The organism is Vibrio diabolicus (assembly GCF_011801455.1).
Classification (GTDB): Bacteria; Pseudomonadota; Gammaproteobacteria; order Enterobacterales; family Vibrionaceae; genus Vibrio; species Vibrio diabolicus.
In genome coordinates this window covers 979,707-1,037,377 of record NZ_CP042452.1, presented here as the reverse complement: position 1 = coordinate 1,037,377, position 57,671 = coordinate 979,707, and the positions used below count along the sequence as shown (strand labels likewise).

Here is a 57,671-nt window from a genome sequence, read left to right as displayed (position 1 = left end):
CAAAACTGTATAGCCCTTTGTGAGCATGACTGCGGTTATCTCATTTTGTAAAAACTACCAACATCCGTTAATAAATTACCTTTTATTCTTCAATATCAAGATAAAAACGTTCATCTACCCCTTTAGGGTAGTTTGAAATTGTAATTGATTTACATCATGTATTAATTTTCTTTCACAATTAACAATGAGCTCAGTGATAAGAACCTAACCCTTAGGAATTATAATGAGCAAGTTGAAGCTAGTAGTCATCGGTAACGGTATGGTAGGGCACCGTTATATTGAAGACTTAGTCGAGAAAGCTGATATCTCTAATATGGAGATTACCGTTTTCTGTGAAGAACCTCGTGTCGCATACGACCGTGTGCACCTTTCCTCTTACTTTTCTCACCATACTGCAGATGAACTTTCTTTAGTAAAAGAAGGCTTCTACGAGAAACACGGTATTAATATGCTGATCGGCGAACGCGCGATTAACATCAACCGTGAAAACCGCATTGTTTACTCAAGCACTGGCCGTGAAGTTCAATACGACAAGCTGATTCTTGCTACAGGCTCATTCCCATTTGTCCCGCCTATCAAAGGTCATGAAAGCAAAGACTGTTTTGTTTACCGCACGATCGAAGATCTAAAAGCGATTGAAGCGTGTGCGAAAAACAGCAAATCAGGCGTGGTTATCGGTGGTGGTCTTCTAGGTCTTGAAGCGGCAGGCGCACTAAAAGCATTGGGTGTAGAAACACACGTTGTTGAGTTCGCACCAAAGCTGATGGCTGAGCAACTTGACCTTGCTGGTGGTAACCAACTTCGTCAAAAGATCGAGCGTATGGGCGTGAACGTTCACACCAGCAAAAACACGCTTGAGATTGCGGCAGAAGGCACAAACGCACGCAATGTTATGCGTTTTGCTGACGGCACTGAGCTAGAAACAGACTTCATCGTATTCTCTGCAGGTATTCGTCCACAAGACAAACTAGCTCGTCAAATGGAGCTAGAAGTTGGCCCTCGTGGTGGTGTTGCCATCAACGACCACTGCCAGACTTCTGATGAGAACATCTACGCGATTGGTGAATGTGCGTCTTGGAACGACATGTTCTACGGCCTTGTTGCTCCTGGCTACAAGATGGCGACGGTTGCCGTTGATCACCTACTAGGTAACACAGAAAGCAAATTCGAAGGCGCTGACATGTCTGCGAAGCTGAAACTTCTTGGTGTAAAAGTAGGTTCAATCGGTGACGCGAATGGTCGTACTGAAGGCTGTAAGAGCTACGTTTATCAAAACGAAGAGCAAGAAGTTTACAAACGTCTTATCGTTTCTGAAGACAACAAGAAACTGCTCGGTGCGGTATTGGTGGGTGATACATCTGACTACGGCGATCTGCTTCAATTGATGTTGAACGAAATCGACCTACCAGAGCATCCAGATGCCTTGATCCTTCCTGCACACGCAGGTGCTGAGAAACCAGCACTCGGTGCGGATGCACTACCAGAAAGCGCAGTGATCTGTTCATGTTTCGACGTAACCAAAGGCAAGATCGCTCAAGCGGTTGCTGATGGTCACCATACATTGGGCGACATCAAAGCAGTGACTGGCGCAGGTACAGGCTGTGGTGGTTGTATTCCTCTAGTGACCTCTGTTCTAAATGCAGAGCTTGCTAAATCTGGCATCGAAGTGAAGAACGACGTGTGTGAACACTTTGCATACTCACGCCAAGAGTTGTTCCACCTAATCCGCATTGAAGAGATCAAAACGTTTGATGAGCTTCTAGAGAAATATGGTAAAGGTTACGGTTGTGAAGTTTGTAAACCATTGGCTGGTTCTATCTTAGCTTCTTGCTGGGGTGAGCACATCCTTAAGCCACAACTGGTTAAGCTTCACGACACGAACGATAACTTCCTAGGTAACATCCAAAAAGACGGTACTTACTCTGTTATCCCACGTATGGCGGGTGGTGAAGTTACACCTCAAGCACTGGGTGCACTAGCGAACGTTGCTGCAGAATACAACCTATACACCAAAGTAACCGGTGCTCAACGTATTGGTCTGTTCGGTGCTCAAAAAGACGATCTTCCAGAGATCTGGCGCAAGCTTATCGACGCTGGTTTCGAAACAGGTCAAGCGTACGCAAAAGCACTTCGTATGGCGAAGACATGTGTTGGCTCAACTTGGTGTCGTTACGGTGTTCAAGATTCTGTTGGTCTAGGTTCTTACATCGAGAACCGTTACAAAGGCATTCGTACGCCTCATAAGATGAAGTTCGGTGTTTCTGGCTGTACTCGTGAGTGTGCGGAAGCACAAGGTAAAGACCTTGGTATTATCGCGACTGACGCAGGTTGGAATATGTACGTTTGTGGTAACGGCGGCATGAAACCTCGTCACGCAGACCTACTAGCCAGCGACCTAGATAAAGAAACGCTAATCAAGTACATCGATCGCTTCATGATGTTCTACATCCGCACAGCTGCGCCATTACAACGCACATCCGTTTGGATAGAAAACATGGAAGGTGGCGTTGACTACCTACGCGAAGTGATTGTTGAAGACAAACTTGGCATTAACGCTCAACTAGAAGCAGACGTAGCGAAGCTTGTAGATGAGTACGAATGTGAGTGGACTGCAACCATCAATGACGAATCACAACTGACTCGTTTCGCACACTTCATCAACTCTGACAAGCGCGATGACAATGTTGTGTTTGTTCAAGAGCGCGAACAGCACCGCCCAGCAACCTTCACGGAAAAACACCCTGAAGCGAAAGGCGACATCCTACACGTAGCGATCACTGAAGCATAAGGGAAGGTTGATTATGTCATTTGAAAAGATTTGCCAAATCAGCGACATCGTACCGGGCACGGGTGTTTGTGCACTGGTTGATGGTAAGCAAGTTGCGGTATTCCGCCCAACACAAGCAGAAGAAGTGCTGGCGATCAGCAACACAGACCCGTTCTTCCAATCAAACGTGCTTTCTCGCGGTTTGATTTGTGAGCACCAAGGCGAACTTTGGGTAGCAAGCCCACTTAAAAAGCAACGCTTTAACCTGGCAACAGGTGCGTGCATGGAAGACGAGCGTTTTAACGTGAAAGCGTACAAAACGCGCGTAACCAACGGTGAAGTAGAAATTTCTGCATAAGCTTGGTTTGCATTCCCTCCTCCTTAAGGGGAGGGAATGCACCGAGTACTTAGATTCAATAGACAAAGGCTTTCCAAGCGTCATCTTGGGGGAACAGGGAAGCGAGATGATGTCGACAGCAGTGGGTGTCAACTGGAAGCCTTTCTCTATTCAATCTTTAACTTTTTAACTTTTTAACTTTCAATTTTGAATAAGGACACATTCATGTCTACAGACTTTAAACCTGCTGAATTCGTGCAAACCATGATCAACGTGGGTGAAGCGAAAATTAATACCAGCACTCGAGATCTTCTGCTTCGCGGCACGATGGCAGGCGTTATTCTGTCTCTTGCAGTGGTGGTTGCTATTACCGCGATTGTACAAACAGGCATTGGCCTTGTGGGGGCGCTTGTTTTCCCTGTGGGCTTTGTGATTCTCAGTGTGATGGGTTACGACCTTGTCACAGGTGTTTTTGGCCTTGCGCCTTTGGCTAAGTTTGCTAACCGTCCGGGTATCACTTGGGCTCGTATTTTCCGTTGCTGGGGATTGGTAGGTTTGGGTAACCTGATTGGTTCTCTAATAGTGGCTTACCTAGTGGCTATCTCTCTAACCGGTAACTTCTCTCTAGAATTGAACGCGGTAGCGAAGAAGTTTGTCGCTGTATCGACTGCCCGTAGCCTTGGTTTCGAAAACATGGGCATGGACGGATGGATCACGTGTTTTGTTCGCGCTATCTTTTGTAACCTAATGGTGTGCCTAGGCGTGATCGGCAACATGACGGCACGTTCAGTATCTGGTCGTGTAGCGATGATGTGGTTCCCAATCTTCATCTTCTTCGCACTCGTATTTGAGCACACTGTGGTAAACATGTTCCTATTCCCACTAGGTATGATTTTAGGTGCGGACTTTGGTATCGCGACTTGGTTGAACTTCAACTTAATCCCAACCATTCTAGGTAACATCATCGGTGGTCTTGTCATGACTTGTCTACCACTGTACCTAACTCATGCGAAAACAGCGCCTTCTCTAAGTGTTGAAGAGGACGTTATTGCAGAACCTGCAATCGCAAAATAAACCGCTTTATTTGGCCCTACCTTTGGTGGGTAGGGCTATTCAACTCATTTAACTTTCGATAGATATTGTATTGATTTAGCTATAAAAAATAATAACTCCTTGGGGTAGTTTGAACCCTAAGCCAATTAAGTGAGTGTTACTCTTTATATCCCAATTTTCCGATAGGCGTTGATATGACTACTGCGAACTCATCTTTAAACAGCGGCTTTGTTTCTCTTGTTGGTGCTGGGCCTGGCGATCCGGATTTACTGACGGTCAAAGGTTTGAAAGCGATTCAAGCGGCTGAAGTTGTGGTGTATGACCGTTTGGTATCGAAAGATATTCTTGAGTTGGCGCATGCATCAGCAGAGATGATTTATGTTGGGAAAAAGCTCGATTTTCACTGTGTGCCTCAAGATCAAATCAACCAAATCTTGGTGCAGAAAGCGCAAGAAGGTAAACGCGTTGTGCGCCTAAAAGGTGGGGACTCATTTATCTTTGGCCGTGGTGGTGAAGAGCTAGAAGAACTAGCCGAATTTGGCATCAAATACGAAGTGGTTCCGGGTATTACGGCGGCGGCGGGCGCGACGGCTTATGCTGGTATTCCATTAACACACCGCGACCATGCACAAAGCGTTCAATTTATCACTGGTCATGTACAAAAAGATGGTCGTGAGATTGAATGGCATTCACTAGCGCAATCCAACAACACACTTGTGTTCTATATGGGGTTGAAGCAAAGCGGCCATATTATGGATAAGCTGATCACTCATGGGTTAGATCCTGAGATGTCATGCGCCATTATTGAAAACGGTACGCGCCCAGAGCAGCGCGTGTTCCAAGGAAAACTGAACGAACTTTCTGAAATGGCTGAGAAGGCGATCAGTCCAGCGTTGATCGTCGTTGGCAGCGTGACTCAGTTGCACAACAAACTAGACTGGTTTAGAAAATAAGTTCGTCTAATGGTTAGATTTTGCAGGGGCTGTGACGTCTCTGCATTTCTTGCTTACGCATTGGCATTTGATCAATCAAATTGTTGATAAATGGCCAATCTGTTTCTGCGCCCCATCGGTATTTCTCTTGACCATCTTTACCAAGTAAAATTGCGGTATGTGAGCCTTTTTCAATTTCATACAGCTTGGCAAGCATTTTCAAATCAAACTCTTCTTTGAGCCAAGCTGGAGACGTATAGCCTTGTTCTGTAATGACTAATGTGACCACATCTCTGTCTTCCAACTCGCACTCATTCATGAGTGTTTCTAGTAAGAATTGTTTAACGTATTCATCGTTTTCTGGAGCGAAGTAAAGCACACTCCGATGCGGCCAGTACTTTGAATGTGCTGGATAACCGAATGCTGTCGATGACAAGATACAAGAAAGTAGTATCACTAGTAACTTTCCGCCCATGACAGTTCCCCTAGAAACCCAAATACCGTTTATACGTTAAGTTTAGTGGAATTGGCTCATTGTGCTTTTACCAAAACTGACTTAGGGTAGGCAGCAAATAAATCAAGCGTAGAAACAGATGAATTCGGAAAGAAAACAAAAGATCGCCATTTTGGTTGATGTACAGAATGTGTATTACACCTGTCGCGAAGCGTATCGCAGTAATTTTGATTACAACCAGTTTTGGTATGTTGCGACGCAAGGGAAAGAGGTGGTGAGTGCTCGTGCTTATGCCATCGCGAGTAACGATCCAAAACAGCGTCAGTTTCATCACATTTTACGCGGTGTTGGGTTCGAGGTAATGCTTAAACCCTATATTCAGCGTCGTGACGGCAGCTCGAAAGGCGACTGGGATGTCGGTATTACTCTTGATGCGATTGAAATTGCCCCTGAAGTTGAGGAAGTGATTCTCGTTTCTGGAGATGGGGACTTTAGTCTTCTGGTGGAACGAATTCAGCAGCGCTTCAATAAAACGGTGACTGTTTATGGTGTGCCTAAGCTAACATCCCAAACTCTGATTGATTGTGCCGATAACTTTGTCGCGGTTGATGATGACTTCTTATTGTAATCACTAACGTGACAAAGAAAAGGCGAGTCATTCAGGCTGTACGCTAACGTACAATGACTCGCCTCTAATTTATTGTTGATTTGGCTAATTATGAAGGAATGATCATTTGTCCTAACAAGTAGCCCAGACAGCAAGCACCAATCACACCAATCAAACCTACCGACATAAATGAGTGGTTGAAGTACCACTTACCAATCTTAGTGGTACCTGACGTATCGAAGTTCACTGTCGCGATATCTGAAGGGTAGTTCGGAATAAAGAAGTAACCGTATACCGCAGGCATTAGGCCGATAAGCAGTGCAGGATCCAGACCCAAGCCAAGACCAACAGGCAGCATCATACGAGCCGTTGCTGCTTGAGAGTTCACCACAACCGATACAATGAACAACGCAAGCGCGAACGTCCAAGGGTAGTTGGTTACCATCTCAACGATGCCAGATTTGAACTGAGGCATTGCGTATTGGAAGTAAGTATCTGACATCCAGGCGATACCGAAGATCGCAATGGCAGCCACCATACCTGATTTGAATACTACGCCGTTTGGTACGTCACGTGGGTCAGTTTTGGTTGCAAGCAAAATGATACCGCCGAAGCAGAGCATCATCATTTGAATCACAACGGCCATGCTGATTGGTTTCGCGCCATCCACGATGGTACGAATGTCCGGCCACATCGCGATAACGACGATAACCAAGATAGACGCGATGAACAGCAACACAGAGTTACGAGCACTTGTTGGTAGCACTTCATCAAGAGACGTTGCAGTGGTGTTGAGGATCTTTTCACGCCACACCGGATCTTTTAAACGCTCTTGGTATTCTTCATCGTCTTCCAGTTCTTTACCGCGTTTTAGGCTGTAAAGTGACATCAGCAACGTACCGAATAGCGTTGCAGGTACAGTAACGAGCAGAATAGAAAGCAGAGTGATCTCGTGCTGAATATCAGAGAGTTGTGCCAAGTAGTAAACGACTGCCGCTGAAATTGGAGAGGCCGTAATCGCGATTTGCGAAGCGACGGAAGCGGCTGCCATTGGACGTTCCGGACGAATGCCGTTTTTCAGTGCAACGTCGCCAATGATTGGCATGATGGAGTAAACCGCGTGACCTGTGCCGAGCAAGAAGGTCATAAAGTAAGTAACAAAAGGAGCGATGAGGGTGACGCGTTTTGGGTTTTTACGAAGCACACGTTCGGCAACTTGCAGCATGTATTTCAAACCACCAGCCGCTTCAAGAATGGATGCACATGTTACCACTGCCAAGATTATCAACATAACGGTGACAGGAGGGGAGGTTGGCGGCATCTTAAAGATGAAGACTTCAATCACCAAACCAATACCAGATACGACCCCAAGGCCTATACCACCATAACGTGAGCCGATATACAGCATCACGAGCAAAAATAGAAACTCAAGATACAACATGTGGATTTCCTTATTCAAAACAGGGGGCTATATAGCCAAATTACTTAATTACATTGTCCCGATATTCAGAAAGAAAATACTTCATGTTGTTCACACTCCTTTGGATAAGAAACAGCAATATTCAATTATTGGCAATAACTCACGCTAAACAGGGAAACTGTTAACACAGTTTTATCAGGGTGTTTTTATGCTGTGTATTTTTGCGATCATGTCAGCGCTAAATGCGAAGAGGTTTAAGAGTTTGTTGCTATTCATCGCATACGTAAGCAGACCTTACGGGCGCAAAGAGCTTGAAAATAGAGACAGAGACCACAGATGAGAATAGGCTTTTGTTATGTGAACACAAAAGATAATAGTTTGCATTGCGATTAGTGCTTGGGTATAAAGGTGTCAGAATGACTACACCAACAATAAACCATCATGTCTGAGCAATTTTTCCCGCAACTATTTCAAACTTCGAGTGAGATTACGCCTTACCTGCACGGTGATATTGGCGAAATAGGGCAAGAAGTTATTCATATCGAAAATGATATCAATCCGATCATTCAAGGCCTTTACCAACAGTTGTCTGAGGCTCATCCGGAAGCGGGAAAAGCGTATTGGTTGACGAGAACGTGGGATTTGTTGTGTTGGCAGCCTGTTTATGTTGCGTTCATTTCTATTTACGGTTTCCACACGTTGCCAAACATTCGTGAGATGGCGCAGCACCTCAAGCCTTGTTTTGTGTCTGGATATCGATTCGCTGACGAAACACATATACATGGTAAGCCAGAAGAATTAATAAAAGAGGCAGGACGTCAAATTCGAGAGTTGTTCGATTTCTACCAACAAGAAATGAGTCAATGGACGCGCATTCGCCCAGGTTTCACTCATCAATTGATGTCGGATGGGATCATGGCTTGTTTGATTCGTCTTCAACAGCGTTTTCCGCAAATGACCAACACGACATTGCGTGAGCATGCCATCTTGTGGTTACAGGCATTGGGTTTAGATGCCAACAGTAGTCATTCACTTTATGAGACGTCACTGGATCAGCCGCTAAAATTGGTCAGAAAAAGCTGTTGTTTAGTCTATAAGTGTGAAGGCAGAAAGCTTTGTGAAGATTGTCCTCGTTTAGAAAAAAATCGACAGCTTATGAGCAAGCGTAATTCTAATTAACATTTGGTTAACTTATGTAACAGTGCTCGATTTGAGAGTGAGAATAAGTATCATTGCATGCTCTTGTTGACAACAAAAAGATAAATACAATGATAAAAAGGACGTTTTCTCTTAATCTCATCGTACTTGCGATGAGCAGTGGATACGCAGTTAGCTCAATAGCTGCGGAAGAACTTCAACAAACATCAACACCAAGTGATGAACAAATGGTGGTCGTGGGCAGTGTGATGCCGAAATCGATCTCTGATATTCCAGGAACGGTTTGGTTTGTAGGGCAAGAGGAAATTGCTCAGCAATATCGCGCGGGCAAGACACTTGGTGACATTCTTTCTGCAACCATCCCTTCTCTAGACGTTGGTACGGGTGGTCGAACTAACTACGGCCAGAACCTGCGTGGCAGAGCGATGTTGGTGATGATTGATGGAGTCTCACTGCAGTCTTCTCGCCCAATTAGTCGTCAGCTTGATGCAATTGACCCATTCAACATCGAGCGAATTGAAGTACTATCTGGTGCAACCTCCATTTATGGGGCTGGCGCTACAGGTGGTGTTATCAACATTATCACCAAGAAAGCTTACTCCGATGACTTGTCGTTTGAATCCTACGTGAGTGGCACTACAGGTTTTAACAGCAGCGATGACTTTGATTACAAACTAGCGCAGTCTATTTCCGGTGGTAACGATCGAGTTGCCGCTAGAGGTTCGGTTGTGTACACCGAGACACAAGGTGCATTTGACGCAAATGGCGACATTGTCACGCCAGATATTTCCCAAGGTTCTCTGCAATACAACTCGACGCTTGATGTGATGGGATCGACAGAGATTCAAATCTCCGATGCCAGCAAGTTAAACCTTGTCGCACAATACTATGACAGCCAGCAAGATTCGCCATACGGCTTGTACATTGTTAACAATAAATTTGTTGATGTACGAGAGGGATTCGATTCCGATCGTGAACACGGTACAGAGCGAGTTCTCTTAAGTGCGAACTACGCTCACGACAGCGTATTCGGCCATCAACTGATTGGCGAGTTGTCTTACCGAAGTGAAGACCAAACGTTTACTCCTTATTACCAAGGTGCTTCTCAGCAAAAGACAGAGGTTTTTGCTGGACGTTTGGCACTGGCAAAAAACTGGGAATCATTCAACCTTGTTTATGGTGTTGATGCGTATTTAGACCGTTTTGAGAGCAATCAAGCTCTATTCGATCCAAGCATTGCAAACAACTCTGGAAACTTGATTAATAAAACGTACGCCGAAGTTGGTCGTTACCCAGGTGTAGATGTAACGTCTTACGCAATGTTTGTTCAAGGTGACTATCAAATTAATCAAGATTGGTCCGTTCAAGCAGGCTACCGCTATCAATACATGGACAACAAGATTGATGACTTTGTTGCCTATAGCGTACAAAAGAAGATTGCCTCGGGTAAGGGGGTGTCAGCGGATGCGGTACCAGGTGGTAGCACCGACTACTCTGTAAGTCTGTTTAATTTGGGCACCATTTATCAGCTTAATGATGAATCTCAACTTTGGGCAAATTTCTCCCAAGGTTTCGAACTTGCTGACCCTGCGAAGTACTATGGTCAAGGCAGCTATGACGCTGTGGATGCAAACGGGCACTATGCGTTGAACAACAGCATTAATGTATCTGACTCAAAAATGTCAGGTATTAAAACGGACAGCTATGAGATCGGTTACCGTCTTGATACCAACTCTCTTGCGCTTCAGGCGGCAGGCTACTACTCGCTTTCCGACAACTCCATCAAGTATGATAGAAAAACGTTGTTGATTACGAATGTTGACGACGAGCAGCGTGTTTACGGTGCAGAAGCAAACATCAATTACTGGGTGACCCGCGATATCCTGTTAGGGGCATCAGGACACTACGTAGTTTCTGAGCTGAAAACCGATGGTAAATGGGAAGATTTGAGCGCAGGTAAAGCCAGTACGTCTAAGGCTAATGCATGGGCTGCATACTACCAAGATTCGTACTCAATTCGTCTACAAAGTCAGACGATGTTTGATTACGAAGATGACGCCAACAATAAGTTGGAGGGCTACACCACGTTTGATCTTCTGGGTAATGTAACACTACCTGTTGGGCAGTTAGGCTTTGGTATTCAAAACCTATTTGACGAAGACTACACAACCGCTTGGGGTCAACGTGCGCAGATTCTTTATGCGGCACACTACGATGCAGCAGCTTACGACTACAAAGGAAGAGGTCGCACATTCACACTGAACTACAGTGTTGAATATTAAAGTCAATTCTCTCCGTACAATAAACAAAAAAAGCCGCATAAAGCGGCTTTTCTTTTAGGCTTGATCTGTCGGCACTGTGTCTACAACATTTTCCGTGCTTTCCGAGGCTTGGTTTTGCTCTTCAGCTTCCATTTTTGCACGTTCAGCTTTGGAGATATAACGCGGCTTATTGCTCTTATGTAGCTTAGCGTTGTGCTTCTTCTGCTTCGCTTTTAAGATCTGATTGATTTTCTTCTTGCGGTTCATGGTGGTGGTCCTTTAATTTAGCGGGGCAGGATAGTTATTTTTTTATCAAGTTACAACTAAATAAGCCATTACGTCGGTCGCAAGATTCAAGTACGTTTCTATGCCCAATCATCTCTCGCGTTTTAATGGAGTCAAAATGAAAACACTGATCACTGAACGTTTGATATTACGTCTTGTGAGTGTAGATGATGCACCATTCATATTAGAACTTTATAACCACCCAGACTTTTACCGTTTTGTCGGAGATAAACAAATTCGTACTGAATATGAAGCGGCGCGTTATATAAAAGAAAACATGCTACGCATGCAAAAAGTTAAAGGCGTGAGTTTACTCGTAGTAGAGAAAAAAGACGATGGACAACCGATCGGTATTTGTGGGCTAGTTAAACGTGACAAATTGCAACACTACGATCTTGGGTATGGTTTTTTACCTTCTGCTTATGGTTGCGGCTACGGAGTCGAGTCGGCAACCGCGGTGCTGGAATATGCTCGAGGGGAAATGAAACTCGATAAGTTGGCTGCCATCACCAACAATGACAATATTCGTAGTATAAGTTTGCTCAAAAAACTGGGCTTTGAGTTTGAACGAGTTGAGCAGCAATACGATAATGGTCGAACGTTAGAACTTTACACAATGACGTTGTGATTTTTGGAAGCTCATGAGCGATATTTTACTTGGCAAGCTCGCCACTGAATTTAAGACGGTAAAAGCCATGGTAGAGGTTTACTGTCACGATCACCATGGAACAAAAAGTGACTTGTGCTCAGAATGTCGTGAGCTGCTTGAATACGCAGAAGTTCGTCTTGACCGCTGTCCTTATGGAGAGAATAAACCTACGTGTAACAAGTGTCCGATTCACTGTTATAAACCGGACCCGAAAGAGCAAATGCGTTTGGTGATGCGTTACTCTGGCCCCAGAATGCTACTGAAACATCCCATCTTGGCGGTTCGTCATTTACTTCATGAAAAGCGCACGGTACCGGAAAAACCTGCAGCGAACGCGTCAAACCGTCACAAACGTTTATCTAAACAAAAACGCGAAGAATAAAAAACGAGGGCGACATGCCCTCGTTTTCGTTGAGTAGAAGTTGCGTGGTTAGAGGCCAGCGGCCATACGCTGCTTAGTTTTGCTCGCTGCAAGTAGCATGTATACGCCAGTCGCAACTAAAGCGGCAAACAAGTAGCCTAGTAAGCCATGTTCTTGGCCCATAAATTTATCAGCCACAACCGGGCCAGCAACAGAGCCAATGCTGTAGCTGAACAGCATGACTTGTGTAGCAGAGACAATAAAGCGCTCATCAAGTCCTTCACAACCTAAGTTGATCGCAATTGGGTACAAGGCAAAAGTAGCTGCACCTAAAAAGAATAAAGCAGCAGCTAATACCACGGCTGACGATGAAATAAAGGTCAAACCGATCGAAAAAATACCCAAAATACAGAAGAACGCCATTAGCACTGTGCGGCTCATGTATTTGTTCAATGTGGTCACCATTGGTTGAACCAACATGCCACCTAGGATCACTAATGCCATCAATGTACCAATGTCTTGATGGTTGATTTTACGGTTAGTGAGCTCAACAGGCATTAATCCGTAGATCGCGCCTAAGGTCAAACCTGATACAACACAACCAATAATTGCAGCATGGTTTAGCTTGGCAATTTGCTTAAATGACAAAGCGGTTGATTCATGGCTCTTTGGTTGTTCACACTCAATAAACATCAGCACCAACATCGCCATTAGGATCAGCGTTGTGATTGCAATGAACGGAACACCGCCACTTACGCCAAGTACACCAATGCCAAATTGGCCTAATGCAGAACCGCCATAAAGCGATAGCATGTACAAGCTCAAACGTTTTGCACGTGATGCTTCGTCGCCAGACATTAGCCAAGATTCAACAATGACAAAAACGCCCGCAACGGCAATACCTGCGATAAAACGAGCAGCAAGCCACACTAACCCATTAGCAAAAACGGGTAGCGTGACAATCGTTAGCGAGAATGCCGCTAAGCAGCCAATAAACGCTTTACGGTGACCCACTTGACGCACGACACGTTCAATAAACATCGCGCCGACCAATAAGCCGCCATAAAAAACACTCGCCAACCAACTCGCATAATCTGCTGAGATGTTGTATTCACCGAGCATGAGAGGGATCAAGCTCATTAAATAGCCCGAAGCCACCGCATAAAGAGACAGTGCGACGACTGGAACTGTAACTCGTGGTGATGCTGCAGGAACGACTGTGTTTTCCACTGTTTTGCGCCTATAAGTTAAATGAAATCTATGGGTTATTCGGCGCGAATATGAGGCTAATAGTTAGGCAAGTAAAATGATTAATTTAAGTCGTTTCGACAAATAATATTTGTTAAATAGATAGGTCGATAAGTTGCATAAAAACGCCAACCTACCAGTGAGGTTGGCGTGGAGAATTACTTATTAAGTGCTTGATTTAACCATTGATCAAACTGACTTTTCGGTAGCGCACCATTGATCATATCAACGCGTTGACCGTTCTTGAAAACCATGATGGTAGGAATGCTTCGAATGCCAAATTGTGCAGCGAGCGCTTGTTGTGCTTCTGTATCAATCTTTACAAAACGAGCCGTTCCTGCTTGTTCATGAGCGACATCCGAGAAAACAGGGGCAAAACCGACGCACGGATTACACCAAGGGGCCCAAAAGTCGACGACAACAGGCGTATCACTTTGTAATAGGGCAGAAAAGTTATCTTGCGTTCCTTCGATAGGCGCGCCATCAAAAAGTGCACTTTTACATTTACCGCAAGTTGCAGACTCTGCAACACGCTCATTAGGGACACGATTCAGACCGCCGCATGAAGGGCAGCGAGTTTTAAACGATGACATGACTTCTTCCTTTATTACGTATTGATGAAAACATGACTTACCAGTCAGCCTCATTATTTGTATACTTATTTTTTAACCTGCCGAAATAACGCAGAGCAGGTTTGTATTTGAGCCTAAGGTTCTAAGAAATTTTATTAAAATACAACAATAAATAGGTCTGCGATGACAAATTACTACGCTGAAATTACAGGTTGGGGGAAATGTGTTCCTCCTGCCGTGCTCTCTAACGATGATCTTAGCACTTTCCTTGATACTTCAGATGAGTGGATTCGTACCCGCACCGGTATCGAAAACCGCCGTATTAGCCATGTAAATACTTCAGACATGGCAACCGTTGCTGCCAAACACGCATTGGCGCGCGCGGGCGTTGACGCCAGCGACGTTGATTTAATCATTGTGGCGACTTGTTCTCCGGATTCACTTATTCCAAACATCGCATCTAAAATACAGCAGAACTTGGGCATTCGCTCTGCGGCGGCCTTTGATTTAAATGCCGCATGTACGGGATTTGTCTACGGCCTTGAAACGGGCACACGTTTGATTCAATCAGGTAACTATCGCAACGCGATCATTATTGGCGCGGAAAGATTGTCTTTCTACATCGATTGGGCCATGCGAGATACCGCTGTTCTATTTGGTGATGGCGCGGGCGCCGTTGTGTTATCAAGAACAGAAAAAGAAACGGGTCTACTGCAATCTCAAATTGGTTGTGACGCTAAAGGTCGCGATATTCTTTCCGTACCAAAGTTTGGTACTTGTATGGACCGTTTTGCGGAAGACAACGGTTACTGGGATTTCAACTTTGTAGGACAAGAAATTTTCAAACGTGCGGTAAAAGGCATGGGGCTAGCTGCGAAAACCGTGCTTAAAGCATCACAGTTAACTACCGATCAAATCGACGTTGTTATTCCTCATCAAGCGAATATTCGTATTATTCAAACCTTGTGTGACCTGTCTGGGATCCCACACGACAAAGCGTTTGTGAACATCCAAAACTACGGCAATACTTCTGCAGCGACGGTGCCAATTGCATTGTGTGAAGCGGTAGAGCAAGGCCGAGTTAACCCAGGTGATAACATGCTTCTTGCTGCATTTGGTGCAGGTTTGACATGGGGTGCGGCAGTATTGAAATGGGGTGACCGCGTAACGCCAATTGGTGAAAGTGATGCGGCTCTGCCTGAATGTGAGCAATCCGCGCTAGAATTGCTTGAGCGTGCCATTAAGCTGTGTAACGAGCGCCGTCGCGACGAGGCGTAACGGACACTCAGCGGAAATGATATTGAGAAGGGAGCGTAAATGCTCCCTTTTTCATGACATGTTAATTAAGAGCTTATTAAAGCAGCTTAAGACATAAAACCAAGGTTTGAATTAGCGAAGTTGCGGATATTCGGGAACACGTATTCCAGTGCCGCGTTATCACTCACGCCCATCCATTGCGCGAGGGTTGAGCCCACTTGATCCGCTGCAATTTGGGGTATGAGTCGACCTTGAGAATAGTCATCGTTTCCACCCAATACTAGTTCAGGCCATGTGCCGATAGGTCGCTGACCATTCACCGCGCCTCCAATCAATAGTTGATGACCACCCCAACCGTGATCGGTGCCGTTACCGTTGCTTGTCATCCGTCGACCAAAGTCAGACATTGTAAAAGAGGTGACTTGCTTGTTTAGCCCCAACCGCGCAATCGCACGATACATTGCTAAGAGGTTAGTTGCTAGATCTTCGAGTAGTACGGGGTGTCGAACTAATTGAGAATCGTGTAGGTCGTAGCCAGAGTGTTTAACGAAGAAGACTTGTCGTTGTTGCTTTAACACATCTTGGCTTGCGATCAATTTATAGACGGTTTGCATCTGCTTGCCGAGTGTTGATGAGGTGAACAGCGGCGCGTCATCAATATGATTGAGTTGCTCGCTTAGCACACGGCTCATCATCATCGACTCATCAACCATCAAATTAAAGTGACCACTAAACGGATTCTCTGTTTGATGAGAAAGCAGTTGGTCATAGATCCCCTTGTATAGCGGGTTATCAACCGCGGTAAGCTGAACCGCACGGTCTTTTTCAGCACGGTTTGGCGGTGTTCCATCGCGCGTAACCAAAGCGAGTTCCCGTGCACACTGTATAGTGGGGTTATTTCTGATTCAGAAGTTAATACGTCCAACATTCTGCCCGCCCAACCCAAGTTGCTAGATTCTTGCATACCACCAAGTAACCAAGCGTCAGTTTGTGAATTGTGGGAAAACAGTTGCTCGGGAAGTGACGCTTCACCTAGCTCAATCGCTTGTTTTGTAACGGGATGGTTGAGAATGCCGCTATTGAGCACGATATTGGCATCGCCTTGTTCGAAAATTGAAGACAGCGCCTTTAGTTTGGGGTGTAAGCCAAGTTCTACCAGATTATCCGAGCTATCGGCGGTACGCAAATTGATAGGGAGTATGTCGTCTTTAGCGACAGAAAGAGCACCTCTGACTTTGGCATATTGGTTATAGTGCGCGTCAGACAACGGCAGTACAGTGTTGAACGCATCGTTTCCACCTGCTAAATAAACACATATCAATGCTCGAAAGTCATTGGATGGCGCCGCGAGAGAATAACCCGGTAGACCAAGCGAAGCTAAAGCGCCCATCGATGCAGTGCTTTTTATAAAATGTCGTCGTGAAATATCCATAATCCACTCCTAATCCTGAATATAGAATTCATCGCCGGAAATGGCGGTAAAAATCACCAAAGCGAGCTTTGTTGTTGGCACATAGTCCTCACGATATTCATCTAACACGGTGAGCATGAGTTTTTTTAATTCCGCCGAGGCCGTTCCAGCGAAGAAGCGTTCGTTAACCAGCTCGACTAAGGCATCGTGATCATCCAAAAGAAGATAGAACTCGCCGAGATCGAGTGTGTAGGAATCACCGCCGCCTCTGCGAGAGCTGGTCAACATATAGTTGACCAAATCGGTATAAACGGACCAGTTCAGTAGCTCATACTCCGGAGAGCTAATACCAGACTCCGTAAACTCGTTAGATGGTTGGTAGTCAGGAGAGTAAAAATTAAATACGGAAGGAGAACGAAGAGGTCCTTGATTGGCGATATTCATCATCGTAGTAGCGTCTTCGTAACGTGTAGATTTGATTGTAAAACCCGCTGCTCGATGAAAATTAGTTAGGACCAGTATTGGCTCTTTCACTTTTATTGGCGGGGTATCTGTCATGCCTAGAGCCTCAGAATCGAGCAAGATGGCATGAATGACCGCGTTTAAATCTCCTTTTTCTCCTTCGCCATTGTTATTGAATACCGAAGCAACACGTGCGATGTACTCCGGACTTGGATTCGAAGTTACAAAACGTTGGATAAGTAGCTTAGAAACAAACGGCGCCATGTTTGGATGAGACATCAAAATATCGATCACTTTTGAAAGCTCTTCTTGCGCAGTTAAACCAGCAGGAATTGTGTTACCAAGCAATCGTTTCTCGCCACCATCGTGTCGGTGGTTGATGACTCGCATCGGTTCGACAAACGCTAAATCGGCATTTTTCCACCCAGTTAATGCTCGAGCGAGCTCTTGAATATCCGTTTGGGTATATGTGGGGATAGGCTTACCCGTTGTACGATCAAGCTTTTTACTGCCATCAATATTCAGTTCATACAAGCCTAGGGTGAACAGCTGCATCAACTCTCGAGCGAAGTTCTCATCAGGTAATGCACCCGTCGTGTTGTTCTCTTTTGCGCTACCGAGCATGGACAAATAGCTGCCCATAACAGGATGAATGGAAACGTCATATAATAAATCTCGGTAGTTGCCAAAAGCGTTAGCAATCAATACATCATAGTAGTCGACTAGACCAGTGGGCTTACTGGAAAGAACACCGCCATAGCGAGAGACCACTAAGATCTGGCTTAATGCATACGCCATGCGCTGTCTGAGTTGATCATCAGCAGTAATAACAATTTGATACCAAGCGTTTTCTCGATTGGATTGTGCGCCTTTGGAAAAAGGTGTCCGATAGAGCGGTTGATGATAGGTGGCAGGAAGGTAGATTTGTTGAGATATCCAACTTTCCATCCCGACTTCTTCTACCTCATCAATTAATGTTGGTGTTGGCCCAAAAGTGCTCTGATAGAGGAAACGCGCAACGGTTTGATCGGAGGGCGTTAGTTCCATTTCTGCTGGTACTGAAGGGACGTAACTTAGTAATAAGATAATCAACCCTAGTACCCAACAAGAGATTTCATTTTGTTTCTGACGTCTCATAGTTAACTCGCTTACCCGAGGGAACGACTTAAATCCATTTAACGGGAGTGATTAAGCTCATTTGAGCTAAATAATAAATTTAGAAAAATCAAGCAGCTGCAGGAATGAGTATAGTCTCTATAAGTGACTAACAAAAAACTCAATCTATGAATTTGGTACTTTAGTGCTAGATGTTTTTGATATTTATTTAGGTAACGTACTGATATTTAATATCGCGTGAGAATAGGGTCAAACAGTGATATAGCGAGGAATGTGTGGTGATACTGCAATAATGCGGTCAACGTGAGAGTGATGCAATTATTAAGTCTGCCATATAACTTAAACCAATTTATGAGCTAATAAATAAAGAAACTTTATTGGCACAAGAGAAAACCGCATGGGTGTTCTCTTGTACAAAGTAAAAGGATTATTTTCTAGCAAGTTTATGGTGAGCACGGGAGAAGTGATCGGCACAAAATGCGCCAACAATCGAGAGTTCGCCAGCCAGACAAAGCGCAGCTGCGACTTCGGCTAAGGCTTTCGCTTTGCCGTTGCCGTGCAAACCTAAAATATCCAAACATGCTTTTTGCGTAGGAAGGCCAGTGCCCCCGCCAACCGTTCCCACCATGATGTTTGGCAAGGTTACGCACGCGTACAAGTTGCCTTGAGCGTCCACATCCATACGAGTGATACCAATGGCAGACTCTGCAACACAAGCGGCATCTTGACCGCAAGCAATGTACAGCGCGGCAAGAGCGTTTGCGTAATGCGCGTTGACGCCAATTGTCCCGCTGAGTAAACCGCCCACCGTGGTCATTTTGCCAAATTGAACCATAGACTCCGGCGTTGTATGTAGATATTTTTCCACCAACTCTGCTGGAATGGTCACTTCGGCGGATACTTTCTTACCGCGTACCGAGCGCAGCGTGTGCGCGTTTGGTTTTTTGTCACCTGATAAGTTGCCATCCAAGAATGCTTGAGTTGGTTTGATTGGGCTGGTCGCCAAAATATGATGGAACACTTCGTTTGTTGCGATGGTCACCATGTTTTGTCCGGAAGCGTCACCGGTCACGTATTCAAAGACCAAATAAACGTGGTTTCCTTCGATATTTACATTGATGTCTTTGAGTTTGCCATGTGAGGTGGTGGATTCCGCAATTTGACGAAATACTTCAAACTGGGTAACAACCCAACTGACGAACTGGCCAGCGCTTGCAAGGTTATTAAAGGCGAACACTGGTGTTCGGCTCACCCCTTCACTCAGCAACAATGCGCTCGCGCCACCAGCGGCGGTAATAAGACTTGCGCCACGGTTGTAGGAAGCGACTAACGCGGCTTCTGTCGTTGCGAGCGGAACCAAAAAGTCATCGTTCGCATACAATCCATTGACGCGCAAAGGGCCTGCGATGCCGACCGGCACATTGACAGTACCAATGAAGTGCTCGATGTTGTTGGAGTAAGCGTCGCAATGTGACTGCGTGAAAGGATCAAGAAGATGATCTTTATTGGTCACGTGTTCCAATACTTGCCAACGGCGCGCCAAATGCTTATCCGATAGACCAGGGCTTAAGCAGAGACGTTTCTCTGGCTTGTGAAACTTCGGTTCTAATGCCGATTGAATCTTACTGCTGGTTTCGATATCGGAAAGGGCGGAGCTTTGAACAGGGTTATCTTGGTTTAACTTCGGCATACAAACGTTAACTGAAAAATCGAACCAGAGATTGTAGTGATTGAGGCTTTGATTACAACGTTGATTATACGTTTTGCAACAAATACCACTGTGTGAGCGCCTTTGTTATCCAAGTAATTTGATATTGGAGCGGAGGATTTACCAGAAATAAATTGGTTTTGACAATGAGTGCTGTAGTGACAGAAGAATCGGGGGGGTTAGAGAACTTAGATGGTTTAGGCCGCTGCGGATTTGAGTCGAAAAAATGTAAGCATGAGTGCCTTAAAAGCGGACTGGCTCAATCTATGAAAGGAATCAATTGTCTAACCCAGTCCCTTGGGTCAGACGCTAGTTTGAATCAGTTGTTCAAAAACTAGTTGAAGGCGCGAGCCACACGTCCCGCACTTTGAATGCGATAATGGCCAACGTAAGCAGGAACAAATACAGATTGTCCTTTCGCGGCGGTTAACGTCTCACCGTTATCACTGATGAGTGTCAGTTCGGCATCAATCGCCATCAAAATCTCTGCGCTGTTTGCCTCAACCACGTCGTGATTCGGTTGGTTAAGAATGCTGAAACTAAAGTCTGCGACTGGAACGGGGTAAAGGCTCTGGCAACCATTGGCATTGGGTTCTAAAACAAGGCTGTCAAAAGGCTTAGGCACAAAATCTGTGCATTTAACCAGTTCTTCAACATCCATATGTTTCGGCGTGAGTCCTGCACGCAAAACGTTATCTGAGTTCGCCATGATCTCTAATCCCGTACCTTTAATGTAAGCGTGTGGCGTTCTTGCGCTCAGGAACATCGCTTCGCCAGGCTGCAGCGTGATGACATTCAACAGTAATGGCGCAAACAAGCCGACATCGCCGGGATATTGAGTGGATAGATCCAAGATGAGCTGGAAAACGTTGCTGTCAGTGCCTTGCTCCGAGTCAGTGCCTTGTTCCGATTGACGTGAAGCGTGGGCAAGAAGCTGTTTCAGTGCTCGCTCTTTTGTTTCTCCCTCCATGGTCAGAATGTGCACAAAGAAATCTCGTAAACCTTGTGAGTTGATTTCGCGTTTGAATGTGTCAAGAGGCGCGCGTAGCTCATCGATATCGCAAAGGCTAAATGCCTCAATAATCTCGGCATACGAGCGAAAACCGTTCATGGCTTGGTAACTTGTCAGCGCGTACACCAACTCAGGTTTGTGGTTTGGATCTTTGTAGTTACGATGGCTCGCGTTTAGTGGGATGCCAGCACTTTGCTCTTTTTCGAAACCTACCTCGGCATCTTGTTTGCTCGGGTGAACTTGAATCGACAGCGCGTGTTCGGCCGCTAAGATCTTAAACAGAAAGGGCAGGTCGCCAAATTTCGCTGCGGTTTCTGCTGATAAGTAAGCGGGTTGGTTTTGTTTGATCAGTTCAGACAAAGGCAGCGTGTTTTGCTCAATCTGAACTTCAGAGCAGCCGTTTGGGTGAGTACCCATCCATACTTCTGCTTGAGGCTCATTCGTTTCGTTAGAAAAGCCAAACAAATCGTGAATAGAAGAGGTGCTTCCCCAAGCGTAGTTTTGGATTTTGTTGTTCATTTGAAAGAAGCTATGCGATGAAATAGTGTTCAAATTCATGAATTTTTCCCATAGTTAACCCTCCGAACTGAATCGGAAGAAAAATTGAGCAGAGATACGTTAAATAAGGATGGCGAGCTCGGTTAGGTCACTCGCCAATTTGCCCGAAGGGCGATAAGTCGATTTACAATCGAGGTTTTGGTTCGAGTGGTTTTCGTGATGGTTGCGCTTGCAAAAATGGCAACAACAAAAGGCCAATGACGGCTGCACAAACTGAAATGGTGATGAAGAAACCCGTCCAATGATATTCTTCAAGAATTAACGCCAGTGGATAGCCAGACAATGCTGCGCCCATGTAGGCGAACAAGCCCACGAATCCTGTTGCCGCGCCGGCAGAATCTTTGTGAGAGCACTCCGCCGCCGCCATACCGATCAGCATTTGTGGCCCAAAGACAAAGAAACCGATGGAGAACAATCCCGCCGCTTGGAATGCAAAGTTGGTCAGAGGCATCAGCCAAAGCGCAGAGACAGATAAGAAAATCCCAATCGCGAACAGCAAGTTCATTGGCCCACGGTTACCGCCAAAGAGTTTGTCTGAGCCCCAACCCGCAACCAATGAACCAACAAAACCGCCGATTTCAAACATCGACAGAGCAGCGTTGGCGTTAATCAGGCTATAGTGATGCTGCTCGGTTAAGTACAGGTTTCCCCAGTCATTGATTGCGGTTCGGACGATGTAAACCAACACATAACTGAACGCGAGCAGCCAGATGTATTTGTTGTTAAATACGTACGATTTCAGAATTTCGCGGTAGGTGAGGCCACGTCCGTAATTTTCTTGCGCAAGTTCTAGTGCGTCGTTGCGCCATTGTCCGACACTTGGTAAGCCCATTGTTGTGGGTTTGTCGCGTAACCGCCAACAAACGAATAGACCGAGCAATACCCCGATGATGCCGGGTAGAATAAAGCCTTCACGCCAGCTGTAGTGCAACGTTAAATAGCCCACCCAAATAGGGATCAGCGCGCCACCAACGTTGTGTGCGGTGTTCCAAATCGCCCATAAGAAGCCACGCTCGGAGCGTGAATACCAAGTGGTTAACAGCTTGGAGCATGAAGGCCAGCCCCAGCCTTGGAACCAGGCGTTTAAGATCCACAGAGTAATGAAAGCCGCGAGTGAGCTAGAAAAACCGAACGCGATATTGACCAGACCTGTCGCAATCAATCCTAATCCCATGAAATAACGAGGGTTAGAGCGATCTGAGATCGTACCGGAAATAAACTTCGAGCAGCCGTAGGTAATGTAGAAAAGCGTGCCTATAAGACCCAAATCGCCTTTATCTAAGCCAAGATCGGTAATCATAGCTGGTGCGGCGTAGTTAAAGGTCTTACGGGTAAAGTAGAAACCTGCGTAGCCGATGTACATCCCCAACATAATGTGCAAACGCCAATGGCGGTAACGCTGGTCGATTTGCTCGTTGCTTAGACTCGGTTGAGTAAATTTAGGTGAACGTAAAAATCCAAACATCTTGAGTTACACCTTAGGTAAAGTAATGCTGATTTGAGTGCCGATCACTTGATCGCTGGTGGAGTAGATAACCATTTTCCCACCCAATGCGTGCACACGCTCTTGCATGCCGCGAACGCCCATGCCTTTCATGCTGTCCTGAACTTTGAAACCGACACCATCATCGTGAACCCTCAGTGACACCGCCGTTTCTCCAATTGTCAGTTCAATATTGATCAACTGCGCTTCTGCGTACTTGGCTGCGTTATTTAATGACTCTTGGCATAAACGGAATAGGGTGACTTTGAGTGTGTCACTCAGGCTGGTGTAATCGCCCTGCCAGTTCAGTTGAACGTTGGTTCCGTGATTGGCGAACTCCATTTCTCGCGTTAGTTGCTCGACGGATTCTTTTAAGTCCAAATCATCCAGCATTTTTGGTCTTAGCTTGCTTAACAGTCGCTTAGTGGTGTCGTACACGTTGAGGGAAAGCCCTTCGATCATGTCGGCGCAACCCACGCTTGTTTCTGCGTTATTTACCCGCTTAATGATGTTGGCTTGTGTGCGGATCGCCGTGATGTTCTGGCCGATTTCGTCATGTAGCTCGCGCGCAATATCGCGTCTTACGGATTCTTCCGCTTTGATAAGCTGGCGAGACAAATTCTGATTGCGTGCAAGTTCGCCGCGCAGTTTGTGATTGAGGTCTTTTTGTTTCTGAACCCCTAAGCCGAGCATAATGCCAGTGATGGTTTGCGCTGAGAGAGATAATAACAAATCGGTTATTTCTAGATTCGATACGCCGCTACGAGCCGCAATCAGCGCAATGCTGTTGAGCATGGTGGCGAGCAGGGCACCTTGCCAGCCGTAACGCAGAGCAAGCACGATGATTGGAATCGCCATACAAAATGGCGCAAATCGTTTTAGCTCTTCAGGCAAACTGGTTTGCACCAAAATACTGCCGATCAAAAGCAGCGCATAAAGCACGATATGACGCACCTGAAATACAACGGTATTACTAAGTAGGAGAGAGCTAAGCGGAGACCAACGACTTTGGAACAAATAACTCCATAACAAGTAGCACATAGGCACCACGAGCAAGCCTCCAGAAATGCTAGCCAGCCATACCATGTAAACCGAAGGAACGTGAAAACCAACGGCCATCACATTAATAAACGCGCTAATGATAATGACTGCGCTCATCACGGCTAAATGGCGGTTTTGGTCTCCGTAGTAGTATTTTTTCGCAATCAGAGTGACCGGGATACTGGCAATGCTCGCAATCAGCACGGTAAGCCACTGCGGTTGACCCAGTAACATCGCAAGTGCGATGGAAAGCCCCCACTCTGAAAGATAAATCGTTGGCCAATAAGCGGTGCGAGTGTGTAGGGCGACACCTAATCGTAAAGCGAAAGGAAACAATAAGATCGCCAGCTCGGGATCATTGACAAAGTAATAGGCAATCACCCACAAGCAAAACCAAGCGCAAGCCATAACAAATAGTCCGCAAATGGTAGTAACAGCGTAAGCTCGCATTAAAAGGACTCTTGAGAAAATAGTTTGGCGAGCTCAACGTTGTTTTTCACGCCGAGTTTGTCGATGGCATTCGCACGATGCACATGCACAGTCTTGTGGCTCAAGCCAAGCTCTGCCGCGACAGACTTTACATCCAACCCGGTCGCAAGTAGCTGACATACCTCGTTTTCACGTTTTGTCAGTTGGCATAGAGAGGTGGTGTTGTCGCTAGGCGTTGCAAGTTTAAGTGCAATATCTGATGTGAGGTAACAGCCACCAGAAGCACTGGTTCTCACGGCTTGAATAAGTTCGTCTGGGCTACAGCGTTTACTAAGATAGCCTTTTGCACCTAGCTTTAGTGATTTTTCCACCATCGCAGGGGAGTCATGCACGCTAAGCATCACGCAGGCAATGCCAGTTGGTATTTCGCTAAGAAAGTTTAAGCCGCTTTCATCTGGCATGGAAATATCTAGGATGACGACGTGTGGGTGTACCGCAGGCAACCCTGTGCGTGCTTCTGAGACAGAGCCGAATTCACCAACAACGGTAATATCACTTTCTAAATTTAATAATTGTGCGAAACCCGAACGCACGATGACGTGATCATCAACTAGAGCAACATGAATCATTATTACAACCAAATAGAGCAGACGACTAACAACAATAAGCTCCAACAGGAGCCAATAGAAAAATCTTTAATGATACTGAATTGAACCATGCTTTTTAATGATCTTGCGCGCTTTACCGAAGTAAAGCGCGCAGAGAAGTTAGGCTTGGTTTTGTGCAAGTTGAAGCTTCTTCGCGTGTCGAATCTTCTTCTCTTCCGCGATAGCGACGAAAGCAAGCAAAACAATACAAATCATGGCGGAGGTATCTAGGGCTGCGAAGGTACCTTTCCAACCTGTTAAGCCGAAGATAGGTGTACCGTCTGCAATCATACCCAAGCCTAGTTTTGCAAAGCTATCGCCGATTAGGTAAGCGAAAGTACCTTTTACGCCGTCAGCCACACTGATTGCTTTTTTAGGGACAAAACCAACCGCGGCAACACCGATAAGAAGTTGCGGACCAAACACCAAGAAGCCCAATACAAATAGTGAGGCCAAGTACATGAACTCGCTAGTGGCGTGCTGGTAGAACTCAAGCGATACGATGATCAAGCTAAGAGATACACAAGCAACCAATGCGCGGCGACCGTTTGCTAGGTCAGAGAGGTAACCCCACATCAAAGTACCCACAAGCGCACCGACTTCGAACAGAGTAAAGCCAGAGATTGCCGTTTCTTTTGACAGACCAAGCTCTTGGTACGCGTATACCGTTGACCATTGGTCGATACCGATACGAACGATGTAAAGGAAGATGTTAGCAAAGCAAAGTAGCCAGATAACTTTGTTTTTAAGAACGTATTCAACAAAGATTTCTTTTTTGGTCATCTGGTTTTCTTCAGCGGCGGTGTCTTCTTCACTCACTGCTTCATCGAAAAGTTCTTCTACTTTACCTAGACCGTAAGCTTCTGGAGAGTCGCTACCAAAGCGCATACCGATAAAGCCAACGATGATCGCGATGATAGAAGGGAACACGAACATACCGATTACGTGGCCGTCGAATAGGTAGTTAGCACCGAAAAGAGCAACACCCGCTGCGCCTGCACCACCAACGTTGTGTGACATGTTCCACAAGCCTAAGTAAGAGCCGCGTTTGTTACGAGGTGTCCATTTTGTAATGGTTGAATAACTAGAAGGGCCACCAGTACTTTGGAAGAAACCACTCAGAGCGTAGAAAGCCACCATCAAGAACAGGCTTGCACTACCGCCGCCCATGCTGAAGCTGAAACCAAGCATTGCAAGACCAGAAAGGATCAGCATAAAAGGGAGGAATTGCTTGGTGTTCTTACCGTCAGCGTAGTAAGACACAACGGTTTTACCGATACCGTATGTGATGGAGAAGCCAAGGCCAATAAGACCTAGGTCTGTCATGCTCAAACCGTAAGTTGAGATCATGTCGTTTTGCGCGACATTGAAGTTCTTACGAATCAAGTACATGGTTAGGTAGCCGATGAATACGACCAAGTAAGATTGGATGAACGGTTTAAACCACATCTTTCTTCTAACTTCGACAGGAAGATCGAGGGTCGGCTTCCGCACCTGTTCGAGGAATTTTAACATGATGAACTCTCTTGTAATTGTTTTAGAAACACAACGGCGACCGTTGTGCACTCTTGTTACCTTTGACTGAGCGGAATTCTAGAGAGTGGTTTTGTGAGGCACATGAGATGGTTGCCTAGATCGGCTAGGAAGAATTCCTAGAAATGCCTAGGAAGGCGGAAAAGCGTGAAAAGAGTCACACAAAATCCTTACTAATTTATGGGTTTTTGACTGGGTTCTTATCGGATTGGAAAGCGTTCAAATGCAAGCGGATTAATATGCGTAAGCTTAGTGGTGACAAGGGGTGAGCACGTTTGGTTGGAGAGAATAGTGGCTTGTCGCTAAGTATCAATTAGGAATGAGAAGCAAACAACAGAAACCCGGAGGTCTCTGTTAGAAATATTAGGAATTCGGCTAGGTTGACGTGTTAAGGCGCAGGGCTGTATAGACGCGGCGAGCCGTGTTTTGGCAAGTGAATTAGGTTCAAATGGTTTCTTCTTGCCCATTCGACGGTTAACGCTGTAGGTGCAGATAAGCAAACCAGAGTGGGGATACGCGCTCGAACGGCTTTGTGGATCAACTCTAAGCTGCAACGGCTTGTCATGATAGCGAAGCCACTTTGAGGCTCGATGTGATTGTTGGCCAATGCACCAATCAACTTATCTAGCGCGTTGTGACGGCCGATGTCCTCTCGGCACAACTTGATGTTGCCTTGTAAATCTGCAAATAAAGCGGCGTGTAACGCGCCAGATTCACGTGCGGCTTCTTGATGCAGTGCGACTTTGTCTCGCAGTCCTTCGAATACATCGGAGCGCGGAGGAAGAGACGGTGTCAGCGGTGCTAAATCAGGCAAAGCTTGTTCCAGAGCCTCGACACCACAAATGCCGCATCCGGTTGTGCCGGCAAGATTTCGGCGCTGTGTTTTTAACGCCCAGAAAGCGCGGTTGCTGATTTCCACTTCCGCATAGTGAGATTCGTGATCGCCACCAATTTCAATGTCTTTGATCTCTTTGAAGTCGTGGACGATGCCTGTGCTTAAGCTAAACCCTTTCACGAAGTCTTCCAGATGGCCTGGCGTCACCATCATGACCGCTTGGCTAATGCCGTTGTAGCTGATAGCTAAAGCGGACTCGCTCGCCAACGACATTTGTTGCACTGGGCGGCCATCAATCAATTCTCGGTAATTGAACGCACTTGGTTGAGGTGGTGCTTGATTGAAATCGGACAGTTCAAAATAAGATTGAGTAGTACATCTCATGAAATCACCTCATAAGCCGTTGTGTATGCCAAACATTGACGTGTGGATTCTTGTTATCGATTGAATATGTTTTTTGCTTCTGCGAAGCACTGATCGGTGAGCGCGGAGAAGGGTTCTTGTTTTCGCTTTAACAAACCTAGTGGGGCGTGAACGGCGGCTTCTTCGATAGGGATAATGCGAAGCGTATCGTTCAGCTCTTCTAATCCACAATTCAGCGGCATAATGGCGCAACAAAGGCCACTGGTTACTGCTTGGATCAAGTGAAAGGTGGAGTTACTTTCAATGACGGTTTGCGGAACTAGCCCTTTACTCACAAAGCTAAGATCAATCGAGTGGCGATAGTGCATGCCCTTCGAAAGTAGCCCTAGCGGAATGTTATTGAGAGACTCCCACAACACTTCAGATTCGGCAAAATCAAAATGACGCTCATCGAATAAAACGCCAAGTTTGGTCGAATCTAGCTCGATAACATCGAAGTACGCGGTGTTGACTTGATCGACATAACACATCCCCAAATCAAGTTGATTGCGATTGAGTTGGTCTATGATCTGTTCGGTCGTCATGGAGAGTATTTGAAAGCGTAACTCAGGGAACTGTTGAGCTAATGGTTTGAGCAATTGCATCGGGTTTTGGCTGGCGAGTGGCACCATTCCAAGCCGAAGTGAACCGACCAACTGACCACGGCAGTTGGCGGCTTCGGCTTGCAATCCATCATGAGCGGCTAAGACGGTTTTTGCCCAAGCTAAAATGCGTTCTCCGGCTTCAGTAAATCCTTCAAATCGTTGACTTCTCTGGATTAGTTCGAGGTCGAGTTCTTCCTCTAAGCTTCGGATTCTCATGGACAAGGTAGGCTGCGTAATGTGGCACAATGCGGCGGCTTGACCAAAGTGTTTGGTCTGTTCAAGTGCGATGAGATATTTCAGTTGTTTGATATCCATAATGGATTGTTCACCTTGCGTTGTGAGTCACATATACGGGGAAACCCCCTAAAAAAGGGGCACAGCACTACCGTACTTTTTAAGCGCTGGAGCGTTTTAACTGGGGAATGGAAAACCAAAACCAAGTCAAGAATAAAACCACACTCAAAATTGATCTGAATCAAGGCTATTCCTGATATTAATTAGGGTCAAATTTAAAGTATCTATAGTGTGATAGATACTATCTATTATCAAGAATGCCGATTTTATTGAGTTCGTTAAGCGAACTAGGTGGAATCGAATGGGAAAACGATTAACCTCATAAACTGTATTGATTAAAAATGTGATGACCGTCAGTGGAAAAATTCGTCATAGATTTTGTTTATCACTCGGTCAGGATTATCAATTGGACGCATATTGAATAACGACTTAATCTTTGATTTAGATCAAGGCGCAACAATGCAAATTGAATCTAACAGTCTTAGAAACAGTAGGCGGGTATCCGATATCAAGAATCTGGATAAGTAAACGCTCGGACAAGCGAGAGCATGTTGAGTGGTTACTTATTTGGATTAAAAAATACATGGATTAGAAACTAAGCCCTTCAATACTTCCGCATTATCTCAATAAATAACGCGCTTGTTTTCACGGGCACCCTGCTTGCTGGTATATCTGCGAGGAGTAAAGTCGTGAGCCAAAAAGAACAAATAAAAGCATACAAAGGTCCAGCTGGTGGTTGGGGGGCATTGAAAGCCGTAACCAGAAGTTGGTGGGGCAGTGAAAATGCAGTGAAGAACATTCGCACTATGCTCAAAACCAACCAAAATGGCGGTTTCGACTGCCCGGGATGTGCATGGGGTGAGTCGCCAGATAGTGGTAAAGTCAATTTCTGTGAGAATGGCGCGAAAGCAGTAAACTGGGAAGCGACCAATCGTCTGGTTGATCCTGAGTTTTTTGCCAATCACAGCGTTTCATCTCTCTCAACTCAAACCGATTACTGGTTGGAATACCAAGGCCGTATCACGCACCCAATGCGATACGATGCCGAGTCCGACCACTATGTACCTGTCTCTTGGGATGAGGCTTTTTCTCTTGTGGCTAAACATCTCAACCAATTGGATTCACCACACCAAGCTGAGTTTTATACCTCTGGCCGTGCAAGCAACGAAGCGGCGTTTTTATATCAGCTATTTGTCCGCGCATTCGGTACCAACAACTTCCCAGATTGTTCCAACATGTGTCACGAAGCCAGTGCAATAGGGATGAAAGACACCATTGGCGTTGGTAAAGGCACAGTGATCTTTGATGATTTTGAAGAAGCAGATGCGATTTTCGTGATTGGTCAAAACCCGGGCACGAACCACCCACGAATGCTTGAACCTTTGCGCGAAGCGGTAAAACGTGGTGCACAGGTTATCTGTCTAAACCCGCTGAAAGAGCGCGGATTAGAGCGTTTCCAAAACCCACAAATGCCGATTGAGATGTTGAGTAACGGCTCAGAGCCTACCAACACCGCGTACCTGCGTCCTGCTTTAGGTGGAGACATGGCAGTGTTTCGTGGCATCGCGAAGTTCTTGCTGCAATGGGAACGCGAGGCATTGCAAAACGGTGGCAAAGCGGTATTTGACCGTGAGTTCATCAAGCAACACACGATAGGTATTGATGAGTATTTGGCTGAAGTGGACGCAACCTCTTGGGAACACATCGCGGAACAATCGGGTCTTGATTTAAGTGAAATCGAAATGGTGGCGAGCATGTATCGACGTGCAGAACGTGTGATCATGTGTTGGGCGATGGGGTTGACTCAGCATCGTCACTCTGTGCCAACCATTAAAGAAGTCGCAAACGTGCAAATGTTACGAGGTAACGTTGGTAAGCCGGGCGCGGGTCTTTCACCAGTGCGTGGTCATAGTAACGTTCAGGGCGACCGTACGATGGGCATTGATGAAAAACCTTCAGATCTGTTGTTGGATCGCATTGAAAGTCGATTTAACTTTGCCGTCCCACGTGGTGAAGGCCACAACACTGTGCAAGCCATTAAAGCGATGGAAGAAGGGCAAGCGAAAGTATTTATCGGTTTGGGCGGTAACTTTGCACAAGCAACGCCAGATACAGAACGTACGCACAACGCGATGCGAAACTGTAATTTAACCGTACACATTTCGACGAAGTTAAATCGTTCTCACCTTGTCACAGGTAAAGATGCGCTTATTCTTCCATGCTTAGGTCGTACTGAGATTGATCAGCAAGCGACTGGCCCACAAGGCGTGACGGTTGAAGATACCTTCAGCATGGTGCATATCTCATTTGGTCAGCTAAAACCGCGTTCGGAGCATTTGCGTTCAGAACCAGCGATTATTGCCGGTATTGCCAATGCTACACTTGGGGCAAAACCAATTGATTGGCTGTGGGCAATTGAAGATTACGACCGTATTCGCGATTTGATTGCCGATACCATTCCGGGCTTTACCGACTTTAACCATAAGCTTAAACACCCGGGTGGATTCCACTTGGTAAACCCAGCAGCCGAGCGTCGATGGAATACACCAAGCGGCAAAGCACAGTTCAGCTCTAGCGAGTTGCCGAAGCAGTTGATCAGCGAAGCGATACTCGAAAAAGGCCAAAAGCCAGATTTGATTTTGCAAACCATGCGCTCACACGACCAATACAATACGACACTTTACGGCTTGAATGACCGTTATCGTGGAGTATTTGGCATGCGCGAAGTGCTGTTTATCAATGAAGCGGATATTCGTAAACTCGGATTTGAACCGGGCGATAAAGTGGACATGGTGTCATTGTGGGAAGATGGCGTTGAGCGCCGTGTGAGCGGATTTACGCTTGTTGCCTATGACGTACCAGCAGGTCAGGCGGCGGCTTACTATCCAGAAACGAACCCATTGGTTCCTTTAGATAGTTATGGGGATAGAACGTTTACGCCAACCTCTAAGTTTATTGCGATCAAATTGGAAAAATCGACATCCGATAAGATCGCTTTGGTGGAAGCAGAATAGTTCCCAAACCAGCACAACGACATTCCCGATAAGCAGACGGCTGATATCAATTATCAGCCGTTTTTAATTGCTCACTTTGCATTTAGATCATTTCGTCGAAGGCGTGTAGGGGGCTGAATTAAAATAGTTATTTTCGTTAATAACGGGGTTATTGGATAGCACTCTAAAAGGCAGCAATTAAGGCGCATTGGTCCAGCTTGTGTATAATATTAATGAAATTAGGCTATTAGACGTATAACCTGATGGATGTCTGTATTTGATCCGAAATCTAAGCTGATGAAACTAACAAGAAGATAGATGACCTTGAAAAGTATAATTAAATTAACGTTAAGCCACTTAGTGGCTGTTGCGATTGGTATTGCGATAGGTATCTATACTTTACCGATTCTTATTGCACCGCCTGCGCCGACCGATGAGCAAGTTTCTGAGCGCATGCAAGGTGCAGAATACAGTGCAGTTGTCACGAGGGACCTCAAAGATAGCGACGCTTTTCATTGGGGAGAAGGTGAAATTCATTTGAGTTCCCAAGCTATTACGCTGGTAGGAAAACTCGCTCCCGGGCCTGACTATAAACTCTATTTATCTCCTAAATTTGTCGAGACTGAACAAGCGTTTAATGACCTTAAATCTGAGATGAGCTTGGTTGGTGATGTCAAAACGTTCAATAACTTCGTTGTTGAGATTCCTCAAGGGATTTCCATTTCTGAATACAATACGGTTGTTGTTTGGTGTGAAACATTCGGTGAGTTCATTACTTCGGCAAAATACCAATAAATCCCATCAGGAGAAAAAGTGGTTTCTTCTTAGTTAATAAAGGTTTACTGCTCAAATAGCTGGTGCAATACATTACGTGGTACAAATGCACTAAGTGCTGCTAATGGTTCTACAGTGGTTGATAGAACTTAAGGATATTTTGTGGAAGTTAAAATTTTTCAGGTCGACTCGTTTACATCAGATGTGTTCAAAGGCAATCCTGCAGGTGTGTGTATCACAGAATCAAGCCTTGATGAGGAAATGATGTTGGCCATAGCGGCAGAGATGTCACTATCTGAAACCGCGTTTCTGTCATTAAACACAATGCAACTTCGTTGGTTTACACCTGAAACGGAAGTCGCTTTGTGTGGACATGGCACATTGGCCACGGCGCACGTGCTGAGAGAGCAAGGGTTATATAATACTGGTGATACCATTGAGTTTGCTACGCTATCCGGCGTTTTAACTGCACAACTTGATCATGACGACATTCATTTGGTGTTTCCTGCTCCTATTTTAGATATGCGAGCAAGTATTAACACAGATTTGCTTCACGGCTTAGGGCTCGATGTGGCTGATGTAATTGCTTATGGTCAGTTTGATAATAAGCAGTTGATCGTCATCAATGATGAGTCTTTGATAGAGCAACTCGAACCTGATTTTAGTGCGTTACTTAAACAAAAAGGTCGTGGAGTTGTTATCACTGCTCAATCAAGCACTGACGCTGATTTTGTCTCTCGCTATTTTGCCCCTTGGGTGGGTGTTGATGAGGATCCAGTGACAGGTTCTGCTCATTGCGCTTTATGTGTTTACTGGGCTAAAGAGCTCGGTAAAGCGCAATTAAAAGGCTTTCAAGCATCCAAGAGAAGTGGAGTTGTTTATACAGAATTATTGAATCCGGAATGCGTTAAGCTTTCTGGAAGTGCGGTAACAATGTTGCGAGGAGATATGAGAATTGCGTAGTCGTCCTTTTTGGTTCTCGTTTTTCTGATTGCAGGTTTATCCAGTTCTCACTAGTGACAAAGCTAGAAGGCTGTCTATTCACGTGGTTGATTTTGTTTGTAAAAACACCCCTGCCATGGTGGTGTATAACGATTGGAGAGTTATATGAAAACTATCGGTCTTCTAGGCGGCATGAGTTGGGAGTCGACGCTTAGTTATTACAAATTGATCAACGAAGGAGTCAAAGAGGCGTTAGGCGGCCTAAATTCCGCAAAAATTTGTATGTATAGCGTGAATTTTTCAGAGATAGAGAAACTTCAACACCAAGGTAAATGGGAAGAAACGGCAAGTATTCTATCTGATGCTGCATCTTCAATAGAAAAAGGGGGCGCTGATTTTATTCTTATTTGTACGAACACAATGCACAAAGTTGCTCCTCAAATTGAAGCCAGCATTAATATCCCCATACTACATATCGCAGATGCGACTGCTGAGTTACTTCGTGAGAAAGGGGTTCAAAAGGTCGGACTCCTTGGTACTCAATTCACAATGGAGCAAGACTTTTACAAAGGACGGCTTTCCGACCTCTATGGGCTGGATGTCATAACTCCTGCTCAAGATGATCGCTCTATAGTGCATAACATTATTTATAAAGAGTTATGCCAAGGTGAAATCAAAGAGGAATCGAGAACGATATACCTGCAAATTATTGAAAAACTAAAAGAGCAGGGAGCTGAAGCTGTGATTCTCGGGTGCACTGAAATTGCCTTACTTGTAAACCAAAGTCACACAGATGTTACGCTACTTGATACCACTTCTATCCATGCTCAAGCAGCAGTCCGTTTGGCGATAGAAGGTTAATGAGTTAGATTTGAGTCCATGTAAATAAACAAAAGAGAAAACCAATTCCTCGGTTTTCTCTGTTTTTATTATCCCGTTATAAGCGCGAGAATTTGAGTGTTCTGTATCCACCAATCAAGTTACGAGCTTTGTAACCATTGTTGACCAGTTGACGGTATGCCACGTTACCGCGCAAGCCTACTTGACAGTAAATCACAATCTCTTTGTCTTTTGGTAGTTCACCCATACGATGGCGTAACTGGTCAACCGGAATGTTGATTGCCCCTTCAAGATAACCAACAGACTCCAATTCACCCGGGTTACGGACGTCGAGGAGAATTTGATCTTCAGTCAGGTTGTCGATTTCATCGTAATGAATCGCCGCTGCGTCACCTTTGATGATGTTATTTGCCACAAACGCCGCTTGGTTGATCACATCTTTTGCACTGCCGTAAGGTGGCGCGTAAGTCAGTTCAAGATGCTGCAGTTGTTCAACCGTCATGCCAGCACGTTGTGCAACAGCCATAACGTCAATACGTTTGTCGATACCGTCTTTACCAACTGCTTGAGCACCTAAAATCTTGCCTGATTTTGGATCGAACAACATTTTGAACGACACCACTTCTGCACCAGGGTAGTAGCTCGCGTGGCTTGCGGTATGCACGTACACTTTGTCGTATTCGATACCAGCGCGTTTTAGTTGCTTCTCGTTTTTACCGGTTGAAGCCACAGCAAGGTCGAAGATCTTACAAATCGCTGTCCCTTGTGTGCCTTGGTAGGTTTCTTTGCGGCCAAGCATGTTGTCTGCTGCCATACGACCTTGACGGTTTGCCGGGCCTGCAAGTGGCACTATAGTTTGCTCGCCTGTCACGAAGTCTTTCTCTTCTATCGCGTCGCCGACAGCGTAGATAGATGGGTCGCTGGTTTGCATGTATTCGTTCGTGTAAATACCGCCTAGCGCGCCAATTTGAAGACCGGCTTCTTGCGCCAGTTTTGTCTCAGGACGTACACCGATTGCCATGATCAGAATATCGGTAGTGAGTTTTTCACCGTTGTTCAGTGTTAACTCCAATTCACCTTCTAGGTGTTGGTGTTTCTCACTCTCACCAGAGTCGAAACTTGCAACGTGCTCGTTAGGTAGGAATTTCACAGATTCAAGCGCGACGCCAAGTTTGAGGTCGACACCTTTGTCACGAATTTCTGCATGAGCAAAGCCTGCCATTTCACGGTCTACTGGCGTCATGACTTGGTCTGCCATTTCGATCAGAGAGGTTTTAATGCCAAGTTGGTGGAAGGCTTCCATCATTTCTAAACCGATGAAACCGCCGCCAACAACCGTCGCATGCTCTGGCTTGTTCATTTGGATCGTTTCGATGATGCGATCCATATCTGGAATGTTACGTAGCGAGTGGGTGAGCGGGTTATCGAGACCTGGAATTGGCGGAACAATAGGGCCGGCACCTGGGCTAAGCAGTAGGAAGTCGTATGATTCTACGTATTCAGACTCATCCAACAGGTTTTTGATCGTAACGGTTTTGTCCTGTCGGTTAATAGAAACTACTTCATTCATCACGCGAACATCAACGTTAAAACGTGCTAAAAAGCTTTCTGGCGTTTGTAGTAGTAACTTACTGCGTTCTTGGATATCGCCGCCGATGTGATAAGGCAAGCCACAGTTGGCAAATGAAACGAATGGGCCACGTTCAAACATGATGATTTCGGCATCTTCGCTCAGACGACGAGCACGCGCCGCCGCAGATGCACCACCTGCAACACCACCGACGATTAAGATCTTAGTCATTTTTAACTCCAAGTTTTAGGGCGAACTGACCTTTCACGAATAGCCAGTGTGAAAGGTCACTACGCTCTAGATTATCTAAAACCAAATTTCTTTAAAAAATAAGCAGCAGGGCAGATTCCCGTGTAAGCACTTTGAATAAGATTAACGCCGATAAACACGGTGAACCAAATGAAGTTACTGTGAACGAACACGGTTAGTATGACCGAGATCAATACCATCGTGCCTGCAAAAATTCGTACTGCATTTTCTAACGTCATAACTCTTCTCCTTCGTACTCTCAAACTGAGAACGCCATCCTTTGATATTCATCACTATAATTATCTAAATTAGAAATGTCTAATGTTAATTTATCTAAATTCACCATTGCTAATTTAGTGTTGACTAAATATATTGCTTTAGTAATATCTAATTTAGTTTTTAATATAGAGGTGAGTCATGAGCTATACAGATATGGATGTAGCAGCAATGAAAGGCAATGCCAATGAAGCTGCTGATCTCCTAAAAGTAATGGCACATCCGGAAAGGCTAATGGTGTTGTGCCAACTGACCCAAGGTGAGGTTGGTGTTGGGGAGCTGCAAAAGAACTCGTTCCTTAGCCAATCCGCCTTTTCACAGCACTTGACGGTGCTTCGCAAACACAAATTGATCAAGGCTCGTAAGGCATCACAGCAAGTGTTTTATTCGTTGTCAGAACCGAGAGTTGAGTCATTAATCAAGGCGCTTCATAGCGTTTTCTGTAACTAATTCGTAGCTAAGATTTTAGAGGTAAATAATGTTAAACGTTATTCCATGGGAATCGTTGTTTGGTGGCATTTTGTTAGGGTTCTCCGCCACTATATTGTTGTTGGTTAACGGGAAAATTGCCGGAATCAGTGGAATTATGAATGGCATTATGTCACCGAAAAAAGGCGATTATTCGTGGCGATTGCTTTTTGCGGTTGGAATGATAGCTGGTGGCTTGATTAGCGTTCTGATGTTGGGCGTTGCGGTTCCTAGTACCGCGAACCTTTCTTTAGGGATGGTGATTGCCGCTGGTTTATTGGTAGGAATCGGAACCAGACTGGGTAACGGATGTACTAGTGGGCACGGCATTTGTGGCATGGGCCGTTTGTCTAAGCGCTCTATTGTGGCGACCTGTGTATTTATGGCTGTCGCTGGCCTAACGGTATTCGTTCGACTTCACCTAGTTTAAGAGAGATTCCATGAACAAGACTATTTTTCGTTTTTCTGCTCTTTTGAGCGGTGTGTTATTCGGTATGGGCATGGCGGTGTCTGGTATGATCGACCCAGCTAAAGTCATTGGATTTTTAGATATTTCTGGCAGTTGGGATCCAAGTTTGGCTTTTGTGATGGGCGGCGCACTCGCGGTATTCATGCCAAGCTATTTTTTAATCATCAAGCCGAGAAAACAATCAGTTAGCGGTGAAGCGTTTTGCACACCAACCAATAAGAACATCGACGGACGTTTGTTATCTGGTGCGGCCATCTTTGGTTTAGGTTGGGGTTTGGCAGGTATTTGCCCTGGCCCTGCGGTTGCGAGTCTGGCATTAGGCAACGTGAGCATTGTGGTGTTCTTCCTTGCGATGTTAGTTGGATCTCTGTTCGCGAAGGCGATCATTACTTACCGTAACGCGAAGAAGATGAAAACCGCGAACGCGTAAACAATCAATCTGATATGGAGGGGAAAGGATGCCCGACAAACTAAAGCGAAGTTTTGTTCAGTCCGTGATGAACAGCTTTTTCCCTCCGATCATGATTTTACTCGCGCTTATGGTCGGTGCCGCGGCTTTGTGGCTGACCCCGAAAGAGGAAGACCCGCAAATCGTTGTGCCGATGGCGGATGTATTGGTTTCGGCTCCCGGACTAAGCGCTTCTCAAGTCGAAAATCAAATCACTGAACCATTAGAAAAGCTTGTTAGCCAAATTGACGGTGTGGAATACGTTTATTCTTCGTCAATGGAAGGTGCTGCGCAAGTCATCGTTCGTTTCTATGTCGGCGAAAACCGCGAAGATGCTCTGGTTAAGCTTTACAACAAACTCTACTCCAACCAAGACAAAGTTCCTCCTTCTGTCACTAACTGGCTTGTAAAGCCTGTTGAAATCGATGATGTACCCATTGTTGTTGCCGCAATTTATTCCACCGATCCAGACATTCTCGATCGCCATCAGTTGAGACGTATTGCAGACCAAGCCACGTTAGGCATTAAATCATTGGATGCCACCAACAAGGTGGAAGTGATTGGCGGTGAGCCGAGAAAAATCCAGATAGAGCTTGATTCCGTTGCGATGGCAAACTTCAAAGTAACCATCGATGACCTCGAACAGGCCATTCAGCTCAGTAATAGCAAAACCCAAGGCAAGAACGTTCGCGTAAACGGGCAAAATTACACATTGGAGTCGGGACGGTTTCTGACTAACGCCGAAGAGGTTGGCGATCTTGTTATCGCGGTGCTCAATGGCAAACCCGTTTATTTGAAAGATGTCGCGCGTATTTACGACGGTGAAGGTGAGGCAACATCCGATACTTGGTATCGCGATAAAAACCACGATGAAGCATACCCATCGGTGTTCATTTCTGTCGCTAAACAAAAAGGCTCGAACGCGGTTAACGTCGCTCAGTCTGTTCGGGATAAACTGGCGGCGCTTCAATCCGAGCAGTTTCCTCCACAAGTTCAAGTTGCAGTCATTCGTGACTATGGCGAAACGGCGAATGCGAAAGTAAACAACTTGGTATCAAGCCTTGGCATCTCTATTCTAACGGTCGTGGTGTTTGTCGGTTTGTTTTTGAACTGGCGAAGCGCATTGGTGGTTGGTATCGCGATTCCGATTAGCTATGGTGCCGCGCTCGGGATGGACTTGGCATTTGGCTATTCCATCAACCGAGTCACGCTCTTTGCATTGATTTTGGCGCTAGGTTTGATCGTGGACGATCCGATCGCGAGTATCGACAACATTGAACGCTACCTCAAACGCAAAAATCTAACACGAACCAACGCGATTGTTCTCGCCATGGCAGAAATTCGTAGCGCCTTGTTAATGTCGACGGTCGCAATCGTGATCGTGTTTACGCCGATGTTTTTTATCACTGGGATGATGGGGCCTTACATGGCGCCACTGGCGTTCAACGTTCCGATCAGCGTTATCTTTAGTACCGTTGTCGCGTTTATGATCACGCCTTGGCTTGCCAAGAAGCTACTCAAAGGTGCTGAGAAAAACGGCCACTATGACATCCAATCGTCGCCGATGTATCGTTTGTATCGTGGTGTGTTGATTCCGCTACTTGAAAGCCGCAAGAAAGCATGGCTTTTCCTTGGTTTGGTTGCCTTGTTGTTCGTCTTGGCAGCATTGTTGCCAGCACTTCGCTTAGTTCCACTCAAGTTGCTGCCTTATGACAATAAAAATGAGTTCCAATTGGTATTAAACATGCCAGAGTCTTCAAGCTTTGTGGATACCTCCAACGCGCTGTCGAACTTTACGGACTATTTAATGACGGTGCCGGAAGTGACAAGTGTGTCGGGCTTTGCAGGTACCGCTTCCCCAATGGATTTCAACGGCATGGTGCGCCACTACTTTATGCGTAGCGAACCATACCAAGGCGAGCTTCGAGTCGTTCTTGCAGAGAAGAATCGCCGCGCAATGCAATCACACGAACTGGTGACACGACTCAGGGCGGATTTAGAGCAGATTGCAGATAAGTTTGACGCTGACGTGCAGCTAGTCGAAGTGCCACCAGGCCCGCCTGTTATCGCCACCATTACGGCAGAAGTTTACGGTGATGAAGCGACATCTTATGAAGATCTGATGATCCAAGCAGAGAAAGTCGCGGATAGGCTTCGCAAAGAACAGTTGGTTTCTGAGGTGGATACCAGCATCCAAGGTGATTTAGAAACGTGGCAATTCATCGTTGATCAAGAAAAAGCGGCGCTGTCCGGTGTTTCTGTTGCTGATATCAATAACACGCTTATTACCGCCGCGAACGCCAAAGTGCTCGGTTATATCGCCGATCCAAGAGAAGTGGATCCACTACCTATCGAAGTGCAGCTCCGACGCGAAGACAGAGATAACCTGAATCAACTAGAGCAGCTTTATGTGCGAGGCCGTCCGGGGATTGCAAAAGTAGAATCCAATGGGGCTGTTGTGGATGCTCCTCAGCCTATCGTGCAGTTGTCTGAAGTCGGTCATTTTGTGAAACGCGCAGCGGACAAACCGATTTTCCATAAAAACCTCAAGCCTGTTGTGTATGTTTACGCCGAGGTCGTTGGGCGTGTTCCGGGTGAAGTGATTGCCGATGTGATGGCTGACCAAGATACAACTCACGCGGAAGATGTGCATCGTCACTGGCAAGATCGCACGTACTTGAGCAATGGCGCTGGTGTCACTTGGAGCGTGCCAGGCAACATCGAAGTGGTTTGGAGTGGTGAGGGGGAATGGAAAATCACAGTGGACGTATTCCGCGATTTAGGCATTGCTTATGGCGCTGCGCTGCTTGGCGTATTTGTAGTGATGTTGATTCAAACTGGTTTACCTGCGGTATCGGGCATCATCATGCTGGCGATACCTCTGACCGTGATTGGGATTATGCCGGGGTTCTGGATTTTGAATGTGTTAAGCAGTGACATCGGTAATTACCCCAACCCAGCTCTGTTCACGGCGACCGCGATGATCGGCATGATTGCGCTGGCAGGGATTGTGGTGCGTAACTCACTCGTTTTGATTGAATTTGTTCAGCAATCGCTGGCTGAAGGTCGTAGTTTACATGATGCGTTGATTGAATCTGGTGTTGTTCGTATGCGGCCAATATTACTGACCGCGGGTACAACGTTACTGGGTAATGTCGTGATTACGTTAGACCCAATTTTTAACGGTTTGGCTTGGGCAATCATATTCGGAATTACCGCCTCGACCATCTTTACGTTGCTTGTGGTTCCGGTGGTTTACAACCTTGCATACCAAAACACTAAAGGACATGGATTACCTCAGATGGAGGAAGAGCAATGAAATTAGATACCAAATGGTTAGGCGTGATTCTGTTTGCCATACTCGCGCTTCTTTTTCTCTATATGGCTGGATTTTTTACAGAAAAGTTGCCGACCGAACATGACGCGAAAACCAATCAGATTGATGTAAATAACGCAGAGACACATCAACTGATGTTAACCAGCGAACCGGTTGTTCGAGAATTTCCGGGCGTCGTCGTTGCAGAGCAGCACGCCGATATCGCGGCACGGTTAACGGCATCGGTGATGGAGGTATTGGTGAAGGTTGGCGATAGAGTGAAGCAAGGAGACGTGTTGGCGCGGCTAGAAAGCGATGATCTCGACGCGCGAGTTCGTCAAAGTGAGCAGGCTTTATCCTCTGCACAAGCGCAGCTCAATGCGGCGAGAAAGGAGTTTTCTCGTGTCAGAGCGCTTTTAAACAAAAAGCTGATCCCTCAATCGCAATTTGACCAAGCGGAAAGTGCGTTGCAAACCGCACAAGCCAACTTTAATAAAGCGCAGGCGGCGGTCTCTGAGGCGGAAACGACCTTTGGCTACAGCATTATTACTGCGCCGTTTGATGGCTTGATCACGCAAAAGCCCATCAACAAAGGTGATACCGCGACGCCGGGGGCTTTGCTTTTATCAATGTACAATCCAAACTCGTTGGAAATAGAGGTGAACTTCGCTGAGTCTGTCATGCCTTATGTGACTTACGATAAAGAAGTGGACGTTGTTTTCCCGTCTTACAACCTCAATGCGCAAGCGGCTGTAAAAGAAGTGACGCCGTCGGCAGATGCCAACTCGCGCAGTTATACCGTAAAGCTTCAATTTGAGCCGCCAACGGCTATCTATCCAGGTACATACGCCAAAGTCGCGTTGACCTTGACCGACGATGTTGTACTTCGCGTGCCAAAAGAGGCAGTTTACCAAGTTGGCCAATTGGACTACGTAAAAGTGGTGCAAGACAGCGGTGAGGTAGAAACTCGGCTTATTCAGCTTGGAGAGTTGGGGAGAGTGCGAACGGGGTTGAAGCAGGGTGACGTCGTACTGCTGAATCCAAGAGCGCTTTGATAGAACGGTTTCTTTTGTTAACTAGTTAAACGTCTATCTAACAAACAACATAAAACAGCCCAGCATGATGCTGGGCTGTTTTGTTCGTTCAGTTAAGCGTTAACGTTGCGTTTACAGGACAATGGTCACTCAGTTTGTAATCTAAAACATCTTGTGAGCTAAACAGCGTTTGATGCGCGTTTTTCGCTTTTATTTGCGGGCTAACAATAATGTGATCAATCAAAGAGCGGAATTGGTGTGTTTTTCTTGGGTTCTTATTTGAGCGAACCTTGCAATCCGCTTTGGTATCTCGCGTTACCAATTGTGCATCGTTACCAAGCGTCATGATCGCCCACAGCCAATCACGTTGATACGACAAGTTGTGATTGAAATCGCCCATTACGGCGTACTGCTGCTTTTTCTTTTCTCTCTCGCTCATCCATTTCGCAAGTGCTTCTCCTTGTTGGCTCAGTGTTTGGCAATTGCGGTTGTTTTTGTATGCTCCGCTGCATCCTGCTTTTAGATGCACAGAGAGCAGGTGAAGCTCGTCCTTTTGGTTTGGGTTAACGACGATGTAGCTGGCAAAGCGCAACTTGCTATTACCACGCGTGATTGAGAAGTCTGCTGGGTCAGACACTTCAATGTCTTTACGCACAGCAAAACCGGTGTACTGGTTGGTATCAGAAAACTGAAGGTGCTTATTGTTTGATTGAGCTCGATCAGAGAGGTAAATCGCGTAGCCATTTCCTACGGCTTTTTGAACGGCGGCTTTGGAGTCGACCTCTTGAAAGGCGATGATGTCGGCTTGAGTTTTATCCACATATTGGTTGAGTTTGACGAAATCGTCACTGGTTCTCGAAATCTTACCTCCATTTATAGACAGCCATTCTATATTCCAACTGGTTAAGTTGATGGAGTTTTGAGCAAGTGACGTTGAACTAAAAATTAATAAGGCAGTAACAAATAGTGATCGCATATTGGCTTGTTTCACTCCTGGATTTTAGCGTATTCCTTTCCAACCTTTATTCTATAAGACATCCCAAAAAAGCAAGTAGATTTAGTTCCAATTTTGCAATTTTCACGGTTTTCTTCGCAACTGAGATCAGTACCAATAAGATCGATTTGTTCTTGTCCGCTAGCCGATCTTTATTGATCAAAATCAATGTTTTCAAGTGGTGCTTTTCGTTAAATACGCCACAATATATTGTGTTAGCAGAATAAAAAATAACCCCATATAGTGTGTTTGTGGATAACTCTGTGAGTATGCTGGGGTAAGGAGAAGAAAGTGAAACCAATCGTAATCAAGCGTGACGGCTCAAGAGCTCCGTTCAACAGGGATCGTATCCAAGCAGCAGTTGAAGCAGCAGCGGAAAACAAAGATAAAGATGTCGCCATTTATGCTCTTAATGTCGCTCTTGCTGTCGAGTTACAGCTAAAAGATCACGATGAAGTTCACATCCATGAGATTCAAGACTTAGTCGAGAATGAGCTCATGCAAGGCCCTTACAAAGCCCTAGCACGTTCTTACATTGAATACCGCCATGACCGCGACATCGCTCGTGAAAAGCAAAGTGCACTAACTCGTGAAATCGAGGGTTTGATTGAAGAAAGTAACCTTGATTTGATCAACGAAAACGCGAACAAAGACGGCAAAGTTATCCCAACTCAGCGTGACTTGTTGGCTGGGATTGTGGCGAAGCACTACGCGAAAACGCACATCCTGCCTCGTGATGTGGTTCAAGCACACGAAGTGGGTGACATTCACTACCACGATCTGGATTACGCCCCATTCTTCCCGATGTTTAACTGTATGCTTATCGATTTGAAAGGCATGCTAACGCACGGCTTCAAAATGGGTAATGCAGAAATCGATACGCCTAAATCGATTTCAACTGCGACTGCCGTAACGGCGCAAATTATTGCTCAAGTGGCTAGCCATATTTATGGCGGTACAACTATCAACCGTATTGACGAAGTGTTAGAACCTTACGTCATCACGAGCTATGAAAAGCATTTAGAAATCGCGAAAGAGTGGAACATTGCTGAGCCAGAAGAGTTTGCTAAAGCGCGCACAGAGAAAGAGTGTTACGACGCATTCCAATCTCTGGAATACGAAGTAAACACATTGCACACGGCGAACGGGCAAACCCCATTCGTAACGTTTGGTTTTGGTCTTGGTACAAGCTGGGCGTCTCGTCTTATTCAGCAATCGATTTTGAAAAACCGTATCGCTGGTCTTGGCAAAAACCGTAAAACCGCCGTATTCCCTAAATTGGTGTTCGGTATTAAAGACGGTCTAAACCACAAATCAGAAGATCCAAACTACGACATCAAGCAACTTGCGCTTGAGTGCGCGTCTAAGCGTATGTACCCAGACATTCTTAACTACGACAAAGTAGTGGAAGTAACTGGTTCATTCAAAACACCGATGGGTTGTCGTAGCTTCCTAGGTACTTACGAAGAGAATGGTGAACTTATCCATGAAGGTCGTAACAACCTTGGTGTAGTTAGCTTGAACTTGCCACGTATCGCGCTTCGCGCAAAAGGCAGCGAAGCGAAGTTCTATGAACTGCTTGATGATCGTCTACGTCTTGCTCGTAAAGCACTAGAAACACGTATTTCTCGTCTAGAGAACGTAAAAGCGCGCGTTGCACCAATTCTATATATGGAAGGTGCATGTGGTGTGCGCTTGAAAGCGGACGATTCGATTGCAGAAATCTTCAAAAACGGCCGTGCATCAATTTCTCTAGGTTACATTGGCGTGCATGAAACTATCAACGCGTTGTTTGGTACTGAAGCGCACGTTTACGATGATGCCGTATTGCGTGAAAAAGCGGTCGCGATCATCAAACATCTAAAAGATGCGGTGAATCAATGGGCTGACGAAACTGGCTATGGCTTTAGCTTGTACGCAACACCAAGTGAAAACCTATGTAGTCGTTTCTGCCGCATCGACACCAAAGAGTTTGGTTTGATTGAAGGCGTAACAGACAAAGGTTACTACACCAACAGCTTCCACTTGGATGTTGAGAAGAAGGTTAACCCTTACGACAAGATCGACTTCGAGATGCCTTACCCAGAAATCTCAAGCGGTGGCTTCATCTGTTACGGTGAATTCCCGAACATGCAACGTAACGTAGAAGCGCTAGAAAACGTGTGGGACTACAGTTACACCCGCGTTCCTTACTACGGAACCAACACTCCGATTGATGAGTGTTACGAATGTGGTTACACCGGCGAGTTTGAATGTACAAGCAAAGGCTTTACTTGCCCAAGTTGTGGCAACCACGATTCAACCAAAGTATCGGTGACACGTCGCGTATGTGGCTACTTGGGCAGCCCAGATGCACGTCCGTTTAACTTCGGCAAACAAGAAGAAGTTAAACGTCGAGTGAAACACCTATAAGGTTAATTACCACTCGATTCAACACTTTGAAAATCAACCTGCTTTAGGTTGATTTTCTTTTTCGCGATAACAAAGAGACGCATTATGAACTACCACCAATATTATCCAATTGACGTTGTTAACGGACCGGGTACGCGCTGCACATTGTTTGTGTCGGGCTGTGTACATCAGTGTCGTGGCTGTTATAACCAGTCGACGCAACGCTTGGATTCGGGAGTGTTGTTCACGCAAGAAGCGGAAGACAAGATCATCAATGACTTGAATGACACGCGCATTAAGCGTCGCGGTTTGTCGTTGTCGGGCGGAGATCCGCTTCATCCTGCTAATGTACCTCATATTTTAAAGATCGTGAAAAGGGTGAGAGAAGAGTGTCCCGGTAAAGACATCTGGGTTTGGACAGGCTACACACTGGCTGAACTGGATGACGCGCAAAGAGAAGTGGTGCAATACATCGATGTTTTGATTGATGGTAAGTTTGAACAAGACAAGAAAGATCTCAATCTCGAATGGCGTGGCAGTTCAAACCAAATCATTCATCGCTTTACGGATATTTAATCAAGTATTCTCCAAACATAAAAAGGGCTCACACGTGCATAACGTGTGAGCCCTTTTGGTGTGAGTTCGTTAGTGTATTTCCAGTTACGCTGTCACCGCTTGGTCATCCTCGACTATATTATTTATCCAACGTTTAGATTGGATACGATAAGTCGTAAGTACGCCTTTCACAAATTCTTCAGCTAGCAGAGACATCAAGACAAAATGCAAAGGCAACCCGAGTACCATACCAGTGTAATAGGTAAGGGGAATACCAATAGCCCACTGACCAAACGTATCAATGAAAATACTGTAGCGAATATCTGCGCCGCTCTTTAGTACGCCGCCAATCCCTACCATGTTAAAAACTCTCAAAATCATACCCAGCGCCATGACTAAGCATACGTTGAGTGCCATTTCTGCATCGGTTAATGGGCTCAGTACCAATAGATGATGAATCAGAGGCGAGCTCAACCACACTAGGAAAAACAATAAGGTGGCTAAGATTGCGCTGGTTAACACATACCACCACGCCGTTTTCTCGACCCGATCATAATGTTTTGCGCCAATATCATTCCCAAGAAGAACGGATGCAGCGACCGCAAATCCCATAAAGGTTGAAATCAGTACGCCTTCAATCGGGGATAAGAATGAGATGATCGCAAGTTCTGAAACGCCCAATTGACCATAGATGATGCTGTAAACGATCAGCCCACCAGTCCAGAGCGCATCGTGGACCAACATGGGTAGAGAAACCTTAAAGTATTTTTGACGATACTGCTTTAAACGGCCTTTCGCCCAATCGAACTTGGTCGGAATAAGGTATGCGTAGCGTTTACAGAAAAAGTAAATCAACACTGCCGTTTGGAAAAATCGAGAAACAAAGCTGCCAACGGCTGCACCAAATACGCCCCATTGAGGGAAGCCGAATAAACCGAAAATCAAAACATAATTAAGCACGACGTTCACGACAATCGCGGAGACACTGACGTTGGTTGCCAGTTTGGTTTGGCCTACGGCGCGCAATACCGCTTCTATTGGCACCACTATCGCGGTTGCAATGAGGCTAAAGCCCGTAATCACAAGATAATCACGCGCATAAGCGACGTATTCAGGAGCGTCTGACATGAAAGAGACGATCTCTTTATCAAAAATCGCGTAGAGAATAATAAACGGCAGCGTCACTAAAATGGAAATACACCAAGATTGCGCCAATGTTCTGCGGATTCCTGCCAGGTTCCCTGAACCGTAATATTGAGAAGCCAGCACTGTTACTGCACCGCAAAGACCGAAAATGACTGCAAGGTTAAAGAAAAAAATGCGATTTCCGACTCCAACGGCTGCAGTGGCGGATTCGCCGAGTTGGCTCACCATGAAAATATCCACGACGCCGAGTAACGCAAAAAGCATGGATTGAAGTGAAACAGGAAGGCCAATCGAAATCAGCTTTTGCCAAAATGCTTTATCGATGTATTCGCGTGTTAAGAGCATCGCATTTCTCCTTAAAGATTAATGCGAGTAGTTTATCCCTATGATTTGGCGGTGTATTTTTCAAAGGCATCCAAAACCTTTGTAAAACTCTCCACTAGTGTATATGTGAGCCAATAAATCATGGAAGATAAACAAGAACGCTACGCGATTTCAGAAAAAACCTATCAAGAGTTTATTGATCACAGTCGAGTACTGGCATTGGAGGAGAGAGGCATTGTGCAGTGCGGAATTGCAACCTGTCGTGACTTCTTCTCTGTTTATCGTAAAAACCAAAAAAAACACATGCTGCTTTACACCGTGCGCGGTAAAGGTTGGTTAGAAAGTGGGGCGTGTCGATATGATTTGGAGCCTGGCTCGTTGATCACGGTGCCTGCAGGTGTTGAAAACGGTTTTGGTATGGAAGAGGAACCCTGGCAGATCGCATGGCTTTTTCTTACTCCTGATAGAGCATGGCCAATGATAGAGAGTAATATTAGTTACCAGCTCACATCTGCACCTGAGGTGATGTATGCGTGTATCCAAACGTTGTTACGCAGTATTAATCTTCCTATTGATTATGGTGGTGCGGTTGGTGCACATAGCGTGGCTCAGTTAGAGCTGATGTTAAACATGCCGCCCTCAGAGTCGATATCACGCAGCCAATTGAGGCTTCGGCGCGTATTCGATCTTGTCCAGCGTCAGCTCCATAAGGATTGGAGTGTCGAGCAAGTGGCAGCTTTATATCCATGTTCGGAGCCACATTTGCACCGTCTGACTCAAAAGCAGTTTGGTCGAAGCCCGATGGCACATTTAACACGTATGCGCATGGAATACGCTGCTAGGTTACTTCGTTCAACAGAATGGCCGATTCAACATATTGGAGAGATAGTCGGATATCCAACTAGTGCCAACTTTAGTACACGTTTTAAAGCGTGGTCGAGCATGACGCCAAGAGAATTTAGGAAAAGCTGAAGAGTGGATTGGTATATTGAGGAGTGAATCGTTCTTTTTATAACCGATAGAGCGCACAAAACTTATCGTAACCCAGAATTTTGTTCTCTAATTGATGAAATAAGTGAAAAATCATTTCGCCATTTTTTGCGATGGTGTTAACGTGAGGTTCGGTACTTGAATTTCAAAGGGTTATGACTTTCATGTTTTCTAATCTCCCAACTCCCGTATTAGATCCTATTTTATCTCTATCCGTTGCATACCGTAACGATGACCGTCCAAACAAGGTTGACCTTGGTATTGGCGTCTATAAGAACAGCGCAGGCGAAACGCCGATCATGAAAGCCATTCAAATGGCGCAGGATGTCGTTGTTGAAACTCAAAAAACCAAATCGTACGTTGGTCTTGCGGGTTGCGAAGAATTTAATAAAAGCATGATCGATTTGCTACTGACGGGAACGTCAGCAATGGATCGTGTTGCTGCCATTCAAACGCCAGGTGCAAGTGGTGCGCTGCGTATGTTAGGTGACCTGATGAAGGTCGCACAGCCAGATACGACGGTTTGGATTTCAAACCCTAGCTACGTAAACCATAAACCAGTGATGGAAGCGGCAGGTCTTAAAGTTAAGTTCTACCATTACTTTTCTCCAGAAACGAAACAAGTAGACACTGCAAAAATGATGGATGACCTTGCGAAAGCAGGACCTTCCGATGTTGTATTGCTGCATGGTTGTTGTCACAACCCAACAGGCGCAGATATCGATTTTTCTGCTTGGCAAGCCATTACGGAATTGTCACAGAAGAACGGTTTCACCCCATTTGTTGATATTGCCTACCAAGGCTTTGGTGATGGCTTAGAGGAAGACGCAAAAGGGCTTCGCTTCATGGCAGATAACGTTGAAGAGATGTTAATAACGACGTCATGTTCGAAGAACTTTGGCCTATATCGCGAGCGCACAGGTGCGGCGATTGTCGTTGGTAAGAACATGCAAGACGTGGCCAACGCAAAAGGCAAGCTACTTACGTTAGCGCGTTCTACTTACACGATGCCACCCGATCATGGAGCGGCTTTGGTTAAGACGATTCTTCAAGATGACAACCTGACTTCCGTTTGGAAGCAAGAGTTGAGTGAAATGCAACATCGTTTGGTTAGTCTTCGTCAAAGTTTGTGTAACGAATTGAGAAACAACCATAATACCGATCAATTTGACTTCATTGAGGGTCACAAAGGCATGTTTACTGTGCTAGGCTTTAGTGAAAACCAAATGGCGCAACTGCGTGAAGATTATGGCATTTATGGTGTTGGCGATGGTCGAATTAACATCGCTGGACTTACCGAAACTCATATTCCATACGTAGCGGACGCAATTAAGAAAGTATCTCAAGCTTAATTGGAGTGTGGATGAAAAACTGGAAACTGATTCTGCCGCTTATGATGAGCGGCAGTTTAATTGCTTGTACGTCAACTCAAACGACGCAGGAACCTGCTGAGCCTGAGTCGCCGAAGGTCGAAGAACCTGTCAAAGTAGAGCCAGAAGTGAAACCAGAGGTTGATCCAACGCCTGAGGTTGAGCCTAAGCCTGAAGTAAAACCTGAGAAAAAGCCCGAGCCAAAACCGACAAAACCAGCCAAAGTGACAAAGACACCAGACGGCATGTTGATTCTTGGTTCTGAAGAGTGGGTTTACGTTCCTGAAATTGATCAAACCTTCAAAGCTAGGGTTGATACAGGGGCGACAACATCATCAATTAGCGCGACAGACATTGTTCCGTTTGAGCGTGATGGTAAAGATTGGGTTCAGTTTAAGATCGACTTGGGCGATAAAGAAACTAAAGAGTTTAAAGTACCTGTAGAGCGCTGGGCTAAAATCAAGCAGTCATCGTCAGAAGAGGTGGATAAACGAGCGGTAGTAAAAGCGTATATTACCGTCGGTGACCACAAAGAAAAGACAGAGTTTACGTTAGCTGAACGTGGGCATATGAAGTTTCCAATTTTACTTGGTCGAAGCTTTTTTAGAGATATCGCCGTTGTGGATGTATCGAAAAAGTATGTCCAAGATAAACCTAAAAAATCCGGCAAAAATTAATGCCTTATTACTAGTTCCGGCTAACAATCGGTACTTAACAAAAATGGCCTCCGAAACCGGAGGCCATTTTTATTGAATCACACACTTGTTAATGCAGTTGCTTAGTTACTTAATTAAAATGCAAAACGAGCAGACATCACAATTTGTTGGCCATAGACACCATTATTTTTGAAATCCGCGCCAAGTGATAGTTGCTGAGTAGAGTGGAATCTTGCGCCAAAATTATAAACGGTATTGGAATCGTCGTTATCCATTATTTGACCGATACGGGCATGTAGCTCAACATTTTGCATGAACCAAATACGAGTACCAATATTCACTTCAGTGCGCCACTCGTCACCCACTTTATCACTGCCGTTTTCTTTAATGTTGTGTACCAACATTTGGCCATAAATATCTGCAAATTGGCCTGCTGGGCCGTTAAAGCCAATACCACCAGCAATGTCCCAGTCTCCGCTAAACTCACTGTCTGCGCGAGCAATGAAGTGGGTGTTTTCTGTAAAGTAGGTATTGAACTCGCCACCAAATGTACCAGGGCTAGTGCCCATGCGAAATTCCATCGTGTTGTAGTTGAAATTATTTGCATGTGCGGAAAGTGGCAAAACAGCGCACAAACCAAAGGCTGCAACCTTTAGAGCTTTACCTAGCATGGTGTCTCCGGGCAAGATGATTAAAATGAACAAAAAAATGGTCTGCAAAAAGCAGACCAAGATTGATAAAGCTATCATTTTAAGTGCTTGCCGTCACCATTTAGCTGTAGTGCTCACCACATCATGCTGATATCCAAAGCAATCGGGGTTGTTTTACATGATCACCAGTTGCTCGACTTCAATTTCTGGCTTATTTCCGCCTTCAAATTCACCAAACAGACGGACTTTAGTCGTGTGATCAATCGGAGTGTTTAGCTGAATATCGTCATCGAATTCCACCATCACTTCACCGGAACCGTCGCTAAAGACAAACTTATCCGCACGAACTTGACGTAATAAGTTACCTTCAACGACTACATCTTTTTCAGTAAACATATTGGAGTCGTTTAGCAAGGCGTCCAATTTTTCCACAGTGACAGGACCATTAAACTGCAAGTTTGATTGGTTTTTAGCGTGATCTTTCGCGAATGCGATAGAAGGAGCAATAACTAAGGCGGCGATTGTTGCGATAATTGTATTCTTTTTCATGTTACATCCTCATCGGTTTGTTTTGATGGGTTCATTAAAACAGAGCTTGTTTGAACCAATGATGATTTCAACATTCATATTCTATTCATTTGCTTGAGTAAGTGGGGACGATGACGTTATGATTGTTCATCTTCCTCTATTCCTTACAAATGTTCATGAAATCAGCGATCCCATCTTTAATGGTTCAAGGCACCACTTCGGATGCCGGAAAAAGTGTCCTTGTGGCAGGTTTATGCCGTGTATTAGCGAGAAAAGGGATAAACGTTGCCCCATTTAAGCCACAAAACATGGCACTAAATAGTGCGGTAACCAAAGATGGCGGTGAAATAGGTCGAGCTCAGGCAGTTCAGGCACAGGCGTGTAATATTGAGCCAACCGTGCATATGAATCCGGTTTTGATTAAACCTAACAGTGATACAGGTGCTCAGATCATTTTGCAGGGCAAGGCGCTTTCAAATATGGATGCGGCTGGCTTTCATGATTACAAGAAAGTTGCGATGGATACGGTGTTAGATTCCTTCTCTCGTCTGACTCAAGAATTTGATTCGATCATGATCGAGGGTGCAGGGAGTCCTGCTGAAATCAATTTACGAGAAGGCGATATTGCGAACATGGGTTTTGCGGAGGCCGCTGATGTTCCGGTGATCATTGTTGCTGATATTGATCGTGGTGGTGTGTTTGCACATTTGTACGGAACACTCGCGTTACTTTCTGAATCTGAACAAGCGCGAGTAAAAGGATTTGTTATCAACCGTTTTCGAGGTGATATTCGTTTATTGCAATCGGGCCTCGACTGGCTAGAAGAAAAAACAGGCAAACCTGTACTCGGTGTGCTTCCTTTTCTTCATGGTTTGAATTTAGAAGCAGAAGACGCGATCACCGCGCAGCAAGAGTTGCACTCTGAGGTAAAACTGAATGTCGTTGTGCCTGTTTTAACCCGGATTAGTAATCATACTGATTTTGATGTGTTGCGATTGAATCCCGACATCAATCTACGTTATGTAGGCAAAGGCGAGAAAATAGATAAAGCCGACCTTGTTATTTTGCCTGGGACCAAATCAGTTAGAGACGACTTAGAGTATCTAAGAAGCCAAGGGTGGGATAAAGATATCTTACGTCATATTCGTCTTGGTGGAAAAGTGATTGGTATCTGCGGTGGCTACCAGATGCTTGGAAACTTGATTGATGATCCAAATGGCGTCGAAGGCCAGCCGGGTCAAAGCGAAGGGCTTGGCTTACTAGACATCACCACGACGCTAACTAACAGCAAACAGCTTACAAATACACAAGCACAGCTTTCTCTTAATGGCAAAACAGCCAATGTAAAGGGGTATGAAATCCACGTAGGACAAAGTGAAGTGCAGGGCATTCAACCTCTTACATTGAGTACTGGTGAAGCAGAGGGGGCTATCAGCAAGTGTGGCCAAATCATGGGAACCTACCTTCACGGGTTCTTTGATGAGGCAGATGTCTTAAGCCTGGTGTCAGAGTGGGTAAACGGCACTCAAATCAAACAACAAGACTTTGAAGAGTTAAAGGAGCAAGGAATTAATCGTATTGCAGATGCGATAGAACAACATATGAACATTGATTTTTTGTTTAAATAGCACATTAACTGATTGAACTTTCTACCCAAATAACCAGTTCTTTCGCTTGCCTTGTATTGGAGTTTCTCTATGAAAGCATGGAAAACGCATGCTTGCCTCGCGGCAATATTAAGCATTTCATTTTCAGCTAACGCAGCTACGAACCTCAAAGTGTATGCGGCGTCTTCGATGACGAATGCGATCGACGAAATCGCCCAAAACTTTGAAGAAAAGTATGACGTTTCTATCACTCCCGTTTATGGTGGTTCTTCTTCTATCGCTCGACAAATTATCAACGGCGCACCAGCGGATATATTCATTTCTGCGAATACTAAATGGATGGATTATTTGGTCGATAAAGACGTTATTTCTCGTGACAATGTCACAAGCTTGGTGCGCAATAGCTTAGTGTTGATTGCGCCTCAGTCTTCAGAATTAACCTCATTTAACTTCTCTGATGCAACAGCATGGGAAAAGGCATTGCATGGAAATCGCCTTGCGTTAGGCAATCCGACGTCAGTGCCTGCTGGTATGTACGCGAAAGAATCACTGACTACACTGGGTGTATGGAAAGAGGTTCAAACTCAAATCGCACCAGCAAAGAATGTGCGCCTAGCGTTGGCGTTGGTTGAACGTGGGGAAGCACCTTTAGGCGTGGTCTACAAAACCGATGCGCAGTTAACCGACAAAGTCAAAATTGTTGGTGAATTCGCGAGTGATACGCATGCGGCTATTGTTTATCCGGCTGCGGTTGTGAATGATTCTACTGAGTCTGAGCAGTTCTTCCAGTACCTAAAATCGGACGAAGCCGCACGCGTTTTTGCTCAATATGGCTTTCAGCAATAAACCGGCTTTCAATCATAGGGACGAAGCGTGACAGAACTGGAATACCAAGCCTTAATGTTAAGCCTCAAAGTGGGCGCGTACGCAGTACTTTGGCTCATTCCTCTCGGCGTTTTTCTTGCTTGGCTACTTTCTCGAAAAACGTTCTTCGGTAAATCGATTCTAGATAGCTTAATTCATTTACCACTGGTATTGCCGCCGGTGGTTATCGGCTATTTGTTGTTGATTTCTCTTGGGCGGCAAGGGTTTCTTGGCAAGTGGCTCTATGAACATGTAGGGCTAGTCTTTAGCTTTAATTGGAAAGGAGCAGTAGTCGCTTGTATTGTGGTGGCCTTGCCTTTGATGGTTCGGTCTGTGCGGTTAAGTTTAGAGAACGTTGACCCTAAACTGGAACATGCCGCGTCAACGTTAGGCGCTTCTCCTTTAAAAGTTTTTCTCACCATTACGTTACCACTGACCATTCCCGGAATTATTACTGGGACGATGCTGTCCTTTGCTCGTAGTCTTGGTGAATTCGGGGCGACGATCAGTTTCGTCTCTAACATTCCGGGAGAAACCCAAACGATTCCACTGGCAATGTACAACTTTATTGAAACGCCAGGCGCGGAAATGCAGGCGGCTCGCCTATGTATCATTTCTATCGCGCTAGCTTTGTCTACATTAATGATCTCTGAATGGCTAAATCGCAAAGCGGCAAGTCGGTTGGGTGCAAAGTAATGACGATTAAAGTTCAATTTAAACAAATGCTTGGTGATACTGATTTCGATATCAAACTTGAGTTACCTTGTAACGGAATTAGCGCTTTGTTTGGGCGATCTGGTGCGGGAAAAACCACGTTAATTAATATTATCAGCGGATTAGTTGCACCAAAACAGGGACATGTTGCGATTGGTGATCACGTTTTGTTTGATAGTGAAAAGGGGATCAACTTACCAACACACAAGCGCGGTATTGGTTACGTGTTTCAGGATTCACGTTTATTTCCTCACTATTCGGTTCAAGGCAATTTGTTGTATGGCGTTAAAGAAAAAGATGACGAGTACTTTGATGCAGTCACCGAACTCTTGTCTATCAAACCGTTACTAAAGCGCTTCCCGATCTCACTGTCTGGTGGTGAAAAGCAACGTGTTGCGATTGCGCGCGCATTACTATCAAAACCCAACTTGCTTTTGATGGATGAACCACTTGCGTCGCTTGATATGCCGAGAAAACGTGAGGTGATGCCATTTCTGGAGGAATTGTCGGATAAGGTTAATATTCCGATTATCTATGTCACGCATAGCCTGCAGGAGATCTTAAGACTCGCTCAACACCTCGCTATTATCGATCAAGGTAAAATTACGAGTTCAGGTAAGCTTGAAGAAGTGTGGGCTTCTCATGCGATGCGTCCATGGCAGTCTTTCTCGGATCAAAGCAGCTTATTTGAAGGCCGAATTGCTGAACATCATGAGCGTTATGCGCTGACTTGTGTCAGCCTTGCACCTAATGCATCACTATGGGTGCAAAAGATTGATGGTGAGCCAGAGACGCCAATTCGCTTACAAGTGCGTGCCAACGACGTTTCTATTACGCTAGAGCAACCTAAGGCGACTTCTATTAGAAATATCCTGCCTGCGACGGTCGATTCAATCGAGGTGTTTAACGCGGCTGATGATAAACAGAGTATTAATGTATCGCTAAAGCTAGATGAGGGATGTTATTTGTGGGCAACGATAACACCTTGGGCGCTTGATGATCTCGACTTAAAGGCAGGTGATAGTGTATTCGCACAAATTAAAGGTGTCAGTGTCACGCAAAAAGACGTGGCATTAGCGCCGCATTAATCATTTAAAGCTACGCACGCTTAATGATCAAAAAAGGCCGCAAACGCGGCCTTTATTTTGTCGGAAAAACGTTATTTTGCGAACACTTCTTTGAATTCGCGTTTAAGAAGTGGGTCGCGACGTGCTTTCTTAAGTTGCTTAACCATGTCTTTCACGCAGTTGTGAAGCACATTATCAAGTAATTGAGCGCGGTATTCTTCTTTATCTTCATCTGTCATGTTTTCTGGCAGATTAAGAGTAGGGAATTCTTCCATCACGTTGATACCAGCAAATGCTTGGCCAACAGAAACTAGAGCATGAAATTGCTCGAAGTTATCTAGAATGTTCTGAGCACTTGCAGGCATTTCGTCCCAAGACTCACGCACTGCTTCTTCAGACACTTCATGGATAGAGGTAACCATTTCGAACATTTGCTCTGGAACTTCGTCAAACTCGATAACTTTACGTAGTTCAGGAGAAATGGTTGCTAGATCGATTTTTTTGCTTTCGCTGTTAGTTGCTTCTGACATGGTGTGTCTCTCATTACAAAAAGGCGGGAATATTAATACCAAATGCATCAAATAGCTATACCCATGTGTCCGCAAGATGACCAGAACACGTGAGTTTGTTGAACTAACGTTCGTTGGTCATGTTTTGGTAGGGCAATTTTCAGTGTAATCGTTATAGACAATTGATTCCGTGATATTTAAACAAAAATATAGCACTTAATTATGAGTCGAATGCAACAACTCTTTGAGTATGGTATATGTTTAATAAAGACAAAATAAGAAATGGAACGCGTTATGCAACCGACAGGGACATCAATGCGAATCCTCCTGGTTGACGATGTTCAGCTAGATAGGATGCAGTTGGCTATTCGTCTTAAGCAACTTGGACATATTGTAAAAGCGGTGGGTAGTGGGCTAGAAGCACTAAACACCTACGAGAGTTTTGATCCTGAACTGGTATTACTCGATATATCGATGCCAGATATGAACGGTTTTGAAGTCTCTCTTCATATCAGAGAAACCTTTCCCGACTGGATCCCAATAATTTTCCTGAGCAGTCACGAAGAGCCAGAAATGATTGCAAAAGCCATAGAGGCCGGCGGTGATGATTATTTAATTAAACCCGTAGATAAACTCGTACTGAACTCTAAGCTTATCGCAATGCAGCGTATTGCCCATATGAGACGAGAGCTTAAACAAGCGACAGCTCAGTTGGAGAAAGTGAATCAACTTTTGACTCAGCAAGCGAATGAAGATGGCTTAACCAAACTCTATAACCGTCGTTATATCGATCATAAGTTAGAATCGATGGTTGCATGGCATGGCCGTCACAACATGCCAATGGCTTTGATTTTATTGGACGTCGATTTTTTCAAACCCTTTAATGATAATTACGGTCATATAGAAGGAGATCGTTGCTTGCAAGCCATTGCGAACCAACTTAAAGCAACATTTTGTCGCTCTGGCGAATACGTAGGGCGTTATGGCGGAGAAGAGTTTGTGGTGTTACTGGGTTGCACAGACGCCCAAA

At 45.3% G+C, this 57,671-nt stretch carries 50 protein-coding genes and 1 pseudogene (1 of these 51 only partly in view); 29 read left to right on the top strand and 22 right to left on the bottom strand.

Translation table 11 applies throughout. The features are described from left to right. The first annotated feature begins 223 nt into the window (after positions 1-223). The 4 genes from nirB to cobA all read left to right on the top strand — a co-directional run bounded on the left by nirB (position 224) and on the right by cobA (position 5,110). Positions 224-2,788, top strand: coding sequence for a nitrite reductase large subunit NirB (nirB, locus tag FR741_RS19925; RefSeq protein WP_167427536.1), 2,565 nt, complete (start codon positions 224-226; stop codon positions 2,786-2,788). Positions 2,789-2,801: 13 nt separating this feature from the next. After that, positions 2,802-3,125, top strand: coding sequence for a nitrite reductase small subunit NirD (gene nirD / locus FR741_RS19920; protein WP_167427535.1), 324 nt, complete (start codon positions 2,802-2,804; stop codon positions 3,123-3,125). Positions 3,126-3,329: 204 nt separating this feature from the next. Then, positions 3,330-4,178, top strand: coding sequence for a formate/nitrite transporter family protein (locus FR741_RS19915; protein ID WP_167427534.1), 849 nt, complete (start codon positions 3,330-3,332; stop codon positions 4,176-4,178). A gap of 173 nt (positions 4,179-4,351) precedes the next feature. Continuing rightward, the gene (gene cobA, locus FR741_RS19910; RefSeq protein WP_167427533.1) at positions 4,352-5,110 is read left to right on the top strand and encodes a uroporphyrinogen-III C-methyltransferase; all 759 of its coding nucleotides are present in this window, start codon (positions 4,352-4,354) and stop codon (positions 5,108-5,110) included. Positions 5,111-5,123: 13 nt separating this feature from the next. Here the strand turns inward: cobA and FR741_RS19905 are convergent, their stop codons facing one another. After that, entirely contained in the window at positions 5,124-5,564 is a 441-nt protein-coding gene (locus tag FR741_RS19905; protein WP_012842228.1) for a DUF4174 domain-containing protein, read from the bottom strand. A 118-nt stretch (positions 5,565-5,682) separates the two neighbouring features. On the opposite strand from FR741_RS19905, the gene FR741_RS19900 reads away from it, so the two are divergent. Further along, positions 5,683-6,171: a LabA-like NYN domain-containing protein gene (locus FR741_RS19900; protein WP_167427532.1), complete on the top strand. Its 489-nt coding sequence runs from the start codon at positions 5,683-5,685 to the stop codon at positions 6,169-6,171. 88 nt (positions 6,172-6,259) lie between these two features. Here FR741_RS19900 and FR741_RS19895 read toward each other — a convergent pair whose 3' ends face one another. Continuing rightward, positions 6,260-7,591: an anaerobic C4-dicarboxylate transporter gene (locus FR741_RS19895; protein WP_005394592.1), complete on the bottom strand. Its 1,332-nt coding sequence runs from the start codon at positions 7,589-7,591 to the stop codon at positions 6,260-6,262. Positions 7,592-8,011: 420 nt separating this feature from the next. On the opposite strand from FR741_RS19895, the gene FR741_RS19890 reads away from it, so the two are divergent. Together FR741_RS19890 and FR741_RS19885 are read left to right on the top strand one after the other, a co-directional pair. Continuing rightward, complete coding sequence (locus FR741_RS19890; protein ID WP_167427531.1) at positions 8,012-8,749, top strand: siderophore ferric iron reductase; 738 nt, start codon at positions 8,012-8,014, stop codon at positions 8,747-8,749. Between the two features lie 89 nt (positions 8,750-8,838). Then, the gene (locus FR741_RS19885) at positions 8,839-11,010 is read left to right on the top strand and encodes a TonB-dependent receptor (RefSeq protein ID WP_048625083.1); all 2,172 of its coding nucleotides are present in this window, start codon (positions 8,839-8,841) and stop codon (positions 11,008-11,010) included. Positions 11,011-11,064: 54 nt separating this feature from the next. On the opposite strand, the gene FR741_RS19880 is transcribed toward FR741_RS19885, so the two are convergent. Then, positions 11,065-11,256 carry a DUF2986 domain-containing protein gene (locus FR741_RS19880; protein WP_012842232.1) on the bottom strand — a complete coding sequence of 64 codons (192 nt, stop codon included), beginning with the start codon at positions 11,254-11,256 and terminating at the stop codon, positions 11,065-11,067. A gap of 136 nt (positions 11,257-11,392) precedes the next feature. On the opposite strand from FR741_RS19880, the gene FR741_RS19875 reads away from it, so the two are divergent. Together FR741_RS19875 and FR741_RS19870 are read left to right on the top strand one after the other, a co-directional pair. Further along, positions 11,393-11,902 (top strand): GNAT family N-acetyltransferase, encoded by a 510-nt coding sequence (locus tag FR741_RS19875; protein ID WP_167427530.1) that lies wholly within the window; start codon positions 11,393-11,395, stop codon positions 11,900-11,902. Between the two features lie 13 nt (positions 11,903-11,915). After that, the gene (locus FR741_RS19870; protein ID WP_048625082.1) at positions 11,916-12,305 is read left to right on the top strand and encodes a nitrous oxide-stimulated promoter family protein; all 390 of its coding nucleotides are present in this window, start codon (positions 11,916-11,918) and stop codon (positions 12,303-12,305) included. Between the two features lie 48 nt (positions 12,306-12,353). On the opposite strand, the gene FR741_RS19865 is transcribed toward FR741_RS19870, so the two are convergent. Together FR741_RS19865 and trxC are read right to left on the bottom strand one after the other, a co-directional pair. Beyond that, positions 12,354-13,514, bottom strand: a complete 1,161-nt coding sequence (locus FR741_RS19865; protein WP_167427529.1) for an MFS transporter — start codon at positions 13,512-13,514, stop codon at positions 12,354-12,356. A 176-nt stretch (positions 13,515-13,690) separates the two neighbouring features. Further along, complete coding sequence (gene trxC / locus FR741_RS19860) at positions 13,691-14,125, bottom strand: thioredoxin TrxC (RefSeq protein ID WP_005394579.1); 435 nt, start codon at positions 14,123-14,125, stop codon at positions 13,691-13,693. Positions 14,126-14,287: 162 nt separating this feature from the next. Here trxC and FR741_RS19855 point away from each other — a divergent pair, with 162 nt between their 5' ends. After that, entirely contained in the window at positions 14,288-15,382 is a 1,095-nt protein-coding gene (locus tag FR741_RS19855) for a ketoacyl-ACP synthase III (protein WP_005394577.1), read from the top strand. An 86-nt stretch (positions 15,383-15,468) separates the two neighbouring features. Here FR741_RS19855 and FR741_RS19850 read toward each other — a convergent pair. The 10 genes and pseudogenes from FR741_RS19850 to FR741_RS19805 form a co-directional block, all read right to left on the bottom strand. Beyond that, positions 15,469-16,793, bottom strand: a pseudogene (locus FR741_RS19850) (DUF1501 domain-containing protein). 9 nt (positions 16,794-16,802) lie between these two features. Further along, entirely contained in the window at positions 16,803-18,371 is a 1,569-nt protein-coding gene (locus FR741_RS19845) for a DUF1800 domain-containing protein (protein WP_167427528.1), read from the bottom strand. Positions 18,372-18,777: 406 nt separating this feature from the next. Next, complete coding sequence (locus tag FR741_RS19840) at positions 18,778-20,040, bottom strand: hydroxymethylglutaryl-CoA reductase (RefSeq protein WP_167427527.1); 1,263 nt, start codon at positions 20,038-20,040, stop codon at positions 18,778-18,780. Positions 20,041-20,392: 352 nt separating this feature from the next. Then, positions 20,393-21,628: a mannose-6-phosphate isomerase, class I gene (gene manA / locus FR741_RS19835; protein ID WP_167427526.1), complete on the bottom strand. Its 1,236-nt coding sequence runs from the start codon at positions 21,626-21,628 to the stop codon at positions 20,393-20,395. A gap of 124 nt (positions 21,629-21,752) precedes the next feature. After that, entirely contained in the window at positions 21,753-23,093 is a 1,341-nt protein-coding gene (uhpC, locus tag FR741_RS19830; protein ID WP_005394568.1) for an MFS transporter, read from the bottom strand. Positions 23,094-23,099: 6 nt separating this feature from the next. After that, entirely contained in the window at positions 23,100-24,602 is a 1,503-nt protein-coding gene (gene uhpB, locus FR741_RS19825) for a signal transduction histidine-protein kinase/phosphatase UhpB (RefSeq protein WP_167427525.1), read from the bottom strand. After that, positions 24,602-25,210 (bottom strand): transcriptional regulator UhpA, encoded by a 609-nt coding sequence (gene uhpA, locus FR741_RS19820; RefSeq protein ID WP_167427524.1) that lies wholly within the window; start codon positions 25,208-25,210, stop codon positions 24,602-24,604. The genes uhpB and uhpA overlap by 1 nt, the downstream gene beginning before the upstream one ends. Before the next feature lie 138 nt (positions 25,211-25,348). Next, positions 25,349-26,743 (bottom strand): hexose-6-phosphate:phosphate antiporter, encoded by a 1,395-nt coding sequence (gene uhpT / locus FR741_RS19815; RefSeq protein WP_167427523.1) that lies wholly within the window; start codon positions 26,741-26,743, stop codon positions 25,349-25,351. Positions 26,744-27,149: 406 nt separating this feature from the next. Then, positions 27,150-27,980, bottom strand: coding sequence for a formate dehydrogenase accessory sulfurtransferase FdhD (gene fdhD / locus FR741_RS19810; RefSeq protein WP_017447522.1), 831 nt, complete (start codon positions 27,978-27,980; stop codon positions 27,150-27,152). 53 nt (positions 27,981-28,033) lie between these two features. Continuing rightward, complete coding sequence (locus FR741_RS19805) at positions 28,034-28,918, bottom strand: LysR family transcriptional regulator (RefSeq protein ID WP_005460961.1); 885 nt, start codon at positions 28,916-28,918, stop codon at positions 28,034-28,036. 668 nt (positions 28,919-29,586) lie between these two features. Here FR741_RS19805 and FR741_RS19800 point away from each other — a divergent pair. The 4 genes from FR741_RS19800 to FR741_RS19785 all read left to right on the top strand — a co-directional run bounded on the left by FR741_RS19800 (position 29,587) and on the right by FR741_RS19785 (position 34,467). Next, positions 29,587-31,911 (top strand): FdhF/YdeP family oxidoreductase, encoded by a 2,325-nt coding sequence (locus FR741_RS19800; RefSeq protein ID WP_167427522.1) that lies wholly within the window; start codon positions 29,587-29,589, stop codon positions 31,909-31,911. A gap of 297 nt (positions 31,912-32,208) precedes the next feature. Then, positions 32,209-32,685: a DM13 domain-containing protein gene (locus FR741_RS19795; RefSeq protein ID WP_167427521.1), complete on the top strand. Its 477-nt coding sequence runs from the start codon at positions 32,209-32,211 to the stop codon at positions 32,683-32,685. 141 nt (positions 32,686-32,826) lie between these two features. Beyond that, positions 32,827-33,627, top strand: a complete 801-nt coding sequence (locus FR741_RS19790; protein ID WP_167427520.1) for a PhzF family phenazine biosynthesis protein — start codon at positions 32,827-32,829, stop codon at positions 33,625-33,627. 144 nt (positions 33,628-33,771) lie between these two features. Further along, positions 33,772-34,467 (top strand): aspartate/glutamate racemase family protein, encoded by a 696-nt coding sequence (locus tag FR741_RS19785; RefSeq protein ID WP_012842248.1) that lies wholly within the window; start codon positions 33,772-33,774, stop codon positions 34,465-34,467. 76 nt (positions 34,468-34,543) lie between these two features. On the opposite strand, the gene FR741_RS19780 is transcribed toward FR741_RS19785, so the two are convergent. Together FR741_RS19780 and FR741_RS19775 are read right to left on the bottom strand one after the other, a co-directional pair. Beyond that, a complete protein-coding gene (locus FR741_RS19780; RefSeq protein ID WP_167427519.1) occupies positions 34,544-36,247 on the bottom strand; it encodes an FAD-dependent oxidoreductase in 1,704 nt (567 codons plus the stop codon). A gap of 71 nt (positions 36,248-36,318) precedes the next feature. After that, complete coding sequence (locus tag FR741_RS19775) at positions 36,319-36,504, bottom strand: YgaP family membrane protein (protein WP_012842250.1); 186 nt, start codon at positions 36,502-36,504, stop codon at positions 36,319-36,321. Between the two features lie 178 nt (positions 36,505-36,682). On the opposite strand from FR741_RS19775, the gene FR741_RS19770 reads away from it, so the two are divergent. The 5 genes from FR741_RS19770 to FR741_RS19750 are packed head-to-tail and all read left to right on the top strand — an operon-like array spanning position 36,683 to position 42,297. Further along, the gene (locus FR741_RS19770) at positions 36,683-36,991 is read left to right on the top strand and encodes an ArsR/SmtB family transcription factor (RefSeq protein ID WP_012842251.1); all 309 of its coding nucleotides are present in this window, start codon (positions 36,683-36,685) and stop codon (positions 36,989-36,991) included. A 28-nt stretch (positions 36,992-37,019) separates the two neighbouring features. Continuing rightward, a complete protein-coding gene (locus FR741_RS19765; RefSeq protein WP_046875442.1) occupies positions 37,020-37,439 on the top strand; it encodes a YeeE/YedE family protein in 420 nt (139 codons plus the stop codon). A gap of 10 nt (positions 37,440-37,449) precedes the next feature. Next, on the top strand, positions 37,450-37,908 hold the full coding sequence (locus tag FR741_RS19760) for a YeeE/YedE family protein (protein ID WP_046875443.1): 459 nt from the start codon (positions 37,450-37,452) through the stop codon (positions 37,906-37,908). Positions 37,909-37,936: 28 nt separating this feature from the next. Next, entirely contained in the window at positions 37,937-41,245 is a 3,309-nt protein-coding gene (locus FR741_RS19755) for an efflux RND transporter permease subunit (RefSeq protein ID WP_167427518.1), read from the top strand. Further along, positions 41,242-42,297, top strand: coding sequence for an efflux RND transporter periplasmic adaptor subunit (locus FR741_RS19750; protein ID WP_005460933.1), 1,056 nt, complete (start codon positions 41,242-41,244; stop codon positions 42,295-42,297). Before FR741_RS19755 ends, FR741_RS19750 begins: the two co-directional genes overlap by 4 nt. Before the next feature lie 88 nt (positions 42,298-42,385). Here the strand turns inward: FR741_RS19750 and FR741_RS19745 are convergent, their stop codons facing one another. Next, on the bottom strand, positions 42,386-43,252 hold the full coding sequence (locus FR741_RS19745) for an endonuclease/exonuclease/phosphatase family protein (protein WP_167427517.1): 867 nt from the start codon (positions 43,250-43,252) through the stop codon (positions 42,386-42,388). A gap of 309 nt (positions 43,253-43,561) precedes the next feature. On the opposite strand from FR741_RS19745, the gene nrdD reads away from it, so the two are divergent. Both nrdD and nrdG read left to right on the top strand, forming a co-directional pair. Then, complete coding sequence (nrdD, locus tag FR741_RS19740) at positions 43,562-45,682, top strand: anaerobic ribonucleoside-triphosphate reductase (protein ID WP_161442232.1); 2,121 nt, start codon at positions 43,562-43,564, stop codon at positions 45,680-45,682. Between the two features lie 84 nt (positions 45,683-45,766). Next, entirely contained in the window at positions 45,767-46,237 is a 471-nt protein-coding gene (gene nrdG, locus FR741_RS19735; protein ID WP_005394529.1) for an anaerobic ribonucleoside-triphosphate reductase-activating protein, read from the top strand. Positions 46,238-46,321: 84 nt separating this feature from the next. On the opposite strand, the gene FR741_RS19730 is transcribed toward nrdG, so the two are convergent. Beyond that, positions 46,322-47,707 carry an MATE family efflux transporter gene (locus FR741_RS19730; RefSeq protein ID WP_167427516.1) on the bottom strand — a complete coding sequence of 462 codons (1,386 nt, stop codon included), beginning with the start codon at positions 47,705-47,707 and terminating at the stop codon, positions 46,322-46,324. A 120-nt stretch (positions 47,708-47,827) separates the two neighbouring features. Between FR741_RS19730 and FR741_RS19725 the strand changes: the two genes are divergently transcribed. The 3 genes from FR741_RS19725 (at position 47,828) to FR741_RS19715 (ending at position 50,723) form a co-directional block, all read left to right on the top strand. Then, on the top strand, positions 47,828-48,658 hold the full coding sequence (locus FR741_RS19725; RefSeq protein WP_167427515.1) for an AraC family transcriptional regulator: 831 nt from the start codon (positions 47,828-47,830) through the stop codon (positions 48,656-48,658). Between the two features lie 182 nt (positions 48,659-48,840). Further along, complete coding sequence (locus FR741_RS19720; RefSeq protein ID WP_048625063.1) at positions 48,841-50,028, top strand: amino acid aminotransferase; 1,188 nt, start codon at positions 48,841-48,843, stop codon at positions 50,026-50,028. Between the two features lie 11 nt (positions 50,029-50,039). Further along, positions 50,040-50,723: an ATP-dependent zinc protease family protein gene (locus tag FR741_RS19715; RefSeq protein ID WP_167427514.1), complete on the top strand. Its 684-nt coding sequence runs from the start codon at positions 50,040-50,042 to the stop codon at positions 50,721-50,723. A 113-nt stretch (positions 50,724-50,836) separates the two neighbouring features. On the opposite strand, the gene FR741_RS19710 is transcribed toward FR741_RS19715, so the two are convergent. Next, entirely contained in the window at positions 50,837-51,373 is a 537-nt protein-coding gene (locus tag FR741_RS19710; protein WP_005394515.1) for a hypothetical protein, read from the bottom strand. 153 nt (positions 51,374-51,526) lie between these two features. Beyond that, complete coding sequence (locus FR741_RS19705; protein WP_005394506.1) at positions 51,527-51,901, bottom strand: YgiW/YdeI family stress tolerance OB fold protein; 375 nt, start codon at positions 51,899-51,901, stop codon at positions 51,527-51,529. Between the two features lie 155 nt (positions 51,902-52,056). Between FR741_RS19705 and FR741_RS19700 the strand changes: the two genes are divergently transcribed. The 4 genes from FR741_RS19700 to modC all read left to right on the top strand — a co-directional run bounded on the left by FR741_RS19700 (position 52,057) and on the right by modC (position 56,153). After that, positions 52,057-53,508, top strand: coding sequence for a cobyric acid synthase (locus FR741_RS19700; RefSeq protein WP_167427513.1), 1,452 nt, complete (start codon positions 52,057-52,059; stop codon positions 53,506-53,508). Positions 53,509-53,577: 69 nt separating this feature from the next. Next, on the top strand, positions 53,578-54,333 hold the full coding sequence (gene modA / locus FR741_RS19695; protein WP_167427512.1) for a molybdate ABC transporter substrate-binding protein: 756 nt from the start codon (positions 53,578-53,580) through the stop codon (positions 54,331-54,333). 27 nt (positions 54,334-54,360) lie between these two features. Continuing rightward, positions 54,361-55,047 carry a molybdate ABC transporter permease subunit gene (modB, locus tag FR741_RS19690; protein WP_005394498.1) on the top strand — a complete coding sequence of 229 codons (687 nt, stop codon included), beginning with the start codon at positions 54,361-54,363 and terminating at the stop codon, positions 55,045-55,047. Beyond that, positions 55,047-56,153 carry a molybdenum ABC transporter ATP-binding protein ModC gene (gene modC, locus FR741_RS19685; RefSeq protein ID WP_104970716.1) on the top strand — a complete coding sequence of 369 codons (1,107 nt, stop codon included), beginning with the start codon at positions 55,047-55,049 and terminating at the stop codon, positions 56,151-56,153. Before modB ends, modC begins: the two co-directional genes overlap by 1 nt. 71 nt (positions 56,154-56,224) lie before the next feature. Here the strand turns inward: modC and FR741_RS19680 are convergent, their stop codons facing one another. Next, on the bottom strand, positions 56,225-56,662 hold the full coding sequence (locus tag FR741_RS19680) for a DUF3069 domain-containing protein (protein WP_005394495.1): 438 nt from the start codon (positions 56,660-56,662) through the stop codon (positions 56,225-56,227). Between the two features lie 273 nt (positions 56,663-56,935). Between FR741_RS19680 and FR741_RS19675 the strand changes: the two genes are divergently transcribed. Continuing rightward, on the top strand, positions 56,936-57,671 hold the 5' portion of the coding sequence (locus tag FR741_RS19675) for a GGDEF domain-containing response regulator (protein WP_167427511.1). It continues 224 nt past the right edge of the window; the window shows 736 of its 960 coding nt (coding positions 1-736); it begins with the start codon at positions 56,936-56,938; its stop codon lies off the right edge, out of view.

Coding starts and splice junctions, on each gene's coding strand:
- FR741_RS19895 (WP_005394592.1), bottom strand. CDS start 7,591: ATGTTGTATCTTGAGTTTCTATTTTTGCTCGTGATGCTGTATATCGGC.
- uhpA (WP_167427524.1), bottom strand. CDS start 25,210: ATGATTCATGTTGCTCTAGTTGATGATCACGTCATCGTGCGTTCGGGT.
- nrdG (WP_005394529.1), top strand. CDS start 45,767: ATGAACTACCACCAATATTATCCAATTGACGTTGTTAACGGACCGGGT.
- FR741_RS19880 (WP_012842232.1), bottom strand. CDS start 11,256: ATGAACCGCAAGAAGAAAATCAATCAGATCTTAAAAGCGAAGCAGAAG.
- FR741_RS19870 (WP_048625082.1), top strand. CDS start 11,916: ATGAGCGATATTTTACTTGGCAAGCTCGCCACTGAATTTAAGACGGTA.
- FR741_RS19755 (WP_167427518.1), top strand. CDS start 37,937: ATGCCCGACAAACTAAAGCGAAGTTTTGTTCAGTCCGTGATGAACAGC.
- fdhD (WP_017447522.1), bottom strand. CDS start 27,980: ATGAGATGTACTACTCAATCTTATTTTGAACTGTCCGATTTCAATCAA.
- FR741_RS19680 (WP_005394495.1), bottom strand. CDS start 56,662: ATGTCAGAAGCAACTAACAGCGAAAGCAAAAAAATCGATCTAGCAACC.
- uhpT (WP_167427523.1), bottom strand. CDS start 26,743: ATGTTAAAATTCCTCGAACAGGTGCGGAAGCCGACCCTCGATCTTCCT.
- uhpB (WP_167427525.1), bottom strand. CDS start 24,602: ATGCGAGCTTACGCTGTTACTACCATTTGCGGACTATTTGTTATGGCT.
- FR741_RS19705 (WP_005394506.1), bottom strand. CDS start 51,901: ATGAAAAAGAATACAATTATCGCAACAATCGCCGCCTTAGTTATTGCT.
- FR741_RS19730 (WP_167427516.1), bottom strand. CDS start 47,707: ATGCTCTTAACACGCGAATACATCGATAAAGCATTTTGGCAAAAGCTG.
- FR741_RS19745 (WP_167427517.1), bottom strand. CDS start 43,252: ATGCGATCACTATTTGTTACTGCCTTATTAATTTTTAGTTCAACGTCA.
- FR741_RS19875 (WP_167427530.1), top strand. CDS start 11,393: ATGAAAACACTGATCACTGAACGTTTGATATTACGTCTTGTGAGTGTA.
- nirB (WP_167427536.1), top strand. CDS start 224: ATGAGCAAGTTGAAGCTAGTAGTCATCGGTAACGGTATGGTAGGGCAC.
- FR741_RS19700 (WP_167427513.1), top strand. CDS start 52,057: ATGAAATCAGCGATCCCATCTTTAATGGTTCAAGGCACCACTTCGGAT.
- FR741_RS19845 (WP_167427528.1), bottom strand. CDS start 18,371: ATGAGACGTCAGAAACAAAATGAAATCTCTTGTTGGGTACTAGGGTTG.
- FR741_RS19725 (WP_167427515.1), top strand. CDS start 47,828: ATGGAAGATAAACAAGAACGCTACGCGATTTCAGAAAAAACCTATCAA.
- nirD (WP_167427535.1), top strand. CDS start 2,802: ATGTCATTTGAAAAGATTTGCCAAATCAGCGACATCGTACCGGGCACG.
- cobA (WP_167427533.1), top strand. CDS start 4,352: ATGACTACTGCGAACTCATCTTTAAACAGCGGCTTTGTTTCTCTTGTT.
- FR741_RS19905 (WP_012842228.1), bottom strand. CDS start 5,564: ATGGGCGGAAAGTTACTAGTGATACTACTTTCTTGTATCTTGTCATCG.
- FR741_RS19885 (WP_048625083.1), top strand. CDS start 8,839: ATGATAAAAAGGACGTTTTCTCTTAATCTCATCGTACTTGCGATGAGC.
- FR741_RS19915 (WP_167427534.1), top strand. CDS start 3,330: ATGTCTACAGACTTTAAACCTGCTGAATTCGTGCAAACCATGATCAAC.
- FR741_RS19805 (WP_005460961.1), bottom strand. CDS start 28,918: ATGGATATCAAACAACTGAAATATCTCATCGCACTTGAACAGACCAAA.
- FR741_RS19770 (WP_012842251.1), top strand. CDS start 36,683: ATGAGCTATACAGATATGGATGTAGCAGCAATGAAAGGCAATGCCAAT.
- FR741_RS19760 (WP_046875443.1), top strand. CDS start 37,450: ATGAACAAGACTATTTTTCGTTTTTCTGCTCTTTTGAGCGGTGTGTTA.
- FR741_RS19890 (WP_167427531.1), top strand. CDS start 8,012: ATGTCTGAGCAATTTTTCCCGCAACTATTTCAAACTTCGAGTGAGATT.
- FR741_RS19765 (WP_046875442.1), top strand. CDS start 37,020: ATGTTAAACGTTATTCCATGGGAATCGTTGTTTGGTGGCATTTTGTTA.
- uhpC (WP_005394568.1), bottom strand. CDS start 23,093: ATGTTTGGATTTTTACGTTCACCTAAATTTACTCAACCGAGTCTAAGC.
- FR741_RS19720 (WP_048625063.1), top strand. CDS start 48,841: ATGTTTTCTAATCTCCCAACTCCCGTATTAGATCCTATTTTATCTCTA.
- FR741_RS19785 (WP_012842248.1), top strand. CDS start 33,772: ATGAAAACTATCGGTCTTCTAGGCGGCATGAGTTGGGAGTCGACGCTT.
- FR741_RS19775 (WP_012842250.1), bottom strand. CDS start 36,504: ATGACGTTAGAAAATGCAGTACGAATTTTTGCAGGCACGATGGTATTG.
- FR741_RS19780 (WP_167427519.1), bottom strand. CDS start 36,247: ATGACTAAGATCTTAATCGTCGGTGGTGTTGCAGGTGGTGCATCTGCG.
- modA (WP_167427512.1), top strand. CDS start 53,578: ATGAAAGCATGGAAAACGCATGCTTGCCTCGCGGCAATATTAAGCATT.
- FR741_RS19900 (WP_167427532.1), top strand. CDS start 5,683: ATGAATTCGGAAAGAAAACAAAAGATCGCCATTTTGGTTGATGTACAG.
- FR741_RS19750 (WP_005460933.1), top strand. CDS start 41,242: ATGAAATTAGATACCAAATGGTTAGGCGTGATTCTGTTTGCCATACTC.
- FR741_RS19710 (WP_005394515.1), bottom strand. CDS start 51,373: ATGCTAGGTAAAGCTCTAAAGGTTGCAGCCTTTGGTTTGTGCGCTGTT.
- manA (WP_167427526.1), bottom strand. CDS start 21,628: ATGAATTTGAACACTATTTCATCGCATAGCTTCTTTCAAATGAACAAC.
- FR741_RS19715 (WP_167427514.1), top strand. CDS start 50,040: ATGAAAAACTGGAAACTGATTCTGCCGCTTATGATGAGCGGCAGTTTA.
- FR741_RS19795 (WP_167427521.1), top strand. CDS start 32,209: ATGACCTTGAAAAGTATAATTAAATTAACGTTAAGCCACTTAGTGGCT.
- FR741_RS19840 (WP_167427527.1), bottom strand. CDS start 20,040: ATGCCGAAGTTAAACCAAGATAACCCTGTTCAAAGCTCCGCCCTTTCC.
- FR741_RS19855 (WP_005394577.1), top strand. CDS start 14,288: ATGACAAATTACTACGCTGAAATTACAGGTTGGGGGAAATGTGTTCCT.
- trxC (WP_005394579.1), bottom strand. CDS start 14,125: ATGTCATCGTTTAAAACTCGCTGCCCTTCATGCGGCGGTCTGAATCGT.
- modC (WP_104970716.1), top strand. CDS start 55,047: ATGACGATTAAAGTTCAATTTAAACAAATGCTTGGTGATACTGATTTC.